The organism is Bradyrhizobium sp. Leaf396 (assembly GCF_001424605.1).
GTDB classification, from domain to species: domain Bacteria; phylum Pseudomonadota; class Alphaproteobacteria; order Rhizobiales; family Xanthobacteraceae; genus Bradyrhizobium; species Bradyrhizobium japonicum_C.
Genome location: NZ_LMQJ01000002.1, coordinates 1 through 57,671 on the forward strand (window position 1 = coordinate 1; position 57,671 = coordinate 57,671).

Sequence of the window (57,671 nt, forward strand, 5' to 3'; positions counted from 1 at the left end):
CCGCGCCATCAACATCAAAACCGCCGCAGCCTGAAAGCACCTGAAGCAAAAGAGGCCCCGGTTACCCGGAGCCTCCAATCGTTTCCACACAGCCTGGCAAGCCGGGGCTTTTTGTTGTGCTCGTCGTTCTCGGAGCCCGGATGGAGCGCAGCGAAAATCCGGGGCCGCTCCAAGCGTGGCACGAATCCCGGATTGCGCTGCGCTCCATCCGGGCTACGCAGTCGCAGGTCTTGTTTTGTTCAAATTGCGCCGCAATTGATGTATCCAGATAAGCCAATGGTCACGCTGTGACGGCACAACGCGCCCAGCCTTTCATTTGGAGATATTCCGATGTCGCTCGATTCGGACATCATCGTCGATCGCCGCAGGATCCGCCGCAAGCTGACGTTCTGGCGCGTGATGGCTGCGCTGATCGCGGTTGCGGCGATTGCAAGCTTTGCGCTGATCGCGACACCGGGTGCGCGCGGCACCTTCGCGTCCGTCGGCTCGATCGCGCGCGTTCATATCGATGGATTGATCCGGAGCGATTCCGATCGCACGCAGGCGCTGGAGCGCCTCGAGAATTCCCAAGCTGCCGCCGTCATCGTTCATATCAACTCGCCGGGCGGCACCACCGCCGGCTCCGAGCAGCTCTACGACTCGCTCGTCCGGCTGAAGGCGAAGAAGCCGCTCGTCGTGGTGGTGGAGGGCTTGGCCGCCTCCGGGGGCTACATCACGGCGATCGCGAGCGACCATATCATCGCGCAGCAGAGTTCGCTGGTCGGCTCGATCGGCGTCCTGTTCCAATATCCGAATGTTTCCGAGCTCCTGAAGACCATCGGCGTCAAGGTCGAGGAGGTGAAGTCCTCGCCGCTGAAGGCTGCGCCCAACGGATTCGAGCCGACCAGTCCCGAGGCGCGGGCCGCGCTCGACGCGCTGGTCAAGGATTCCTACGCCTGGTTCAAGGGAATGGTGAAGGAGCGGCGTGGCATGGATGACACGCAGCTGGAAAAAGTCGCTGATGGACGCGTCTTCACCGGGCGCCAGGCGATCGATCTCAAGCTGATCGACCAGATCGGCGACGAGAAGACGGCGGTGACCTGGCTGGTCGAGCACAAGGGCGTCAAGAAGGGGCTTCCGGTGCGCGATTACAAGCTCCAGCCGCGTTTTGGCGACCTGCCGTTCCTCAAGACGGCCGCCGCCGTAATGCTGGAAGCGATCGGTTTGGGTTCGATTGCGCATCAAATCGGGCAAACCGGCCTCGTACAGGCGGTCGATCGCCTCGGAATGGATGGAATGCTGGCGCTGTGGCAGCCGGCTGCGTCAAACTGACCGGCGGCAGGCGAGTTTCGGAGATTTTTCCCGTCTGACGCGTGCCGGGGCAGCCCGCTTTTTCGGCATTTGTCACGCATTTTCACGACACTCAGCCTTGATTTAGCGTCTTGACAGATCAAGGTATTTTCACGGAAATGGTCATCCGCACGCTTCCGGGTCCTATCTCTCGATGATCAAATCCGAACTTGTTCAGCGTATCGCCGAGCACAACCCGCATCTGTACCAGCGGGATGTCGAGAACATTGTGAATGCGATTCTCGAAGAGATCGTAGCGGCCCTCGCACGCGGTGATCGCGTCGAGCTGCGTGGCTTCGGTGCCTTCTCGGTCAAGCATCGCCCAGCTCGTGCAGGGCGCAATCCACGCACGGGCGCTCACGTTCCGGTCGATCAGAAGAGCGTTCCGTTCTTCAAGACCGGAAAGGAAATGCGAGAGCGGCTGAACCGCGGCCATCCGGATCCGGGGGCGGCCGACTAAAGCGCCATGTTCGCGCTTTAGTTCATGTTTGAGCATGGAAAACTGCTGCGCACCTTTGCGGATCATGCTCCAGCGACGGCCTCTGGGTTTCCCGCGGTCGCGCATGATGCGGCGGCGAGCTTGATGTAGGCGAGCGAAGCGAGATGCGAAAGTTCCTGACCGCGCTGATCGTGATTCCGCTGGGCGTGATCCTGGTGGCGTTCGCGGTCGCCAACCGGCATTTCGTTACGGTTTCTTTCGACCCCTTCATTTCCGAAGATCCGTCACTGTCGATCACGTTGCCGCTGTTCCTGCTGCTGATCCTGGTGGCGGCCATTGGGGTCTTCGCGGGAGGCTCTGCCGTCTGGTTCGGCCAGCGGCGCTGGCGGCGCGCGGCACGGCGGAATGATGCGGAGGCTCGGGCGGCCCGGGCCGAACTGGCCGGGCTGCGTGCCCAGGCGACCGCAGCGAAGCCCGACTCCGAGCGCCTTCCCGTTCCCTCGGGGGTGGGCCTGTACGGGCCCATCGGGCGAGACAAGCAGCGCGCGACGTTGTAGAAGCGGCCGCAACCGAAAGCCCGATTTCCGGCCGCTGACCTGCGGCCTCCATTTGCTTTGTGACCATGTCCCTGCTCGTCAAAATCTGTGGCCTGTCGACACGCGAGACGCTCGACGTCGCGCTCGACGCGGGCGCCGACATGGTGGGGCTCGTGTTCTTTCCACCGTCGCCGCGGCATCTCTCCCTGGAACTCGGCCGTGAGCTCGGCCGCCAGGTGAAAGGGCGCGCGCTAAAGGTGGCGCTTACCGTCGATGCCGACGATGCGACGCTCGACAACATCATGGACGCGTTGTCGCCAGATGTTCTCCAGCTCCACGGCAAGGAGAGCGTGGCGCGGCTGCGTGACATCAAGCAGCGGTTCGGCCGCCCGGTGATGAAGGTGGTCCCGGTTGCGACAGCAGCCGATCTCGCCGTGCTGCCGGGCTATGCCGCGGTCGCCGACCGCATCCTGTTCGATGCGCGCGCGCCGAAGGATGCGACGCGCCCCGGCGGGCTGGGGGAGCCGTTCGACTGGCACCTCCTGGAAAAGCTCGATCTCAAATTGCCCTACATGGTCTCTGGCGGATTGCGCGCTGACAACCTCGCCGAGGCCCTGCGCGTTACCCGCGCCCGCGGCGTCGATGTCTCTTCGGGGGTCGAGAGCGCCCCCGGCGTCAAGGACCCCGAGATGATCAAGGCCTTCATCCGCGCCGCGCGCGCAAGCCAAGATGCAAGTCAAGAATCGAGCGCCCGATGAACATCGCCAAACCAAACTCCTATCGCAGTGGCCCGGACGAGCGCGGCCATTTCGGCATTTTCGGCGGCCGCTTCGTCGCCGAAACCCTGATGCCGCTGATCCTCGATCTGGAGAAAGCCTACAGCGAAGCAAAGGCTGACCCGGCATTCCAGGCCGAGATGAACGGCTACCTCAAGAACTATGTCGGCCGCCCCTCGCCGCTCTATTTCGCCGAGCGTCTCACCGAGCATCTCGGCGGCGCCAAGATCTACCTCAAGCGCGAAGAGCTCAACCACACCGGCTCGCACAAGGTGAATAACGTGCTCGGCCAGATCATGCTGGCGCGGCGCATGGGCAAGAAGCGCATCATCGCCGAGACCGGCGCCGGCCAGCACGGTGTCGCCACGGCGACACTGTGCGCGCGCTTCGGCCTCGAATGCGTGGTCTATATGGGCGCCGTCGACGTCGAGCGGCAGCAGCCCAACGTCATCCGCATGGAGATGCTGGGCGCCAAGGTGATGCCGGTCCAGTCGGGCACGCGCACGCTCAAGGACGCCATGAACGAGGCACTGCGCGACTGGGTCACCAACGTGCACAACACGTTCTATTGCATCGGCACGGTGGCCGGTCCCCACCCCTATCCGGCGCTGGTGCGCGACTTCCAGTCGATCATAGGTAACGAGACCAAGGCGCAGATGCAGGAGATCGAGGGACGCCTGCCGGATTCGCTGATCGCCTGCATCGGCGGCGGTTCGAATGCCATGGGCTTGTTTCATCCGTTCCTCGACGACCCCGCCGTCGAGATCTTCGGCGTCGAGGCCGCGGGCCACGGGCTGACGCAGCTTCACGCGGCCTCGATCGCAGGTGGCCGTCCGGGCGTGCTGCACGGCAACCGTACGTATCTCTTGATGGATGCCGACGGCCAGATCCAGGACGCGCATTCGATCTCGGCCGGCCTCGACTATCCCGGTATCGGGCCCGAGCATTCCTGGCTGCACGAGGTCGGCCGCGTGACCTATCTCTCCGCGACCGATGACGAAGCGCTCGCCGCATTCCAACTGCTGTCGAAGCTCGAAGGCATCATCCCCGCGCTCGAGCCCGCGCACGCGATCGCCAAGGTGGTGGAGCTCGCGCCGAAGCGGCCCAGGGATCACCTGATGGTCGTCAACCTCTCCGGCCGCGGCGACAAGGACGTCCCGCAAGTCGGCGACATCCTGAGGGGCAAGAAGTGACCACGCGTATTGACACCCGTTTTGCCGAGCTTGCCAAGCAAGGCCGCCCCGCCTTCGTGACCTTCCTGATGGCCGGCGATCCGGATCCGGCGACCTCGCTCGAGATCATCAAGGCGCTGCCGAAGTCCGGCGCGGACGTGATCGAGATCGGCATGCCTTTCACCGACCCGATGGCCGATGGCCCGTCGATCCAGGCCGCCGGTCTGCGCGCGCTCAAGGCCGGCATGACGCTGAAGAAGACGCTCGAGCTCGTGCGCGGCTTCCGCAAGGACGACAACGCGACGCCAATCGTGCTGATGGGCTATTACAACCCGATCTACATCTACGGCGTCGACAAGTTCCTGGTCGATGCGAAGAGCGCTGGTGTCGACGGTCTCATCATCGTCGATCTGCCGCCGGAGGAGGACGACGAACTCTGCCTGCCCGCGCTGAAGGCCGGCCTCAACTTCATCCGCCTGGCGACGCCGACGACCGACGACAAGCGCCTGCCGGCCGTGCTCGCCAACACCTCGGGGTTCGTCTACTACGTCTCGATCACCGGCATCACCGGAGCGGCAGCCGCGGACTCCACCGCTGTCAGTGAGGCCGTGGCCCGCATCAAGCGACATACCAGGCTGCCCGTGTGCGTCGGCTTCGGCATCCGCACGCCGGAGACGGCGCGCGCTATTGCCTCGCATGCCAACGGCGCGGTGGTCGGCACCGCGCTCGTCGATGCGCTCAAGAACAGCCTCGACGCCGAAGGACGGGCAACCGCAAGAACCGTAAACGCGGTCGCGGAATTGACCGCGGCCCTGGCCCAGGGCGTCAAGGGCGCGCAACAGGCGGCGGAATAGGCCATAATTCCGCTCTTGAGGCGGGCGACACGGCGGCTTGCCGGGCAGCGGCCCGGCCGCCATATATCCCTTCAGGCGATCCGCGAGGCGGGTTCGCACATCGGAGCAAACCATGAACTGGCTTACCAACGTGGTCCGGCCGAAGATCCGCAACATGCTGCGGCGGGAGACGCCGGAGAACCTGTGGATCAAGTGCCCGGATTCCGGACAGCTCGTGTTCTACAAGGACGTCGAGGCCAACCAGTTCGTCATTCCCGGCTCGAACTACCACATGCGCATGGGCGCGGTGGCGCGGTTGAAGTCGATCTTCGACAACGAGACCTGGTTCGATGTTGCGCTGCCTGAGGTCACGCCCGATCCGCTCAAGTTCCGTGACGAGAAGAAGTATGTCGACCGCATCAAGGATGCGCGGGCGCGCACCAATCTCAACGATGCGGTCAAGATCGGCTACGGCAAGCTCGAAGGCGCAGCGGTCGTCGTCGCCGCGCAGGACTTCGACTTCATGGGCGGTTCGCTCGGCATGGCCGCGGGCGAAGCGATCGTGCGCGGAATGGAGCTCGCGGTCGAGAAGAAGTCGCCCTTCATCATGTTCGCTGCATCTGGCGGCGCGCGCATGCAGGAGGGCATCCTGTCGCTGATGCAAATGCCGCGCACCACGGTGGCGGTGCAGATGCTGCGAGAGGCAAAGCTGCCCTACATCGTCGTGCTGACCAATCCGACCACCGGTGGCGTCACCGCATCCTACGCGATGCTCGGCGATGTGCAGATCGCCGAGCCCGGCGCGCTGATCGGCTTTGCCGGTGCCCGCGTGATCGAGCAGACCATCCGCGAGAAGTTGCCCGAGGGTTTCCAGCGCGCCGAGTACCTGAAGGAGCACGGCATGGTCGACATGGTCGTGCATCGGCACGAATTGCGCCCCACCCTGGCGCGGCTATGCCGCCTGCTGACCAAGGCGCCGGCGCAGGACAGCGCATCGAAGCCGGTGCAGCCGGTCGCTAGCCCGGCGCAGATCGTATCGGCTGCCGAGACGGCGCCGGCTGCGCCGCACGCGTGAACGCGTCCGCTGACAGCGGAAAGACACCGCTTCACGAATTGATCGCGCGGCTGTCTGCCCTGCATCAGAAACGCATCGATCTCGGGCTCGAGCGGATGCACCGCCTGCTGGAGCGGCTCGGCCACCCCGAACGTCAGCTGCCGCCGGTGATCCATATCGCCGGCACCAACGGCAAGGGCTCGACGCTCGCCTATCTGCGCGCGACGCTGGAGGCGGCTGGCCTGCGCGTCCACGCCTATACCTCGCCCTATCTCGTCCGCATCAACGAATGCTTCCGGCTCGGCCGCGTGGGCGGCGGTGTGCTCGTCGACGACGAGGCGCTGCGCGTCGCGCTGGAAGAGGTCGAACGGGTCAATGCCGGCGAGCCTGCGACATTGTTCGAGTTGAAGACGGCCGCCGCTTTCCTGCTGTTCGCGCAGAACCCGGCAGACGTGGTGCTGCTCGAAGTCGGCCTCGGCGGCCGGCTCGATTCGACCAACGTGATCGATGCACCGGCCGCCTGCGTGATCACGCCCGTCAGCATGGACCACATGGACTTCCTCGGCGATACGCTCGCATCGATCGCGGGCGAGAAGGCCGCGATCATCAAGCGCGGCGTCCCCGTGGTTTGCGCCGAGCAGATGCCGGAGGCAATGGAAGTGATCGAGGCGCAGGCGAAGCGCATGCGCGCGCCGCTGTTCGCCGCAAACGAGAGCTGGCACGTCAACGTCGAGCGCGGGCGTCTGGTTTATTCCGACGATCGCGGCTTGATGGATCTGCCGGCGCCGCGCCTGTTCGGCCGTCACCAATTCGCCAATGCCGGCCTTGCCATCGCAACGCTGCGTGCCGTTCCGGGCTTCAAGGTCAACCACGCAGCGTTCGAGGCCGGCATCGTCGGCGCCGAATGGCCGGCGCGGATGCAGCGCCTCGCCTCCGGCGAGCTGCTGTCCTGGGGCCCGCAGGGCTCGGAGATCTGGCTCGACGGCGGCCACAATGCCGAGGGCGGGCGCGTCGCGGCGGCGGCGCTCGGCGATCTCGAAGAGCGGGTGTCGCGGCCGCTGGTGGTCATCGCGGGCATGATGGCCAACAAGGACGCGAAGGGCTTTCTGGCCAACTTCGCCGGCCTCACCCGTCACATCATCGCAGTGCCGATTCCCGATACCGAAAACGCGATGCCGGTCGACCGTCTGGCGGATGCCGCGCGCAGCCTCGGCATGCGCGTGGAGCCCGCGCCGGGAATCGAAGCGGCCCTGCGTGCATTGGCAAAGCTCGCCTACGAGGCGCCGCCGCGCATCCTGATCACCGGCTCGCTATATCTCGCCGGCCACGTGCTTGCGATCAACGGCACGCCTCCTGCATGAGCCTGCGCAGCCCGGATGGAGCGCAGCGCAATCCGGGTATCTTTCCACGACTGTCAAAATCCCGGACTGCGCTGCGCTCCATCCGGGGGTACGGTGCGTGCCCATGCGTTTTGCTGCGATTGCCGACATCCACGGAAACTACCTCGCTCTGGAATCTGTCCTCGCGGACATCCGTGCTCAGGGCATCAGCGATATCGTCAACCTCGGAGACATGCTGAGCGGTCCGCTCGATGCGCGGCGAACCATCGAGGTCCTCATGCAGCTCGACGCCGTGCACGTGCTCGGCAATCACGATCGCTATCTGATCGACCGCGTTCCGGAAAAGATGGGCTCGTGGGATCGTCCCGCCCATGCAGCGCTCGACGCCGCGCAGCTCGACTGGCTGCGCGCGCAGCCGATGACACGCGTGTTCCGCGATCGGGTGTTTCTCTGCCACGCGACACCCGAGAACGATGAGGTCTATTGGCTCGACACTGTGCATCCCGACGGCGCGGTGGCGCTGTCGCCGCTCGATCGCATCGAGCAGTTTGCGGGAGGGATCACGCAGTCGCTCATCCTCTGCGCCCACACCCATCTCGCCCGCGCCGTCCGCCTGCGCGACGGCCGCGTGATCGTCAATCCCGGCAGCGTTGGCAGTCCCGGTTTTCGCGACAAGCATCCATTCCCGCATGTCGTCGAAGCCGGCACGCCGCACGCCCGCTATGCGGTCCTCGAACTTGTCGATGCAGCCTGGCAGGTGACGTTCCGCCATATCGTGTATGATCACGAGGCGATGGCCGCGCTGGCGCGTCGCAACGGCCAGCCGGAATTGGCGAACGCGCTGGCGACGGGATGGATCAAGTAGCTGTTCACTACGGACGCTTCAACAGCTTCATCGGATCGGCCACCTTCTGCTTCAGCTGCTCGAACGTGCATTGTCGCGGCGCCTTGTCGGGACGCCAGCGCAGGATCGAGGTGCCGTGGCGAAACCGCTCGCCGCTGAAATGGTCGTAGCAGACCTCGAGCACGAGCTTCGGCTTCAGCGGGCACCATTTCGCCGAGCGCTCGGTCGACCAGCGGCTTGGTCCGCCCGGCGCGTTGCCGGTGAACCCGGGCTCGCCGATCAACGCTTCGAGCCGGTCGGTCAGGGCTGGTTTCGCCTCCGCCTTGATGGCCGAGGTAAAGCCGACATGGTGCAGCAAGCCGCCATCGTCGTAGAGCCCGAGCAGCAGGGAGCCGACCACCTTGCGTCCGGCGATCCTGTTCGTGGCGTAGCGGAAGCCGCCAATGACGCAATCGGCGCTGCGGAATTTCTTGATCTTCTGCATCCCGTCGCGATTTCCCGCCTGGTAGGGCAGGTCGGTGCGCTTGGCGATGATTCCATCGGAGCCGCCGCCGGATTGTGCCAGCCATTTCCTGGCGGTGGCGTAACTCGCTGTCGCGGGAGACAGCCGGAAAATGCTGTCCTTGAGGTAGGATTCCGCAAAAGCGTCCAGGGCCGGCCGTCGCTCGCGCAGCGTCTTCTCAGCCAGCCCTTTGTCGCGGGCCGTCGCGAGCAGATCGAAGGCGAGATAGAGCGCCGGCGTCTCCACCGAGAGCCTCTTCACGCGGCTCGCAGCCGGATGAATCCGCTGCAGCAGCGCGTCGAAGGAAAAGCTTTTGCCGTGCGGCACCACGAGCTCGCCGTCGAGCGTGAAGTGGTCCGCCTTCAGCCCTGAGGCGGCGGCGACGACTTCCGGGAAGTAGCGTGCGAGGTCCTCGCCCGACTTCGAGCGCAGATCGACGTTGCCGCCGTTGCGCGACAGCAGGCAGCGGAAGCCATCCCATTTCGGCTCGTACTGCCATTCCTTGCCGCGCGGGATTTCATCGACCGAGCGCGCCTCCATCGCAACGAGAGAGGCCGATCTTCGGGCGCGCTTCGCGGGTGGGGCTGGCAAGGGCGGGACTCGTCATACGCTGAATACGCCCCATCAACGCAAAACGGCCGGCTTTGGCCGGCCGTTTCGAAAATAATCTTCGAGGTGGATCAGACCGCGGAGGTGATCCACTGCTGCAGCTTCGCCTTCGGCGCAGCGCCCACCTGGCGGGAGGCCATCTCGCCGCCCTTGAAGATCATCAGGGTCGGGATCGACATCACGCCGTACTTGGACGCGGTCTTCGGGCTCTCATCGACGTTGAGCTTGACGATCTTCACCTTGTCGCCCATAGCGCCGGCGATCTCATCGAGGGCGGGCGCGATCATGCGGCAGGGGCCGCACCATTCGGCCCAGAAATCGACGACCACGGGGCCGTTCGCCTTGAGCACTTCGGTTTCGAAATCCGCGTCGGAAACCTTGCCAACGGCCATTGGGAGTACCTCACTCGGTTGAAAGAAGCGGCGCGACCTGGAATCGCGCCCGGGATCATGGATCCAACCTATGAACGGCCTCTTGCCGGGTCAAGGAGGCTCACGCCGAGATGAAGGGATGCCAGCGCCGCGTCCAGCGCGGGGGCCGAAATCTCCATGTATTCAAGGGCCTCGGTCCAGAGCAGAACGGCCCTGATCGGGGTTTGGGGATAAAGCTGCGACAGCACCGCCCGGTACAGCGCAAGCTGGCGGACGTAGGCCGGCGGCGCCTCGGCGGCGCTCCTTGGAGCCGCCTGGTTGGTCTTGAAGTCGACGATCAGCACCTCATCGGAGCGAACGACCAGCCGGTCGATCTGCCCCGATACCAAGGCCGGGGGGCGACCCGGTCGCTCCAGCCTGCCCGCGATGGCGACCTCCGCCCGGCTGCCGGGGCCGAAGACTGCGGCGAAACGCGGTTCAGCGATCAAGGCGAGCACCTTGTCGGCCAGCGCGGTGCGGTCGGCCTCCGGCCAGTCCGAGGCGTTGCGGGCCATGAAGCCGAGCGCGGCCTCGCGCCGGCGCGCGACGGCGATGTCGGGCAGGGATTGCAGCAGCCGATGCACCAATGTGCCGCGCTGCAGCGCCAGTGCGCGCGACTGGATTGATTCGCCTGATCTCACGCTGCGGCCTTCCTCGGCGGACTGGCCCGAGGGGCGCACGGGATCATCGTCGATGGTCTCGCGCGGAGCCGTTGTCCGCAGCCAGTCCGGCAACGCGATGGTCTGGTGCATTGATGGCGCGGGCGTGCCCAGCGCTGCGACATCCTCCGGCCGGGCGAATCGGGTCGCCTTGCCCAGCGGCGTCTCGATGACCTGCTTGTCCAGTCCCGAGCCGGCGAGCCCGGTGTTGACGAGATCGTACCAGCTCAGCTTGCGGACCGTCTTCATGTTGCCGGGCATGCAGCCGCCGACGATCAGCCGGTCGGCCGCGCGCGTCATCGCGACATAGAGCAGGCGGCGGTATTCGTCCTCGGTCTCCTCGAGCATCGCCTTGCGCGCCTCGGCGACCGGCTTGGGATCATCGGCCTTGCGCCCGGCCCAGACCACGACCTTGCCGCCATTGCCGCGCGGCACGTGGATCAGGCGCAGCCGCTGCGAATCCGCGGGCGAGGATGTGGTGTCGACCATGAACACGACGGACGCCTCCAGGCCCTTGGCGCCGTGCACGGTCATCACCCGCACCTCGTCGCGCGAGATCTCCATGTCGCGCTTCACCTCGGTGTCGGCCGAGCGCAGCCAGGCCATGAAGCCCTGCAGTGAGGCCGGCGCCTTGCGCTCGTAGTTCAGCGCGAGCTCCAGGAATTCGTCGAGCGCATCATTGGCCTCGTGCCCGAGCCGGCGCAGGATGCGCGCGCGCCCGCCGTCCCCGCCGAGCAACCATGCATAGAACGCGAACGGCGTCTCCTCGCGGGCACGGATCTCGCAGGCTTCCAGGCGCCGCAACGCCGCGGCGAACTTCTCGCTTGTGCCCGCATGTTCGCCGAGCGCGCGGCGCAGCGAGCCTTTGCGGTCCCAGGCCAGCGTGAACAGGTCGTCGTCGTCGAGCCCGAACAGCGGGCTCTTCAGCGCAACCGCGAGCGCGAGGTCGTCCTGAGGCAACAGCAGCGCGTCGGCGAGGTTCATCAGGTCGATGATGGCGATATGCTCGGTGAGCTTGAGGCGGTCGGCGCCCGCGACCGGAACGCCAGCATGCTTCAACGCCTGGATCACGGCGTCGAAGGCGTTGCCGCGCCGACGCACCAGGATCAGCATATCGCCATAGCGCAGCGGGCGGCGCTCGCCTTCGTGTCCCGTCAGCGTGCCGCTCTCGACCAGCCGCTTGATCTCGGTCATGATGCGGCGCGCGAGCTTGACTTCAGGGCTGGTGACCGCGACGCCGTCGAACGGCGCGCGCCAGCCCTCGATGTCCTGCCTCTCATCGGCCTCTGCGAGATCCCACAGCTCGATCACGCTCGGCCCTGCATCGGCTAGCGCATTGTGCAGGGGATGGCCGATGTCGACCGAATGGATGCTCTTGTAGATCTGGGGATCGCGGAAGACGTGATCCACTGAATGCAGGATCGTCGCGCCCGAACGGAACGAATAGGTGAAGGCGACCGGATCGAATTTTAGCCCGGCCGCCGTGAACCTGCGATGCAGCTCGCGCCGTCGCGCGTCGAATTCGTGGGGCGCGGCGCCCTGGAACGAGAAGATCGACTGCTTCTCATCGCCGACCGCGAAGATGGTGCGGTTCAACCCCTCGCGCGCGCCTTCGCCGGCCGTGAACTCCGAGATGATGTGCGCCACGATGTCCCATTGCCGCGGGCTCGTATCCTGGGCTTCGTCGATCAGGACGTGGTCGACGCCGCGATCGAGCTTGTAATGCACCCAGCCCGAGGCGACGCGGTTCAGCATCGCCAGCGTCTTGTCGATCAGATCGTCATAGTCGAGCAGCCCGCGCTCCTGCTTCTCGCGGCGGTAGTTCGCGGCAGCGGCGGTCGCGATATGCAGCAGGGCCGCGGTACGGTCGCGCATGGTTACCGCGCGGCGCTTCTCGATCAATCCTGCAAGGCGCTGGACTTCCGCTTCGAACAGGCGCGCGACGGACGGGTTGTGGTCGCAAAGCTTCTTCGTCAGCACCGCTTTGCGCGGGAGTTTCTCGTCGGTGAGGAAGACGCAGAGATAGGCATCGACCTGAGCGCTGCCGGAAAAGACCTTTGCCTCGCGCAGCCGGGCAGCCTGGTCATTGTCCGACTTGCTGCCGTCTTCCAGCGCAGCGGCGATGTCGTCCCAGCGCGATCGGGGCAGGAACGGGCCGTCGAGAATCTCTGTCTCGACGTCCTCGATGCGATCGCCGCTGTCGGCACCCAGGACGGCTGCCATTTGCGCCGCCGCGGCCTCTGCGTTACCAGCCTCGTCGGTCCAGGCCATGAAATGATCGCGGCTGAGACACGCTTCCCGCACGACCTCCTTGAAGGTGACATCCGCGGCGCTCGCCATCGCCGTCAGCAGCGCGCGGCCGGTGACGCTATCAGGGGCGCGTGCGGCCTCCAGCAGCACCTTCAGATTGGCGCGTTCCATCATGTCGGTCTGGTCGCGTTCGTCGATCACGGCAAAGCGCGCCGGCACGTTGGCCTCGAACGGAAATTGCTGGAGCAGGCGCGTGCACAGGGCGTGGATGGTCTGCACCTTCAGCCCGCCCGGCGTCTCCAGCGCGCAGGCGAACAGCTTTCGCGCATCGCGCCGCAGTTTTGCGCTCGGGTGGGGGATGCCGACGGCTCGGATTGCCGCATCGAGCGCGGAATCGTCCAGCGTCACCCAATGCCCGAGCGTGGTGAACACGCGCTCGGCCATGTTGGCGGCGGCGGCCTTGGTGAAGGTGATGCAGAGGATCTTTTCCGGCGGGACGCCCGACAGCAGCAGGCGGATCACGCGCTGCACCAGCACATGGGTCTTGCCCGAGCCGGCATTGGCCGACACGAAAGCCGAGGCGGTCGGATCCGACGCGCGCGCCTGCCGCGCGCGCACCTCGTCCGGGATGGGTCGGGGCGCCTTCACCATTCCTCGATCCCCAATCCGCCGGCCGCCGACCATTCCTTGATGCGGGCGAGGTCGTCATAGGTGCCGTAGCGGTTCGCCCACATCGGCAGGTTCAGCGAGGTATAGGGTTGGCTCTCGTCCTCGAAGGCGCGGACCAGCGCTTCCAGCTTGGCCCGCGCTTCGGCGGCGGCCGTATCCGGGGGGATCGGTTCGTCACCTTTATTTATCTTGAGCTGGACGATCCGCTCTTCGCCCGGCGGATTGTTGCCGCTGAGACGGACATAGACGAGCTGACTTACCGATGAACCGGCGTCGATATCAGGGAAACCGCCTTCGCGCAGGATTGCAGCCTCCAACGTCAATTGCGGCGACAGCCCCACGCGAACCTGCTTGTCGCTTGGTGGCTGTCCGGTTTTGTAGTCGAGGATGGCATAGGAGCCACCCTTCCGCCGCTCGATGCGGTCGGCGACGGCAGAAAGGCGGAAGCTGCGGTTATTGTCGAGCGCGATCGAGATCTCGCCGCGTGTCTCAGCCGCGATGGTCTCGATCGCATCGCGCCGCGCGGTCTCCCATTCGCCGAACCAGCGCGCGATGCGCTGGAAGCGCGGCCACCATAGCGCCCGTGCCTCGGGGCGCTCCATCAGCGGCATAAAGTGCTTCTCGCCGATGGCGCGCAGCACACGGGCGGGATCGTCGGGCAAACGCCCGGCATAAGTCTTGGTGAACTCGCCAAGAGCCTCGTGGATGGCGGAACCGCGATCGGCGGCCGAGAGCGGCATGTCGACAGGATCGAGCGCAGCGAGACGCAAGATGAACTTTGCGTAGATCGTGTAGGGATCGCGCAGCCAGTCCTCGACCGCGGTGACCGACATGCTTGTCGGCCGCGTTGCGCGTGGTGGCCGCGGCTCGGGTTGCTTGATCGGCTCGACCTTGGCGGGCTGGTCCAGCGCGGTGGCGAACTGCACGTATTTCTCGCCGGCGCGAATGGCCGCCATCCAGAGGTCGTCGCCTGCCACCGCTTCCAGCCGGTGCAGGAAGCGCGAAGCCACGGCCGGTGCGCCGCCGGCCTTGCCGGAATGGGTGAGGATCACCTCGTCGCCGCCGAGCAACTGCGCGAAATCATGCGCGGACAGGCCGATGCGGCGCTCCGGCAGGTCGAGCCCCAGTTCGTGCCGCATCGGCCGGCTGAGCCAGGGATCGATGCGCGGGGCCGGCGGCCAGACACCTTCGATCAGGCCACCGACGATGATGCGGTCGGCCTGCATCAGGCGGGATTCCAGCGGGCCGTAGATCTGCAAGCGCGCGCCCGGTCTGTCGCGCCGGCGCACCGCGCGGTCGCTGAACGCCGTCTGGAAGACGTCGGGGTAATCGGGCAGCGGCACCATCAATCCGCTGGTCGTGCCCCCGCGCAGGAGGTCGTCGAAGGCATTCGCGAGTGCGAGACCATCGCGATCCTCGAAGGCGAAAGGAATCCCCTGCTCGTCGCGGGACAGCTCGATCATGACCTCGCGATGCCGATGCGCAATCTCGGCGAAGTCGTATGATCTCGATGAGGGGAGGCTCTCGACCGGCGCCAGCGCCTTCTGCAAGACCTCGATGAGCGCCTGGATGCGATCAAGATCCTCCGCCTTGAGGCGCGCGCGTGGCTCGGCCTTATGCAGCGCGGACATCTCGCTGCGCCACAGCTTTGCCAGCTCCTCGCCAAAGCGACGGAATTCGCGCAGGAGGCCTGCGGTGCCCGCGGGTGGGCGCGTGCCGCGCAACAGCGCGAGCTCGAGTCCCGCGATCGCCGCCTTCCATGCGCCGGGCGCGCGGCCGAGCCGGCACAGCGGATGCTTCAGCATCGCCAACAGTGTCGGCGGCTCCAGGCCCTTGGTCGCGGCCTCCGCAGCGAGGCGAGCAAAGACGCCGGCCGACGTTTCCATCAACACATCGCCGCCGGAATCATCGAAAGCGAGATCCCATCGGGTGAGCGCCGCCATCACCCGCCGCGCCAATGCGCGATCCGGCGTCACCAGCGCCGCCGATTTGTCGAGATGGCGCGCCTCGCGCATGGCGATGGCGATGGCGAGCGCCTCCATCTCGGGGTTGGGGGCTTCGACGACCGCAAGGTTCGTCATGCCGGCGGCGATCCTCGCGGCGACATCAGGCTGCTTCAGCCGGTCGTGCCAGACCTCCGTCTTGGCCGACGGTCGCATCGATTCCGAGGCGAGCAGATCGCGGCCACCTTTGGCCGGCGGCTGAAGAATCTCGACATCGCTGCGCTTGATGCCGAAGCGATCCAGCAGTGCATGCATGGCGTATTGCGGATGGTTTGAGGCCGGATGCTCCGCGAATTTGCCGAGCGCATCGCGCACGCCGCCGATGCTGCGCCAGGCATCGTCGTCGAGATCGGTGTCGAGCCCCGGCAGCACCACCGCTCCATGCGGCAGCGATGCGACCGCGTGGAGGAATTTCGCGGTGGCGGGCATCGAGCCGGTCGAACCCGCCGCGATCACCGGTCCGTTCGGATGCGCGGTCAGGCGCCGGGCTTCGGCCGCGATCAGGAGATCGCGCCGCGCCGCCGGCTCGATCCGGTTGATCTCGGCGAGATGACTGGGCCAGGCGATCCGCGCGATCCGCAGAAACTCGAGCGAGTGCTGCCAATAACGATCGAGGTTGTCGGGCACGAGCCCATCGAGCGTGCTCCAGTCGACGCCGCGCGTGACCATGTCGTCGATCAGGCGCGCGAGATCTCCGGCCAGCGCAAGCGTCGATGCAGGACCGCCGACGACCAATGGGGACAGCACCGGGCCCTTGGCCCAGGCCGCGACCAGCTGCGCCAGCGTCAGCCGGCGTTCGAGCTCGCCGAGCCGCGGCGGAATGTCCAGCGGCGTCGCGCCGGAGAACTGCTCGCCTTCATCGGCGAAGGCGAGCTCGTCCTCGTCGATGTCGCCGAGCGCGACGATGCGCGGCAGCACGACGGCGTCTGCCTTCATCTCGTCGAGAAAGATCTCGCGGACGACGCGCATTGCGCGTCGCGTCGGCAGGTACAGCGTGGCATCCGCCAGCCGCGCAGGTTCATTGCGGGCCTGAAAGCCCTCGACCAGCCGGCCGTCGAGCAGGGCCGAGACGACCGTGCGCAGGAACGGAACTGAGATGGGGACGCTGAAAACGCGCATGGACTGCCTGATTCGAAGGATCAGGCAATATAAGCAGGCGAGGTCGAATGGTCATGGGTGCGGGAGGAATCGTCCCCACTCTCCTGTTGTCATTCCGGGGCGATGCGGAGCATCGAACCCGGAATCTCGAGATTCCGGGTTCGCACTTGCGCGCGCCCCGGAATGACAGAAGTGGCTACACCACGCTCTCGAGAAACGCCTCCTCTGCCGCATGCACGGCATCAGGCGTGCCGACATGCATCCAGACGCCGTCGAGGCGAAGGCCGAACAGCCGCTCCTGCTCGTTGGCGCGATCGAACATTCTCGTCAGCGAGAATTCGCCCCCGGGCGCTTCGGCAAAGATCGACGGCGACAGGATCGCCGCGCCGGCATAGACGAACGGAACGACTTCCTTCTCCTTGCGCTTGCGCAGGGCGCCATCCGGCAGCATGCCGTAATCGCCGCGGCCGCTATAGCCGATGCTGGTCGCGGTCGGTGCCATCAGGAGCAGGATGTCCATACGCGCGGGGTCGAAGGTTTCGGCAAGCCGCGAAAGATTCGGGCGCACACCGTCGATCCATAGCGTGTCGGAATTGACGTGGAAGAACGGCGCGTGGCCGAGCAGCGGCAGCGCCTTGACCACGCCGCCGCCGGTGCCGAGCACCTGGTCGCGCTCGTCGGAGATGATCACGCGCGGATGCTGGCGCGATGCGGTGTGATTGATGATCTGGTCCGGCAGGTAATGGACATTGACCACGGCCTCGGTCACGCCTGCCCTGCCGAGCTTGTCGAGCACGTGGTCGAGCAGCGGTTGGCCGGCCACCGGCACCATCGGCTTCGGCATCTTGTCCGTCAGCGGACGCATGCGCAGGCCAAACCCTGCGGCGAGCACCATGGCCTTGGTCGGTTTGACGGGCATCCTTCGCTTTCTCAGACCTTTCGCCTTCGCAGCAACCCTAACACGAGGCTCGATCAGCCGCACGGCATCTCGACCGCCTTAGCCAGCCGCCGTGACGGTTGTACGACGGGTGTTGCCGTCACGCTCCAACGGCTGTGGAACGCGCCTTTTTCTTCTTGTCGCCCACCTTGAGGAAATTGACGCCGATCTGGTCGCCATTGACCCAGGCAAGCTCGCAGCGCCGATAGGCGAGCCCGGTCGACGACAACAGGAGAAAGAATTCCTTGAGGTGCAGGCCTTCGACCGAACCGTCGATGGTCAGCTTGGCACCGCTGTCGGAGACGTCCTCCATGGTGCAGTCGCGCCGCCAGGTGCCGTCGATTCCCATCATCTGGGCCGGAATCCCGCGTTCGAAAACAACCCGGCTGTTGCCGCGCTGGTCCGTCTTTACCGCCATCTGCCCGCTCCAGCCCCGTAATTCTCCGGCTCCCTCGCCGCCAGAATATCGGTGTCTTGGCTAACGGCCGGTAAATCGGGCCCTGAATCAGGCTTGAGGCGGGGGGACGTTGGCGAGATACCAGGCGCGCAAGGTTCCGAGCGCGGGGTGCGCCAGCGAGCGCTGGAGATAGGTCCAGATTCGCGGTTGGTGACGCAGATAATGCGGCTTGCCGTCGCGGCGGTTGAGCCGGGCGAAGGTGCCGAGCAGGCGCGTGTTCCGCTGCGCCGACATGATGGCATAAAGTTCGGCGAAGCCGGCGGCATCGAAGCCCGTGTCCTGCGCACGCCGTGCCTTGATGTAGCGCGACAGCAGCGTCAGCTCGACGGTCTCGGGCACGTCGATGCGGGCGTCCTGCAGCAGCGACACCACGTCGTAGGATTGCGGTCCGAGCACGGTGTCCTGGAAGTCGATCACGCCGACCCGCTCGATGCCGGTGCGATCTTCGAGCCAGATCAGGTTGGGCGAGTGGTAGTCGCGAATGACCCAGGTCTTCGGCGCCGAGAGCGGCTTCACGAGCAACTCGCGCCACATCGTGAAGAACTCGGAGCGCGCCTCATCGCTCAGCGGTGCGTTGCGATCGGGCAGATACCATTCCGGCATCAGCCCGATCTCGACAAGCAGCGCTTCGGTGTCGAAGACGGGAATGGCATAGGTCTGATCCGCGAGCGGCAATGTTGCCGGCAGCGTCTTGCCATGCAGCGTGGCCAGCACATCGGTCGCGGCCTCGTAGCGCTCCGCGATCGGGCGCGGAGGATCGCCCTCGATGACGCCTTCACTGCCGAAATCCTCGGTGATCAGGAAGCCATGATCGAGATCGGAATGATGGATCGCGGGCGCGGAGATGCCTTGCGCGCGCAGGCCTTCGGCGATCGCGACGAAGGGTCTGACATTCTCGGCGAGATGCACGGCGGCGCTGTAGGATTTTCCGTTGTAGAGCGCCGCGCCGTCGGGCCGCTGCGGAAAGTTCATGAGAATGACGGTTTCGCCCTCGCGCAGCAGCCGCGCATAGGAGCGGGTCGAGGCGTCCCCGGCCATGCGCCTGCGTGTCGCATCCATATAGCCGGATGCATCGAGGAATTCCCGCAGCGCCTTCAGCCGCGCGACTTGCGCGGCGCACCTGCCATGGCCGGTGATGTCGGCGGCGCGTGCATTCGAGCCCAGTGCCGGCCGGTGCGTCAGTGCGATGTCGATGCGGTCCTCAGGCATCGCCGACGGCGCACGCTCGGGCCATTCGATCAGCAGCAGCGTGGCATCGGGGAGCGGCGACAGCCCGATCTCCTCGAGCTCGCTCCCGTCCTCGACCCGGTAGAGATCGGCATGCAGCACCGGGAAGGGCGGCAGCTCGTAGCCCTGAACCAGCGTAAAGGTCGGGCTCGGCACTTCCAGCTCCTCGTCGCCGGCGAGATAGCGGATCAGGCTGCGCGCCGCCGCGGTCTTGCCGGCACCGAGGTCGCCGGTGAGAGTGATGACGTCGCCGGGGCCGATCAGCAGCGCGAGATCGGCCATCAATTGCGCAGTCGCCGTCTCGTTGTGGAGCGCGACCGAGAATGTGATGGGCTTGCTCATTCGGCGGCGTCGCGATGCGCCGCCTGGTCGGTTGGGAAGTCGCAGATCACGACCGTGCCCCGGCCGACCGTCGAATCCACCCGCACCTTGCCGCCGTGCAGCTCGACGAAGGAGCGCACCAGCGACAGGCCGAGCCCGGCGCCGCGGTGACGCGAGCCCTGCGAGCGGCTTTCGAACCAGTTGAACACCTTGTCCTTCATGTCGGCCGGTATTCCAGGGCCTGAATCTGTCACGGTGAAGACCACGCTGTGTTCGGTGCGCCGCGCGCTGATCCCGACCGTGGAATCCTGTGGAGAGAACCCGACGGCATTGGCAAGGAGGTTATAGAGCACCTGCACCACACGCTTCTCGTCGCCGGTGAAGCTGCCGACATCCGGCGCGATCTCGACCTTGAGACGGATACGGTCGGTGGCGAGCCGGTCCTGGATACCCTCGGCGGCGAGCTCGATGGCCTTGCTGACGTCGACCTGCCCGAGTTCCAGCTTCATCGCGCCGGCGTCGATGGTGGCGAGATCGAGGATGTTGTTGGTGAGCGCGAGCAGCGCGTTGGTCGATTTGGTGACGTAGTCGAGATATTCGGCCTGCTTCGGCGTCAGCGGCCCGGTCGAGGGATCGCTGAGGAAATGCGCAAAGCCGATGATGGTGGTGAGCGGCGAGCGCAGCTCGTAGGAGACGTGGTGGACGAAATCCACCTTCATCTGGTCGGCAGCCTCCAGCGCCTCATTGCGCTCGCGCAGCGCCCGCTCGACATTCTCGGTGTCGGTGATGTCCTGGAACGTCAGCATGGTGGCGCCGTCGGGCAGCGGCCGGATCATGCCGTCGAGCACGCTGCCGTCCTTGCGCTCCAGCTTCAGCGGCACGTCGGCGCGGTTCTCGATCGAGGTGACGGCCTCGCGGATCTGACGCCAGACGACGGGATCATCGCAGAGCTGATGGCACCAGCCTTCCACTGTCTGGATGTGCGGCTCGTCGCGCATGGCATCGCTCGAGAGCTTCCACATCCGGACGAAGGCCGGATTGAACAGCTGCGCCTTGCCGTTGCTGCCGAACACCGCAACGCCCTCGGCGAGGCTGTCCAGCGTCTCGCGCTGAACCCGGATCAGGCCGTCGAAGCGGCGGGCGAGGTCGAGGCTTTCGGTGACGTCGTCGAAGAGATAGGTGACGCCCCCTTCCGGATTCGGCGTGGTGACCACCGAAAGCGCGCGGCCGTCGGGCAGGAACCAGGTGTCCTTGGCGGTCTCGACTGCGCGATAGGCTTCGTGCAGCTTGGCTTTCCAGGCGCGGAAGTCAGGCTGCTCCGGCAATTTGCGCGCCGCGCGGAGCTGGTCGAGCACGCTGGAATCGTCGGGATTGGCGTCGAGGAAGGTGCGGTCGAGGTCCCACAGCCGCCGATAGGAATCGTTGTAGAAGGCGAGGCGGCGCTGGCCGTCGAACACGGCAACGCCGGAAGAGAGCTGGTCGAGCGTACGGCGGTGCGCCTCCGCCATTCGCACCAGCGCCGAGCTCAGCGCCTCCGCCTCGCTGGCGTCGATCGCGATGCCGACGCTGCCGCGGCCGACATTGACGGCGCGCACGTCGAAGATGCGCCGCTCGCCGCCGATCACGATCGGCAGCCGCGAAGTGAAGTTGGCGGCGTCCTTCAGCCCCCGCTCCATCGCGGTGCGGTCGGCGCTGTCGAGCAGCTCGAGCTTGCGCTCCTGGGCATCGGTGACGCTGTTCGCCTCGGTGGCGCGCACATAGGCCGGGTTGGCGTAGGTCAGTGCGCCATTCTCGCCCTTGGCCCAGATCGGCCAGGGTGCGGCGGCGGCAAAGCCGCGCAGCATCTCGGTTTCGTCGGAGAGTGCCTTGTAGCGCAGATTGGTCTCGGCCAGGTCGCGGCGGAGACCGGAGAGCTCGCGAATCCGGACGATGGCCTGGCCGCCGATGGCGCGGCCGATCGCCTCCAGCGTATGGCCGTGCGCGGTGGTCAAGGTCAGCTGGAACCCGTCGCCACGATCGCGCAACGCGTCGACCGCATGGTCCATCTGGAACGCGGGCTCCGGCGGCAGCCAGGTTCCGAACGCGAGCACGCGCTGCGGCGAGGAATCACGCGGCAGCACCATCGAGATGTCGCCGGAAATCTGCGCACGGTTGTCGCCCGCCGGCCAGGAGATCAGGATCTGCGGCTCCGCGAACAGCAGCGCGCCGAAGCGGTCGGCCTGGAGCTGCAGTTCCCCGATTCGGGCACGCAGCCGCGCCTCGCTGTTTGCCGTGCGCACGCGCGTGCGCATCAAGAGGATCGCGGCCATGACCGAGAAGCCGAGCAGAGCCAGCGCGGTGGCGAGCACCGCGATTTCCTGCCGGTTGAAATCCAGCATGACGGAGAGAGTGTCGATGAGGTCGGCGGCCTGAGCCGGCGCAGCCGGCAGCAGCGCTGCGAGAGCGCCACCCACCAAGCCGTTGCGCGCCAACGATGTGCACGACAACAGCGTCCGACGCATCGACACGATCACGCCTGACATAGTTGCCCCAAGACCGCACGAATCTGCGCGCGGCGACCCCCGTCGCGCGCGAATCAAAGGACAATACCCTCACCGCGACTCCGCCGGTAAGAGTCCAGATCGTGAACGCAAAGGCGGCCCCACAAAAATGCCGGGCGCGTTGTTCCAACACACGTCGTTCTCTGGGATGATTCGGCTGGAATCGTGCTGGGTTAGCGGCCGGTCGAGCCGAAGCCGCCGGCGCCACGATCGGTCGTCGACAAGGTGGCTACGGGAACCAGCGCTGCCTGCATCGCCGGCGCGATCACCATTTGGGCGATGCGCTCGCCGCGCTTGATCACGAAGGGCGCCGCGCCGTGATTGATCAGGATCACCTTGATCTCGCCGCGGTAGTCCGCATCGATCGTGCCCGGCGAGTTCAGCACGGTAACGCCGTGCTTGGCCGCTAGGCCGGAGCGCGGCCGAACCTGGGCCTCGTGCCCGGCGGGCAATGCGATCGCAAGGCCCGTCGGCACCAGCGCATACTGGCCGGGGGCGAGCGTCATCGGCTCATTCTCCGGCACGGCGGCCATCAGGTCGAGACCGGCAGCCTCCGCCGTCTGATAGGCCGGCAGCGGCAGACCTTCGGCGTGGGCGAGGCGCTGCAGTTCGACCGTGACCGTCGTGCTCAAGATGCCGGCTCCCGGGATTTGTCGGTCACGCTCCTTGCGATATGCGCGACCAGCTCGATAGCGACCTGTTCCTTTGTCATTACCGGCCAGGAATCAACCGCAATCTCGCCGTTCTTCGCATCGTTCTTGCGGCTGAGGAGGTGGACCGTGTTGCGGTCGCCGCCCATCACGCCAGTCGCCGGCGAGACGTCATTGGCGACGATCCAGTCGCAGCCCTTGCGGGCGAATTTCGCTTTGGCGTTGTCGATGAGGTGTTCGGTCTCGGCGGCAAATCCGATCACCAGTGGCGGGCGCCTGTCGGTCAGCTTCGAGATCGTGGCGAGGATGTCCGGGTTCTCGACCAGCTGAAGCGGCGGCATGCTGCCTGCGGTCTTCTTCAGCTTCTGTTCGCCCTCGTTGGCGACGCGCCAGTCGGCGACCGCGGCGGCGAAGATCGCGACGTCGGCAGGAAGCGCGGCCTGCACCTGCTCCAGCATTTGCCGCGCCGATTCGACGTGCTTCACCGTCACGCCGGGGGGATCGTCGAGATCGACCGGGCCGCTGACCAGAATCACCTCGGCGCCTGCCGCCTGCGCCGCGGCTGCAATGGCAAAGCCCTGCTTGCCTGAGGAGCGGTTGGCGATGTAGCGGACGGGATCGATCGCCTCGTGCGTGGGGCCTGCGGTGATCAGCACGCGTTTGCCGGCAAGCGGCTTCGGCACCGGCGGTCGCAGCAGCCGCTCGGCAGCATTGGCGATCTCGATCGCTTCCGACATGCGGCCGATGCCCGCTTCACCCGCTTCCGCCATTTCGCCCGAGTTCGGCCCGATCAGGACCGCGCCATCACGCTGGAGCTGCGCGACGTTGCGGCGCGTTGCTGCGTTGCTCCACATCAGCGGGTTCATCGCCGGTGCCAGCAGCACCTTGCGGTTGGTCGCGAGCAGGATGGCGCTGGCGAGATCGTCGGCATGGCCGTTCGCCATCTTGGCCATCAGATCTGCGGTCGCAGGCGCCACCACGATCAGGTCGCAGTCGCGCGCGAGGCGGATGTGTCCGGCGTCGAACTCGCTCTGAGGGTCGAAAAGGTCGGTGTAGACGCGCTCGTGGGAAAGTGCGCTGACCGCCAGCGGGGTCACGAATTGCTGCGCCGCCTTGGTCAGCACGCAGCGCACCTCGATGCGGCGCTCCTTCAGCCTGCGGATCAGGTCGAGCGATTTGTAGCCTGCGATGCCGCCGCCGATGATCAGGGTGACGCTGGCTTCGGGGAGGGCGCCGCTGCGCAGAGGCGTCGGGGCGGCGGACGCTGCTGGCGGGACCGCAAATGGCGTCAGCGGTTCCTCGCGGCCCTCGATCAGCTCCCGCAGGATGACCCGGACCTCCTCCTCCACCGATCTGCGGTTCTTGGCCGAGCGCAGCCGCAAATAGGTTTTCACGGCGTCGTCGAGCTTGCGGATGGTCAGGCTTGCCATGACGCCCCTCCAGCGCGGAATGATGGCGATGCTATCATTCACATGATTGCAATGCAATCATAGATTCCGGACGGCGATCAGGATGCCTATGAAGGTCGCGGCGATGATCCAGAGCGCCACGGTGCGCCAGCGGTTCTTGCGGCCCTCGCTGCGGCCCATCGCCGCGATGCTCTCCGGCGACAGCCTTATGCCGTCCCGGGTCATGGTCTCGAGCTGCTCGAGCACCTTCACCGACCGTTCGGCGATCTCCGGCAGGCGCATCAGGACCCGTGCAATGTCCCCGGTTCCGGCGAGCGCGCCCTGTACCCGGCCGATGGGTCCGAGATTGCGCTCGATCCATTCGCGCACCACGGGGTCGGCAATTTTCCAGATGTCGAGCTTGGGGTCGAAGCCGCGCGCCACACCCTCGACCACCACCATGGTCTTCTGCAGCAGGATCAGCTCGGGCCGCGTGGTCATGTCGAACAGGCCGGTGACCTCGAGCAGCAGCGTCAACAGCCGTGCCATCGAGATCTCTTCCGCCGTTCGATTGTGAATCGGCTCGCCGATGGCGCGGATCGCTTGCGCGAAATTCTCGACCGAATGATGCGCGGGCACGTAGCCAGCCTCGAAATGCACCTCCGCCACGCGGCGATAGTCGCGGGTGATGAAGCCGAGCAGGATTTCGGCGAGGAAGCGCCGCTCCTTCATCCCGAGCCGGCCCATGATGCCGAAATCGACCGCGACCAGGCGGCCGGCATCATCGAGGAACAGATTGCCCGGATGCATGTCCGCGTGGAAGAAGCCGTCGCGCAGCGCGTGCCGCAGGAAGCTCTGGATCACCTTGCGGCCGAGATCGGGCAGGTCAACTTGCGCCGCTGCAAGGCGCTTGTGGTCGTTCAGCGCGATGCCGTCGATCCACTCCATCGTCAGCACGTTGTGGGTGGTGCGATCCCAGTCGACATCGGGCACGCGGAAATCAGGGTCGTCACGCGTGTTTTCCGCCATCTCCGACAGTGCTGCGGCCTCGAGCCGCAGGTCCATCTCCATCGCGACCGAGCGCGACATGGTGTTGATGACTTCGATCAGGCGCAGACGCCGCGCTTCGGAGGAATAGGCTTCGGCCTTGTGCGCGACGAAGAAGAAATCCGAGAGATCGCGGCGGAAGCGCGTGGCGACGTTGGGCCTGAGCACCTTGATCGCGACCGACCTGCGAACGCCGTCGCGCAACACCTCGCCGCGGTGCACCTGGGCGATCGAGGCCGCCGCGACCGGCGGGCCGAAGCTTGCGAAGATGTCCGTCAGCGGACGCTCCAGCGACGTCGTGATCGCAGCTTCCGCTTCGGCCTGCGAGAACGGCGGCAGGCGATCCTGGAGGCTTTCGAGGTCGCGCGCCATGATGACGCCGACCACGTCGGGGCGCGTGGCCAGGAACTGCCCGAGCTTGAGATAGGCCGGGCCCATCCGCGTCAGCGCGCGCGCGATCCGCGGGCCGTGCTTGGTGCCGCGGCGTTCGACGAGTCGCGCCAGCTTCAGCGCGAGCTGTCCCGGCGGCGGCACCAGGCTCGGATCGACCGAGCCGAACACGCCCTCGCGCGCGAACACGAACGCGGCGCGGATCAGGCGCGCAATGTGGGTGAAGGCAGAGATCACAAACGCCAGCCCGAATGCAGTGCGACGATGCCGCCGGAGAGCGTCTGCCAGCTAACGCGGGCAAAGCCGGCCTCGCGGATCATGTCGGCGAACGCAGCGGGCCTTGGAAACTTGCGGATGGACTCGACGAGATATTGGTAGGATTCGGCGTCGCCGGTGACCATGCGGCCGAGCGGCGGGATCACCTTGAACGAGAACAGATCATAGAGCTTGTCGAGCCCGGGCATCTCGACGGTGGAGAATTCCAGGCAGAGAAAGCGGCTGCCGGGCTTCAACACGCGATAGGCCTCGCGCAGCGCCAGATCGATCTGCGGCACATTGCGAATGCCGAACGCGATCGTATATGCGTCGAAGCTGCGGTCGGCGAAGCCGAGCGCTTCGGCATTACCCTCGACGAAATCGACCCGGGTGTCGAGATGCTGTTTGGCGGCGCGCTCGCGGCCGACCGCGAGCATGTCGGAATTGATGTCGCAGACCGTGGCATGGAAGCCGGGGCCGGCCGCTCTGGCGGCGCGGAACGCGATGTCGCCGGTGCCACCGGCAACGTCGAGCAGGGCGAACGGCCGATCGCCCCTCGGCGGGTCGAGTGCCGTGATCATGATGTCCTTCCAGACCCGGTGCAGGCCACCGGACATCAGGTCGTTCATCAGATCATAGCGCGAGGCCACGCTGTGAAACACGTCGTTCACCAGCGTCTGCTTGTCCCCGAGGGGAACGTTCCTGAAGCCAAAATGCGTGGTTTCGCCCGGCCGATCCATTACTCTACTCCACTGGGCGGACCATAGCGCGCCCGCCGCAATGGCGCTATCACACCGCCCTCATAAGGTGAATGCCTGACCATGCCTGAATTGCCCGAAGTCGAGACCGTCCGCCGCGGCCTTCAGCCCGTCATGGAAGGTGCGAAAATCCTCGCTGCGGAGGCCCGCCGGCCGGATCTGCGCTTTCCGTTCCAGCCCGACTTCGTGGCGCGGCTCAAGGGGCAGGTGGTCACCGGGCTCGGCCGCCGCGCAAAATATCTCATGGCCGATCTCGCCTCAGGCGACGTGCTCTTGATGCACCTGGGCATGTCGGGCTCGTTCCGTGTCATCAAGCCGGACAACAGCCTGCAGCCCGGCGAGTTTCACTATCCCAGGGGAAAGGACTCCGCGCATGATCACGTCCTGTTTCGGATGTCCTCCGGCGCCGACATCGTGTTCAACGATCCGCGCCGCTTCGGCTACATGAAGGTGATCGCGCGCAATGCGCTCGAAGACGAGCCGCTGCTGCGCGGGCTCGGCCCCGAGCCGCTCGGCAACGAATTCGACGCCGCGATGCTGGCGCGCTCCTGCGCCGGCAAGACCACCAGCCTGAAGGCGGCGCTGCTCGACCAGCGCGTGGTGGCCGGGCTCGGCAACATCTATGTTTGCGAGGCGCTGCATCGCTCGCATCTGTCGCCGCGGCGCATTGCTGCAACATTGTCGACCAAGAAGGGCGAGGCAACGGACCACGCAAAACGATTGGTCGGTGCGATCCACACCGTGCTGAACGACGCGATCAAGGCCGGCGGCTCCAGCTTGCGCGACCATCGCCAGACCTCCGGCGAGCTCGGCTATTTCCAGCATTCATTCAAGGTGTATGACCGCGAAGGCGAGACGTGCACGACGCCGCGCTGCGGCGGCACGGTCAAGCGGTTCACGCAGAATGGCCGGTCGACGTTCTGGTGCCCGAAATGTCAGAAGTGAGAAGGCTCGCAGCCGGGAAGTCGTGAGCCGCGGCGAGGCCACGAGCCCTGCAGGTCATTGCAGGGAGCCCTTGCGACGAAGCAATCAATAGCTCTTCCGCGGTGAAGGCCTGGATTGCTTCGCTGCGCTCGCAATGACGGATGAATAGGAGCGATCTAACGCGAAGCGAAGCAATCCGGCCGGGCTGGTGACCGGATTGCTTCGTCGCCCGGGCTCTTCCACCGGACAGCGAAGAGCCCGGATGGCGTCTGAGCGATTGCCCCGCTCAGGACGCGATTGTGGTGGTCTCGTCCGCGGCAAGGTCGGCGGCGAGATGCAACATGCCGTCGGCAGCCGACATCACCTGGTCGATCAGCAGATGGGTCTTGGCTTCGAGCTCTAGCCGCGTCTCGATCCAGCGCCAGAGCCTGCGGATCTCGTCGGCCGACTTGCCGTTCGGTGCGAATTCGCTCACCGCGAGACCTTTCGCCAGCGCGTCCTGGTGGTCGTTGCGGATTGCGATCAGCGGCCGGGCGAGTACATCAGCAAGGTCGAGCGCGGCTTCCTCGGCGAGGGTATTGGCGGCGTTGTCGATGCGCTGGCCGCGGATCGGCGCCTGGTTCAATACGAAGCTGTACGGCCGCTTCCAGGCGCGAGCGACGTTGAGAGTCGAGACGGTCGCCTCGATATCGGCGACGGTCGGGCGGGCCGGGATCAGGCAGAAGTCGGAATGGCGGATTGCGGCGGTGGTTGCCGCGCTGAGGCCGGCCGCAGTGTCGACGATCGCGAGCTCCAGGCCGCTGTCGGCCAGCATCGTCAGGCGCGGCTCGATGTTGGCGGCTTGATAGATCGGCTCGACGACGACGTCGTCATTGTTGCGGCGGCGCTGCCAGTTGGAGAGGGTGCCCTGCGGGTCGGTCTCGATCAGGCGGACAGTGAAGCCGGCCTGCTTGGCCGCCAGCGCGAGGCCGATAGCGAGCGTGCTCTTGCCACTGCCGCCCTTTTGGGTGGCCAGTACGATCGTGTGCATTGTGGATCAATCCTTTGGAGTGCCTGGGATCTTGGGTAACGCCACGCGAACGTGCATCGGTTCTCGATGCTGAGCTCTTCTCGCTCAGGACGTGCCCTGCCCGATCCAAAGCGGACCGCGGATGTCCGAATCAACCAAGGCGATGGTGGCAGAATTGGGAATGTCAGCTAATCCGTACCAATACTGGACCCGTAATCGTGCGTATGATGTGCTCTCCGCCGTGAAACAAGAAGGGCAGGCAGCATGGGCGGAAACTGGCGCGACCGGACGGCAACCACTTTTGACTGCCAGAAGATGCCGGCGGTCTCGAGCCGCGGCATGGTGGTCAGCAATCATCCGTTGGCCTCCAGTGCCGGTGCCGAGATGCTGGCGGCCGGCGGCAACGCAATCGATGCCGCGATCGCCACCCTGTTCACGTTGACGGTGGTCGAGCCGATGATGGTCGGCATCATCGGTGGCGGCATGGCACATATCCGGCTCGCCGATGGCAGCCACCGCTTCATCGACGGGCAGAGCACCGTGCCCGCGGCTGTGCGCGACACCACCTACCTCTCGAAGCCCGGCTCGGCGCATGACGTTTTCGACACCGTCGGCAACGAGAACCTCAACGGACCGAAGGCCGTCGCGGTGCCGGGCTCGCTGAAGGCCTGGTGCGAGACGCTGCGCCGGTTCGGCACCATGTCGCTTTCCGACGTGATGCAACCTGCGATTAAGCATGCCGCACGTGGCTATGCGACGACCCCCTATCTGCATGAATGCATCAGCGAGAGCGCAGACGAGATGCGCAAGGACAGGACGATCGCGTCGATCTTCCTGCCTGATGGCGAGCCACTGAAGGTCGGCGAGCGCGTGGTGCAGGCCGAATATGCGGACACGCTTCTCTACATCGCCGATCACGGCGAGAAGGCGCTCTACGAGGGGGCTCTCGGCGATGTCCTCGTCGACTACATGGAGAGGGCCGGCGGCTTCATCCGCCGCAACGATCTCACGAACTACAAGACGATCGAACGGCAGCCGATCCGCGCCGACTATCGCGGATGGACTATCCTCGGTCCGCCGCCGCCCGCCGCGTCCGGCGTGCATATCGCGCAGATGCTCAACATTCTGGAGGGTTACGACATCGGCGGGCTCGGCTTCGGGACGTCGGAGGCCATCCACCATCTCGCCGAAGTGCTGAAGATTGCCTTCGCCGACCGCGCCGCCGCCAGCGGCGATCCGGATTATGTCGGCGTGCCCGTGGAGAAGTTGACCTCGAAGGCCTATGCCGAGGAGCGCCGCCGCGCCATCGATCCAGCACGGGCGCAGGCGTGGGGTGCGGGCGTGTCGCAGCTCGAAGGCGCGCACACCACGCATGTGACGGCGGCGGACAGCTTCGGGAACGTGGTTGCGACCACGCAGACCATCAACAGTCTGTTCGGCGCCAAGATCATGATCCCGGGCCTGGGGGCCATCGCCAACAACTACATGAATTTGTTTGATCCGCGACCGGGCCACGCGCTCTCGCTGGCGCCGGGCAAGCGTGTCACCACCTCGATGTCTCCGATGATGGCGCTGAATGGCGGCAAGCTGCGCTATGCGCTCGGCTTGCCCGGAGGCAAGCGCATCTTTCCGAGCGCGATGCAGGCGCTGGTCAATCTGATCGACCACGGCATGAGCCTGCAGGAGGCCGTCGAGGCTCCGAGGGTCTGGACCGAGGGCAACGCGCTCGAGGTGGAACAGACTGTGCCGGAGAGCGTGCGCGTGCAGCTCGCGGCGCTTGGCCACGAGGTGCAGCCGGTCTCGACCGTCGCGGGCGGCATGAACGGAATCGCCTTCCAGGACGACGGCACCATGATTGGCGCCGCCTGCTGGCGCGCCGACGGTACGCCGATCGGCATCTCCGGCGGTCTTGCGAAGAGCGGGATCAGGTTCAGGCTCGCCTGACTGCTCTCATTTCTGAGCGCCGCTGCCCGCCATGTCCGCGGCGGCGCGCGCGACCAGGTCTGCTGCGCCCGCATTGGTCTGCAGCGATCGGACCTTGACGTCGATCGCGATCAACTTCCATTCGCCCTCCGACACGGCGTAGTCCAGCGCGTAGCTCAGCTGCGACGGTGCCGTTTCGAAATGGCCGCGCAACAACAGCGCGCCGTTGTCGCCGATCCTCGGGGCTTCCGTGCTTATGATCGGCATGCCGGCAATTGCGTCGATGTGATGTCCGGCAAAGGTCGCGAATGCCTGCTTCAGCGTGGCGGCTGAAAAGCGTTCGCGAAACGGTCTCGCCATCTTTGCATGGAGGACACTGTAGTTGCCGGTGAGGTTGGCGTCGTTGAGCGTCAGCAGCGCCACTTTCACCATCACCTCCTCCACTTTCGGCGTTGGCAGCGCCGGCGATTGTGCCCAAGCCGAAAAGCTCAGCAGCGCAGCCGCTAGCGTCGGGGACAGAGAGACGAGACACCGCAACATGCTACTTCCGCACGCAGATCACGCGTACGACTGCGGCTTTGGCGTCGGTCGACGTGCCGTTCGCCGTGATCTGCCTGGTCTTCAGGAAATCACGCACCGCATCCGCCGATACCATCACGGCCTGCGAGGCCGGCACCGAGGTCGCAGGACCCGCCACCATTGCCGGCTTCAGCAGCGCAATGCCGGCGAACTTGCCGTCGGCGTCAACGGCCGGGCTGCCGGAGAAGCCGACCGACGGCGGGGGAGACAGTGCGGAATCGCCCGATGGGCCTGGCGCCAGCGTCGCCTTGATGCTCGACACGCCGGCGGCACCGCCCTGGCTCTGCGGATCGGCGATGCCGATGACGTCGACGTTCGTCTTCGCTGCACCGCCAGCGAGGCTGAGCGGCTTCAGTCCGCGGGCGCCGTAGATGTGCAGCAGCGCGAGATCGTGTTGCTTGTCTTCAGCGAGTCGGTCGGCGCGGCCATGACCTGCGATCGTGATCGCAAGGCAGCCATCGGCGACGAGGCGATCGGTGACGATCGCACCGTCGTCGCTGACGACGACGCCGGTCCCGTATTCCACCGTCTTGCGCGGCGGCGGTCCGGCCAGCGGTCCCGACGGGAACGCATTGAACGCGCTCGACATCGCGATCACCACCGGCTCGACGACGTTCTCGGTCGCCTGGTCGTAGAGGATCGTCATGGTGCGGACCTCGTCGCCCTTGAAGGTGCCGCGCACGTAGAATTTCTTCAGGCCCTGCAATCCCGAGAGCACGAAGAAGTCAGGCTTCACCACGGTGTAGTCGATCTTGCGTCCGGACGGCTCCTTCTCCAGATCGGCGAGCTTCGCCGAGGTCGGGTTCACCTCCTTGCGGCGGCTGAGCAGCACCTGCACGGTTCCGGTCGGCGAGGTCCATTTCGAGCCGTTGGCGTCGCTTGCCTGCTGCGGCACCAGCTTGGTGGGAATGCCGAGCCGCGCGCCGCTGGTCGGCTCCGTCACGATCTTCCAGCCGACGCTCTCCTGCTTCTTGCGGGCCGCTTCGGCGAGCGCAGCGCGCTCCTGCGGATTGAGCGCGCCGGTCGGCTTGCCGCCCTTGGCCTTCTGGTACTCCTTGATGGCGTTGACCATGCGTTCGCTGACGTCTCCGGTAATCGCGCCGTTGTATCGGCCGGCCCAGGCGAGATCGGATTGGAGCGCCAGTCGCTCTGCTTTTGACATGGCATCGGCGGTCCCCGAGGGCGTCTGCGTTGCGGGAGGCTGGATCGGCACGGTCTGGACCGTCTTCGGCTTGGTGCCGGGCACTTGTGGCGCCGTCGTCTGGGCGTGTGCGCCGGTGGCGGCCGCAAACATCAAGGTTGCCGCAAGCATCGATCTCATGACAAATCCAACCAGCCCATTGAACGCAGTGCCATTGAAGCACATCTCGTTGGTCGCGAACAATGTTGGGGTGGTTCAGGTCCGAGGTCGAGCCGCGAACTCAGGCCGTCATCCTGAGGAGCGGGCGCGATGGCTCGGTAGGAGAGACGTGCGACGATGCTCAGCCCGGACGAACTCGAACGCTATGCCCGCCATATCGTCCTGCGCGATGTCGGCGGTCCCGGGCAGGCCGCGTTGAAGCGGGCCGCGGTGCTGGTGATCGGTGCCGGCGGGCTCGGCGCGCCCGCGCTGATGTATCTGGCCGCCGCCGGTATCGGCACGCTCGGCGTCGTCGATGACGACGTGGTGTCGCTGTCCAACCTTCAGCGCCAGGTGGTCCACACCACGCCCGATATCGGCCGGCACAAGGTCGAGAGCGCCGCCGAGCGGATATCGGCCCTCAATCCGCATGTCCGCTTCGTCGGTCATGCCACCTGGCTCAACGCTGACAATGCACTCGGCCTGATCGGCGACTACGACCTCGTGCTCGACGGCTCCGACAATTTCTCGACGCGATATCTCGTCTCCGACGCCTGCTTCTTCGCGAAGCGGCCGCTGATCACGGCGGCGCTCGGCACCTTCGACGGCTCGCTCACCACCATCCGTGCCCATGAGACGAACGAGCAGGGCGAGTTCAACCCGACCTATCGCTGCCTGTTTCCGGAACCGCCGCCGCCCGGCACGGTGCCGGCCTGTGCGGAGGCCGGGGTCATGGGCGCGCTCGCCGGCGTGCTCGGTTCGATGATGGCGCTGGAGGCGATCCGCGAGATCGTCGGCTTCGGCGACGGCCTCGTCGGCCGCCTCCTCATGATCGATGCGCGCGCAATGCGCTTCGAGACTCTGCGCTACGCCCGCGATCCCGCCAATCCCCTCAATGGCGACGGGCCCGTGATCAGCGATCTCAGCGCCCATCGCACCTGATCGGAGCCGCTACCTGGTGGCCGGCTTCTCGCTGTCGAGATGGGCCATCTGCTCGGCCACCACCCGCAGCGTCGCGCTGACCGAGGCGGGGAATTGCTGCTGTCGCGCGTGGCGCCAGCGCTGCGTGACGTGGGCGATGCGCTGGACCAGGTGCGGGGCCTGCGCGAGGTCGCTGCGGGCCGCCTGCGCATCAACGCACCGCCGCCGGCGGTCGATCTGGTGCTGGCGCCGATGGTCGGCCCGTTTCTCACCGCGCATCCACAGGTCGATCTCGACATCGTCTCCGAGAGCGGCTTCGTCGATATCGTCAGCGCCGGCTTTGACGCCGGTGTGCGCTATGGCGAGCACCTCGCGATCTCGACCAATATGAGCCTTGCGATGCGCGCCGCGCGCGACGGTGTCGGCATCTGGGCGACGCTCGACGGCTATGCCGACGAAGCGCTGAAGTCCGGCGCGCTCGTCAGCCTCATGGAAGATTGGTGCGAGCCGTTTCCCGGCTCCTTCCTCTATTATCCGAGCCGGCGCCAAACGCCGCCTGCGCTGCGCGCTTTCATCGATTTCGTCGCCGATTGGCGCAAGCGCGACAAGCGCGGGCAGTAGAACTCAGAGCATGCTCGGCAGCACGCGATCCGGCGGCTTGTGAGCGTCGAGGAAGGTGCGGATGTTGATGATCACCTTCTCGCCCATCTCGACGCGGCCTTCGATCGTGGCGGAACCCATATGCGGCAACAGCGTCACCTTGCCGGCCTTGGCGAGCCGTACCAGCTTCGGGTTGACCGCGGGCTCGTGCTCGTAGACGTCGAGGCCTGCGCCGGCAATCTCGCCGCCCTCGATCAGCTTGATCAGCGTATCCTCGTCCGTCACCTCGCCACGCGCGGTGTTGACGATGTAGGCATCTTTGCGGATCAGCTTCAGCCGCCGTGCCGACAGCAGGTGATAGGTTGCGGGCGTGTGCGGACAGTTCACCGAGATGATGTCCATCCGCGCCAGCATCTGGTCGAGACTTTCCCAGTAGGTCGCACCCAGCTCTTCGGCGATGACGGGCGCCACTGGGCGGCGATTGTGATAGTGGATCTGCAGGCCGAAGGCGCGGGCGCGACGCGCGACGGCCTGGCCGATGCGCCCCATGCCGATGATGCCGAGGCGCTTGCCGCCGATGCGGTGGCCGAGCATCCAGGTCGGCGACCAGCCCGCCCAGGGTTTTCCTTCGGTCAGGATCGAGGCACCCTCGATCATCCGCCTGGGCACCGCGAGGATCAGCGCCATGGTCATGTCGGCGGTGTCTTCGGTCAGAACCTTCGGCGTGTTGGTGACGGTGATGCCGCGGGCATGGGCGGCTGCGACGTCGATATTGTCGACGCCGTTGCCGAAATTGGCGATCAGCCGCAGCTTGCAGTCGGGCTGGTTCACGACCTCGGCGCTGATGTGATCGGTTACCGTCGGAACCAGCACGTCGGCGGTTCGCGCCGCTTCCGCGATCTGCTCGGCCGACATCGGCGTGTCCTCGAGATTGATCCGCGCGTCGAACAATTCGCGCATGCGCGTCTCGATCGAATCCGGCAGCTTGCGCGTCACCACGACGAGGGGCTTTTTCTTCACCGACATGTCCTGCTCTCATGAGGCGTCGCAGGCCGCCTCTGTCGCCAAAGGCCGGTCGTTGAGGCCTCATTAACCCGGTTGTTCGACACTGCCCTTGCCGTGTCCGTCCCCGGCGTTTCCTCCAAGCTCTCCCGACATTTCCGGCCGGAAAATCGGGGCAAACTGGTTGTTCAAATGCCCGTCCTCTCTAGCAGAAGGCCGGGCCAAGACAAGAACCACGGGTCAAGGCTTCGGGAACACCCGCATGGGACGGGAGGGGCGGACGCAGCAGCGTTTTGGAATTGGGTGAGGATCCGGTTCGTCCGGGTCTTCGACAGGAGACGGGTTGATGGCGTTGGGGCGGTTCTGTTCGGTGATGGCGCTTGTTTGCACCTGGTTGAGCGCCTCGGTCAGCCCCTCGCATTCGGCGAAGGATACCCCGCAGACTGCCAGCGGCTTGCCGGTGCCGCGCTATGTCAGCCTCAAATCGGACCACGTGAACGTCCGCGCCGGCCCAACCAAGGACAATGACGTCGCCTGGGTCTACACCCGCGCCGGCCTGCCGGTCGAAATTACCGCCGAGTTCGAGAACTGGCGCCGGGTGCGCGATTCCGAGGGGGCCGAGGGCTGGGTCTATCACTCGCTATTGTCCGGCCGCCGCACCGCGGTCGTCACCATGAAGCACAAGGACGAGTTCGCCCCGATCTATGACCGGCCCGATCCCGACAGCGCGGTGGCAGCAAAGCTCCAGGCCGGCGTCGTCACGCAGGTGAAGAAGTGCGCTGCAAACTGGTGCCGCGTTATCGGAAACGGCTTTGACGGCTGGATTCAGCAGGAGCGCCTCTGGGGCGTCTATTCGGACGAGCAGGTGAATTGACCCGAAGGGTCACCCAGAGCGATGCGAAGCATCGAATCAGGGACATCGAGATTCGGGTGCGGGAGTGCGCACCCTAGCTCGGCGCTGCACACCGCTCCGGGATGACGGTCCAAAAGATGATGGCCGGGACGAGCCCGGCCATGACGATCCCAGTTCGATCTTAAATGGATCTCAGCGCTTCTTGCGCAGTCGCACCACCATGTCGATCCGAGAGATCTCGTAACCCTCGGGTACCTCAGGCATCTTGGATAGCACCAGGTGCGGATCCTCGATGTCGACCAGCTCGTGGCTGTTCTCAAGGTAGTAGTGGTGGTGGGTGGTGACGTTGGTGTCGAAATAGGTCTTGGTGCCGTCGACACTGACCTGGCGGAGCAAGCCGGCATCGGTGAGCTGGTTCAGCGTGTTGTAGACGGTCGCCAGCGATACCGGAACCTTGGCCAGCGTCGCTTCCTCGTAAAGCATTTCAGCCGTGAGGTGCCGCGCCCCCTTGCCGAACAGCAGCCAGCCCAGCGCCATCCTCTGGCGCGTCGGGCGGAGCCCAGCGGACTGGAGCATTTCGTTGACGTCGTGCCAGGGGCAGCCGGTCAGCGCCGGCTGGCGGCCGGACAAGAGGGCCGCGGCATGGACGTCGTCGTCGTGATGGGACGCGGTATTCTCGTTCATTTCCAGATTTCGGGCACGCGTGAACAATATCTCTCTGTAACATAAGAACAGAAAGATGCAGATGCAAGTATCTCGCAACTAGAGAGGTTCTAATCAGGTCTGGAACCGCGTGGGGATCGCGTCATTTTACCTTCATGGACGCGCTTTGCTACCCGAAATGGCCTGTGTTAGAGAGCCCGCGGTTCCGCTTACCCGACTCTGACGCAGCCGAGTATGAAGGCTGGGGTCATCCGGGGCTTGCGGGAGTTGCGCCTGACGGTGGCAGTTAGCGTTGCTCTTCGATCGAACGGGGCCCATTTCGCCAGGAAACGCCGCTCAATCGGCATTTGAACAGAGGCTCGTGAATGCTGAACAGGCGCAACGGTTATGAATACGAAGATCTGCTGGCCTGTGCCCGCGGCGAGATGTTTGGCCCGGGCAATGCCCAGCTGCCGCTGCCGCCGATGCTGATGTTCGACCGCATCACGGAAATCACCGACGATGGCGGCGAGTTCGGCAAGGGCCTCGTGCGCGCCGAGCTCGACGTAAAGCCCGACCTTTGGTTCTTTGCCTGCCATTTCAAGAACGACCCGGTGATGCCCGGCTGCCTCGGCCTCGACGCATTGTGGCAAATGGTCGGCTTCTATCTCGGCTGGGTCGGCGGCGAAGGCCGGGGCCGGGCGCTCGGCCTGAGCGAGCTGAAGTTCGGGGGACAGGTGCTGACCGAGGCTCGCAAGGTTGTGTACAACGTCGATATCAAACGCGTGATGCGTTCAAAGCTCGTGCTCGGTATCGCCGACGGGTGGCTTTCGGTCGACGGCCAGATTATTTATCGCGCCAAGGACCTGAAGGTCGGCCTGTTCAAGCAGGGCACGAGCCTGGGCTGAGCGCATCACCACGAGACAACGAGCAAGAAGACAACGAGCAGGGCGAGGCTGTCATGAGGCGGGTTGTGGTCACCGGAATGGGCATCGTCTCGTCCATCGGAAACAACACCCAGGAAGTGCTTGCGAGCCTTCACGAGGCGAAGTCTGGCATTTCGCGGGCTGAAAAATATGCCGAGCTCGGCTTCCGTTCGCAGGTGCAAGGTGAGCCGACGCTCGATCCTTCGACGGTTGTCGATCGCCGTGCAATGCGTTTCCTCGGCCAGGGTGCGGCGTGGAATCACATCGCGATGGAGCAGGCGATCCAAGACTCCGGCCTCTCGCCTGACGAAGTCTCCAACATCCGCACCGGCATCATCATGGGCTCCGGCGGTCCCTCGGCGCGCACCATCGTCGAGGCTGCCGACATCACCCGCTCCAAGGGTCCGAAGCGCGTCGGCCCGTTTGCGGTGCCGAAGGCGATGTCCTCCACGGCCTCCGCGACGCTCGCGACCTGGTTCAAGATCAAGGGCGTGAACTATTCGATTTCCTCGGCCTGCGCGACGTCGAACCATTGCGTCGGCAACGCCTATGAGACGATCCAGATCGGCAAGCAGGACGTCATCTTCGCCGGCGGCTGCGAGGAACTGGACTGGACGCTCTCGGTGCTGTTCGACGCCATGGGTGCGATGTCCTCGAGGTACAACGACACGCCGGCCACGGCCTCGCGTCCCTACGACGTCAACCGCGACGGCTTCGTCATCGCCGGCGGCGCCGGCGTCCTGGTGCTGGAAGAGCTCGAACATGCCAAGGCGCGCGGCGCGCGCATTTACGGCGAGATCGTCGGCTATGGCGCGACCTCGGACGGCCACGACATGGTGGCGCCGTCGGGCGAAGGCGCCGAGCGCTGCATGCGCATGGCGATGTCGACGGTGAAGACCAAGGTCGACTACATCAATCCGCATGCGACCTCGACGCCGGCCGGCGATCCGCCGGAGATCGAGGCGATCCGGAAGGTGTTCGGCGTCGGCGAGAAGTGCCCGCCAATCTCGGCGACCAAGGCCCTGACCGGCCACTCGCTGGGCGCCACCGGCGTGCAGGAAGCGATTTATTCCCTGCTGATGATGAACAACGGTTTCATCTGCGAGAGCGCGCACATCCAGGAGCTCGATCCCGTGTTCGCCGACATGCCGATCGTGCGCAAGCGCATCGACAACGTCAAGATCGGCACCGTGCTGTCGAACTCCTTCGGCTTCGGCGGCACCAACGCCACGCTGGTGTTCAGCCGGCTGGACGTGTGACGTCCTTGCGGACGCGCCGGTAGTTTTTCGTCATGGCCGGGCAAAAGCGCGAAGCGCGTCTTCGCGAATGATGTCCGGCCATCCACGTCTTTGCTATTGGTGCCGGAAGAACGTGGATGCCCGGGACGAGCCCGGGCATGACGGACAGCGGAGAGTAATCGCGACATGGACGGATTGATGAAAGGCAAGCGCGGTCTGATCATGGGCATCGCCAATGATCACTCGATCGCCTGGGGCATGGCGAGGACGTTGCATGCCCATGGCGCCGAGCTGGCCTTCACCTTTCAGGGCGAGGCTCTCGGCAAGCGCGTCAAGCCGCTGGCCGAGCAGCTCGGCGTCGATCTGGTTCTGCCTTGCGACGTCGAGGACATCGCCAGTGTGGATGCCACCTTCGCTGCGCTTCGCGAGAAATGGGGGCGCCTCGACTTCGTCATCCATGCGATCGGCTTTGCCGACAAGAACGAGCTCAAAGGCCGCTACGCGGACACCAGCCGCGAGAATTTTTCGCGCACGATGGTGATCTCCTGCTTCTCTTTCACGGAGGTGGCAAAACGCGCCGCCGAGCTGATGACGGAAGGCGGCAGCATGATCACGCTGACCTTCGGCGCGTCGGAGCGCGCGATGCCGAATTACAACGTGATGGGCGTGGCCAAGGCGGCGCTGGAAGCCTCGGTGCGCTACCTCGCTGCCGATTTCGGACCGCGCGGCATCCGCGTCAACGCGATCTCCGCAGGCCCGATCCGGACGCTCGCGGGCTCCGGTATCGGCGAGGCGCGTGCGATGTTCGCCTTCATGCAGAAGCATTCGCCGCTCCGCCGTGGCGTTACGCTCGACGACCTCGGCGGCTCGGCGCTGTATCTGCTGTCGGACCTTTCCGGCGGCGTCACCGGCGAGATCCATTACGTGGATTCCGGCTACAACATCGTCCTGATGCCGAGGCCGGACGATTTGAAGGCGTCGGAGTAGCGCGAACAGCGCCGAAAGGCGCACCCCTTCGAACCATCCCCACCACGCGCTGGCAATGGTCAAACGCCGCGTCGTTTTCTCCCGTCCCACGATCATGGGGCTGACTCGGCGATAGAATCATGCATCCTGCTCCCAGATGGCGCAGCGGGGTCGTACCCTCTGCGGTTGGGGAGGAGTGATCGTTCCGATGGTGCATGCGATGTGCCGCGCGAGCGCGCTGGCGTTCGTTGCCGGCGCGATGCTGCTCTGTGGCGGCTCTCGTGCCCTTGCCCAGTCGACGGTGTGGGATTCGACCCTTTCCAACACGAACTGGTATGTTCCGACTGCGCAACTGCTCGCCTATGCTGCACCGAGAACCGGTTTTTCCAATCCCATCCCGATCGGCGACCAGACCCTTTGGTCGCTCGCGAGCGCGACCAACGGCTCCTTCACCGGCACGAGCGTGGCACAGCTCAAGATCGGGCCCGCGCTTCTGACCGACACGTCCACGATCCAAGGATTCGTAAACACCGCGGGCCAGATCACGATGCTGTTCACGCCGACTTCCGGCGGCACAGTGACCGTGGGCCTCGGCCACATGCGGACGGTTGGCGGCGTGACCTCGATGGAGATGCAGATGATCACGGGCGACAGCGTGCTCGTGACGCATTGGGCATACATGCTTCCTTACGATCCCGCGACCTTCACCCCGCCCGCTTCGCAGCCCGTTCCCGCCAACTCCGTGCCGCAATGGGAGTGGACGGCCGGAACGCCCTGGCGGATTTCCAGCAACTCCTTGTTCGGTACGTCGGCTCCCGGGCGTTTCGTCATCACCGATTACAAGAACGGATATTTCTGGGGGGCAGGCATCGCGCCGACTGGGAGCAGCGCCGCCAATTTCACCCTGCTGGGCTCGGTGACGCCCGAGGGCAGCGTTCTCTTCAACACGCTCTCGCGCGGCACGCTCGCAAGTCTCTATGGCGCGGCCAGCGGCAATGCATCGGGCGCGCAGATGCTCGTCAGCACCTACGATCTATCGGGCAATCCGACCGGCGGCGTCGCCTATCTCTCACTGGTGCGGCCCTACGCCGAAACGCTCCAGGCCCAGAACAGCCGCGTCGGCTTGGGCGCAGCCGACATGCTGTATCGCCTGTCTGCGACGCCGCTCGGCTGGACCGGCAGCATGGCGACCGGTTTCACCGCGCTCGACAATCTCGGTGGTTCCGGTCTCGTCAACTCGATCAACCAGACCCTGCCTGTTCTGACGGGAGCTGCATCGCAGGCGACCTATGCCACGCAGCGCGCCTTCCAACAGGCGATGACGGGGCGATTGGATGAGGTGTTCGGGCTGAATGGGGCCGCGACACGCGAGCGGAACTTCTGGATGAAGCCGCTCGGCGGTACCCTCCGGCAGGGCAGTGTCGATGGCGTCCCCGGCTATCACGCCTCCGGCGGCGGCATCGCCGTCGGTGCAGACGCGATGATCTCCACGCGCGCGAGGCTCGGCGGCGTGTTCGCCTACTCGCATCAAAGCATCGCCGGAAGCGAGGATGCCGTTCCGAACAGGCTGGCCGTCGATTCCTATCAGGCGGGGCTTTACGGCGCCTATGCTCTCGGTCAGGGCGTTCAGGTCGATGGCCAGCTCGATGGCGCGTTGAACGACAATGGCGAGAGCCGCTCGCTCACCTTCATCAACGGCAAGGCCGGCGCCGGCTATCGATCGTATGGCGGTCATGCGGGCGTTGGCGTCCGCAAGCTGATGCCGATCAAGCCGGACCTGACGGTCGCGCCGTCGCTGCGGCTGGATTATGGGCAGCTTCGCTCGCCGGCCTATCAGGAGGGCGGCGCGGGCGGCTTCAGCCTCAACGTGGATTCGCAGATCTATCGTGAGCTGACGCTGACGGCAGGACTGAAGAGCGCCTACAGGATCGCGAAGCAGGTGTATCTCACAGGCGATGTCGGCATCGGTTACAACACGCTGAATCAGGGACTTCAGATCAAGTCGGCCTTTGCCGGCGGTGGCGAAGCGTTCGTCACCAACGGTCTTGCGTTGTCGCCCTGGATCTACTCGACAGCGCTGGGCCTGGCCGCCGCCGACGGCAAGGGCCTTGATCTCGGCATCCGCTACGGCGTTGCGGCCACATCTTCCGGGCTGCTCCAGCAGTCCGGGCTTGCAGTTCTCAAGATCAAGCTTTGAGCGCGTCGTCTCAACCGGCCGCGATCTTCTCCGCGCGCTGGAACGCCGGCCGCGCCATGCAGCGCGCGAGATAAGCGTCGAAGGCCGGCCGCGACTGCACCATCTTGAACAGGCGCACCGCAAAATTCAGGCCCGAGCCGATTGCGATGTCGGCTGCGGAGAATTCGTCGCCGAGAATCCACGGTCCCTTCTCGAGCGCGGCTTCCAGCACGTCGAACACCTGCGTCGCGCTGCCCCACGCCGCGGTCGAGGTCGGGATCTCGATCTTGGTGAAGATCTGGATGATCGCGGGCTCGATGCAGCCCGGTGAGAAGAACAGCCATTGCAGATAGCGCGCGCGGCGCGGATCGGTCACGGCAGGCGCCAGCTTGGTTTCGGGATAGCGGTCGGCGATGTAGGCGCAGATCGCCGCGGCTTCCCCGAGCGCGGCATCGCCGTCGGTCAGCGCCGGCACCTTCCCCATCGGATTGATCTTGAGAAAGTCCGGCGCCTTCTGCGCTCCCGTCGAAATGTCGGTCAGCACGCGCTCGTAAGGCAGGCCGCTCTCCTCCATCAGCCAGAGCGTCGTGAACGAGCGCGAACGGGGCGACCAGTATAGCTTGATCATGAGGCGTTTCCCTTGATCTGTTAACTTCGCGAGCTGCGCACGCTGTGACCAGCCCGCACCTTGCCGGCCGACAGGCACACCACCTCGGAGATCTGCAGCAGCTGCCGCGCCAGCGGACTGGTCTTGCGCCAGACCATGCCGATGGTGCGCGAGGGTTCTGGGTCGCGGAAGCGCGCCAGCGAGACCGAGGCCGATCGCGTCTCGACCGGCACCGCCATCTCCGGGATCAACGTGACGCCGATCCCGGCGCTGACCATCTGCACCAGCGTGGACAGCGAGTTCGCATCCAGCATCTCGCGCGGCGGCGCCGACTGCATGTTGCAGAAGGAGAGCGCCTGGTCGCGGAAGCAGTGCCCCTCCTCGAGCAGCAGAAGCCGCATCTCGCGCATCATCTCGCGTGACGGCGCCGGTGTGCCTTCATCCGCGCTTGGCCGCACCAGCAGGAATTTCTCCTCGAACAGGGCGACCTCGGTGAGCGAGGGCTCCGACACCGGCAGCGCCACGATGGCGGTGTCGAGGCGGCCCTCGACCAGCTCCTGGATCAGCCGCGGGGTCATCGTCTCGCGCACGCGGATGTCGAGCTCCGGGTGCATGCGCGTGAGATTCTTGGTGATGGTCGGCAGCAGATAGGGCGCGATGGTCGGGATCATGCCGATGCGCAGGCGGCCGGCGAAGCGGTCCTGCGAGGCGCGGGCGAAATCGCCGAGCTCGTCGACCGAGCGCAGAATGTCGCGGACGCGCTGGGCGAGCTCCTCGCCGAACCGGGTCAGCGCCACCTGGCGCGCGCTGCGCTCCAGCAGCAGGCCGCCAAGGGTCTCCTCCAGCTCCTTGATCTGCATCGACAGGGCCGGCTGTGAGATCGAGCAGGCCTCGGCCGCGCGGCCGAAGTGACCATGACGGGCCAGCGCATCGAAGTACCGGAGCTGGCGTAGCGTCACGTTGAGCATCAGAAAATCCTATCGCAGCGATCACCAAAGTCAACTTTACCTGATCGAACCTCGCGCTTAGAGTGGTTCTACCTGGTCAAAGGCGCGAGTTCGACGCCCACCAGAGGAGGTATTCATGGACGACACTTCGAAGTGCCCGTTTTCGGGCGGAAAACGCACGCGCTCAAACCGCGATTGGTGGCCGACGCAGCTCGATATCGAGGTGCTGCACAAGAATTCCGAGAAATCCGATCCGATGGACGAGGATTTCAACTATGCCAAGGAATTCAAGTCGCTCGACCTCAACGCGGTCATCAAGGACCTGACCGCGTTGATGACGAATTCGCAGGAATGGTGGCCCGCCGATTTCGGTCATTACGGTGGCCTCATGATCCGCATGGCCTGGCACAGCGCGGGCACGTACCGCACGACCGACGGTCGCGGTGGCGCCGGTGCGGGTCAGCAGCGTTTCGCACCCCTCAACAGCTGGCCCGACAACGCCAACCTCGACAAGGCGCGCCGTCTGCTGTGGCCGATCAAGCAGAAATATGGCCGAAAGATCTCCTGGGCCGACCTGATGGTGCTCGCCGGCAACGTCGCGCTGGAATCGATGGGCTTCAAGACCTTTGGTTTCGCCGGCGGCCGCGTCGACGTCTGGGAGCCGGAAGAGCTCTATTGGGGACCCGAAGGCACCTGGCTGGGCGATGAACGCTACAGCGGCGAACGCCAGCTCTCCGAGCCGCTCGGCGCCGTGCAGATGGGCCTCATCTATGTCAATCCGGAAGGCCCGAACGGCAAGCCGGATCCCGTCGCCGCGGCGAAGGACATCCGCGAGACCTTCTTCCGCATGGCGATGAACGATGAGGAAACCGTCGCGCTGATCGCGGGCGGCCACACCTTCGGCAAGACCCACGGCGCGGGCGATCCGTCGCTGGTCGGTCCGGAGCCGGAAGCCGGTGCGCTCGAGGATCAGGGCCTCGGCTGGAAGAGCAAGCACGCGTCGGGACTGGGTGGCGATTCCATCACCAGCGGCCTCGAGGTGACCTGGTCGCAGACGCCGACCAAGTGGAGCAATCACTTCTTCGAGAACCTGTTCAAGTACGAATGGGAGCTGACGAAGAGCCCGGCCGGCGCACAGCAGTGGAGGGCGAAGAACGCCGAGCCGTCCATCCCGGATGCGTTCGACCCGTCGAAGAAGCATGTCCCGACCATGCTCACGACCGACCTCTCCCTGCGCTTCGATCCCGCCTATGAGAAAATCTCGCGGCGTTTCCTGGAGCACCCGGATCAGTTCGCGGACGCTTTCGCCCGCGCCTGGTTCAAGCTCACCCACCGCGACATGGGCCCGATCCATCGCTATCTGGGACCGCTCGTGCCGAAAGAGACGTTGATCTGGCAGGATCCGATTCCCGCAGTGGATCATGAGCTGGTCGGCGAGCAGGACATCGCTGCTCTCAAGTCGAAGATCCTGGCCTCGGGCCTCACGGTGCCGGAGCTGGTCTCGACCGCCTGGGCGTCGGCTTCGACGTTCCGCGGCTCGGACAAGCGCGGCGGCGCCAATGGTGCGCGCATCCGCCTTGCCCCGCAGAAGGACTGGGAGGTGAACGAGCCGGCCCAGCTCTCCAAGGTGCTCGGCAAGCTCGAAGCGATCCAGAAGGACTTCAACGCGTCATCCGGCGCGAAGAAGGTCTCGCTGGCGGACCTGATCGTGCTCGGCGGCACCGCCGCAGTCGAGAAGGCTGCCAAGGACGCCGGCGTCGACGTGAAGGTCGGCTTCACGCCGGGCCGCATGGATGCCTCGCAGGAGCAGACGGATGCGGCCTCCTTTGCGCCGCTGGAGCCGCGGGCCGATGGTTTCCGCAACTACATCGGCAAACGGCATCAGTTCATGCAGCAGGAGGAAGCTCTCGTCGATCGTGCCCAGCTGCTGAGACTGACCGGTCCTGAGATGACGGTGCTGGTCGGCGGCCTGCGTGTGCTCGGCGCCAACGCGAACGGTTCGAAGCACGGCGTGCTCACCAGCAAGGTGGGAACGCTCAGCAACGACTTCTTCGTCAACCTTCTCGACATGAGCACGCAGTGGACGCCCGCGGCGGACGGCAGCTATGAGGGACGCGACCGCAAGACCAACGCGGTGAAGTGGACCGGCACGCGCGTCGACCTGATCTTCGGCGCCCACTCCCAGCTCCGCGCCTTCGCCGAAGTCTACGCGGCCTCCGACTCCAAGGAGAAGTTCGTCAAGGACTTCGCCAAGGCCTGGACCAAGGTGATGAACCTCGACCGCTACGATCTCGCGGCGTGAGCTCGATCAGCATGCAAGCGATGAAGGGCGGCCATGAGGCCGCCCTTCTATTTTGTGATCTCTGATCGTCCTCACACGCCGAGTGTGCCGGCCTTCGCGGCGGCGTAGCGCTCGCCCACGACCTTCCAATTCAACGTGTTCCACCACGCCTTGAGATAATCGGCGCGGCGGTTCTGGTAGTTCAGGTAATAGGCGTGCTCCCAGACGTCGTTGCCGAGCAGTGCCCGCTTGCCGTCCATCATCGGATTGTCCTGGTTGGGTCGCGTCTCGATCGCGAGCTTGCCCTCCTTGCTGACTGTCACGAACACCCAGCCCGAGCCGAACACGCGTCCTCCGGCAGCGTTGAAATCCGTCTGCAATTTCTCCATTCCGCCAAGGTCGCTGTCGATGGCGGCGAGCAGGGCACCGTCCGGCTTGCCGCCGTTCGGTCCCATGATCTGCCAGAACATGGTGTGATTGGCATGACCTCCCATGTTGTTGCGGACCGCGGTGCGGATCGCGTCCGGCACCGCGCCAAGGTTTCCGAGCACCTCGCCGACCGGCTTCTCCGCGATCTGCGGATTGTCCTTGGCGAAATTGTTCAGGTTGGTGATGAACGCCTGATGATGGCGGTCGTGATGGATCTCCATCGTCTTGGCATCGATGTGCGGTTCCAGGGCATTCGCCGGATAGGACAGCGGACCGAGCTTGAACGGGCCTGCTGGCGCCATGGCCGCCTGCGCAAACACCAAGCGCGGGGCAGCGGCAGCCGCAACGAGGCCGCTTGCTGCGAACATGAGACGGCGCCGGGATATGGATGACATTTGGTTCTCCTGTCTGGACGATCCGCTGGTTGAAGCTATGGCGGTACAAACAAGTACGTGGCTGCAGCCACTATGGGTTTCGATCGGGGTCGCCGTGACGGTGCGGCGGAATCGCGCATGGCGTTCGACGATGCAGGACGCAAACGGCCAAGAAAAAGGGCGGCCTTTCGGCCGCCCTTCGGTGTTTCTGGCTGTGGTGCGAGAGCTACTCGCCCGCTGCTTCGCGCGGGGCCTTCTCGCCCTCGGCGGCCTTCTCCTTGGCCTCGAGGTCTTCGCCCGTGGTCTGATCGACCACCTTCATCGAAAGGCGGGTCTTGCCGCGGTCGTCGAAGCCGAGCAGCTTGACCTTGACCTTGTCGCCTTCCTTGACGACGTCGGAGGTCTTCTGCACGCGGTTCGCCGCGAGCTGGCTGATGTGGACGAGGCCGTCCTTCGAGCCGAAGAAGTTCACGAACGCGCCGAACTCCATGACCTTGACGACCGTGCCGTCATAGATCTGGCCGACTTCCGGCTCGGACGCGATCGACTTGATCCACTTGATCGCGGCCTTCATGGCTTCGCCGTCGCTGGAGGCGACCTTCACGGTGCCGTCGTCCTCGATGTTGACCTTGGCTCCGGTCTTCTCGACGATTTCGCGGATCACCTTGCCGCCGGTGCCGATCACTTCGCGGATCTTGTCGGTCGGGATCTTGAAGGTCTCGATGCGCGGCGCGTACTCGCCGAGCTCGGCGCGAGCATTGGTGAGGGCCTTGGCCATCTCCCCGAGGATGTGGATGCGGCCTTCCTTGGCCTGGCCAAGGGCGACGCGCATGATCTCTTCGGTGATGCCCTCGATCTTGATGTCCATCTGGAGCGAGGTGATGCCCGCTTCCGTGCCGGCGACCTTGAAGTCCATGTCGCCGAGATGGTCCTCGTCACCGAGGATGTCCGAGAGAACCGCAAAGCGCTTGTCTTCGAGGATCAGGCCCATCGCGATGCCCGCCGTCGGCCGCTTCAACGGCACGCCCGCATCCATCAGTGCCAGCGAGGCGCCGCAGACCGAGGCCATCGACGAGGAGCCGTTCGACTCGGTGATCTCCGAGACCACGCGCACCGTGTAGGGGAATTCATGGTGCGGCGGCAGCACCGGATGGATCGCGCGCCAGGCCAGCTTGCCGTGGCCGATCTCGCGGCGCTTGGTGCCGCCGAGGCGGCCGGTCTCGCCGACCGAGTAGGGCGGGAAATTGTAGTGCAGCAGGAACGTCTCTTTGTACGTTCCCGACAGCGCGTCGATATATTGCTCGTCCTCGCCGGTACCGAGCGTGGTCACGACCATCGCCTGGGTCTCGCCGCGGGTGAACAGCGCCGAGCCGTGGGCGCGCGGCAGCACGCCGACTTCGGCGACGATGTTGCGCACGGTCTTGCTGTCGCGGCCGTCGATGCGCTTGCCGGTGTCGAGGATGTTCCAGCGAACGATCTTGGCTTCCAGTTCCTTGAACACGGCTGCGATGCGCAGCTTGTCGTATTTCGGCTCCTGCCCTTCCGGGAAGTAATGGGCGATCACCTTTTCCTTGACCTTGCCGACCGCGGCGTAGCGTTCCTGCTTGATCGGAATGGCGTAGGCGGCGCGCAGCTCCTGCTCGATGATGCCGAGCATTTCCTTCTCGAGCGCGGCATTGTCGATCACGGTGACTTCGCGCGGCTCCTTCGCGGCCTTCTCGGCGAGCTCGATGATGGCGTTGATGACCGGCTGGAAGTGACGGTGGCCGAACATCACTGCGCCGAGCATGATGTCTTCGTTCAGCTCCTTGGCCTCCGATTCCACCATCAGCACGGCGTCGGCGGTGCCGGCGACGACGAGGTCGAGCTGGGTGTCGACCATCTCGTCGAGCGTCGGATTGAGCACATATTCGTCATTGACGAAGCCGACGCGGGCTGCGCCGATCGGGCCCTTGAACGGAGCACCCGACAAGGTCAGCGCCGCCGACGAAGCCACCAGCGCGACGATGTCAGGGTCGTTTTCCATGTCGTGCGACAGCACCGTGGCGATCACCTGGGTCTCGTTGCGCCAGCCGTCGACGAACAGCGGACGGATCGGACGGTCGATCAGGCGGGAGACCAGCGTCTCCTTCTCGGTCGGACGGCCCTCGCGCTTGAAATAGCCGCCGGGAATGCGGCCTGCCGCGTAGGTCTTTTCCTGATAGTCGACGGTGAGGGGCAGGAAGTCGACACCTTCGCGCGGCGCCTTCGCCGCGACGACGGTGGCGAGCACCACGGTCTCGCCATAGGTGGCGACGACGGCGCCGTCGGCCTGGCGGGCGATCTTGCCGGTTTCGAGCTTGAGTGGGCGTCCGCCCCAGTCGATCTCGACTGAATGCTTATTGAACATAGAGGTCTTCTTTCATGGGTTCTCGAAAGAAGGGACGCTTCGAAAAACAAAAACCATGCGCAAGATTGCGGGACGCTGATCGGAGCGGATGATCAGCGTCCTGCGATCCTGCCATGGTTTTTGGATTTCGGATGGCGTCCATCCTTTCGGGTCATACGGGCGCCTTGCCCGTTGTGCCCAGCCGCCGGATTGCTGCTGGACTGTCAGTCGGCACGAACGCGAGCACCGAACCGCGGTGTTCGCTCTTCATGCCCGGATGCAGATCCGTCAACGGATCGCATCCGACGCGCACGCAGTTTCGATCAAAAAACCTTTAAGGAAGCGCTTTCGTTCGAAACCACACGCGAAAACGCGCGCCAGTGGCGCGCGCATAAACATTAACGGCGAATATTGTGCTTTTCGAGCAGCGCCTTGTACCGCGCCTCGTCCTTCTTCTTGAGGTAGTCGAGGAGCGAGCGGCGGGTGGAGACCAGCTTCAAGAGCCCGCGACGCGAATGGTTGTCCTTCACGTGGGTCTTGAAATGATTGGTGAGGTTGTTGATGCGTTCCGAAAGGATCGCGACCTGAACCTCGGGCGAGCCGGTGTCGCCGGCCTTGGTGGCATTCGTCTTGATGACTTCCGCTTTGCGTTCTGCGGCAATCGACATCGTCAGTTTCTCTCGTTGCGACCGGCACTGGCAGTCAGGCCGGTCAGGTTGAACACACGCTTGGGGATGATTTCGCCATTGCCAACTTCAGCAAGCGCCAAAAGACGGCCTGCCACCGTGACATAGACTGTGCCGCTACAAGTGGGCGCATCCCGTCCGCGCAACAAAACGGCCTGACCCCGATGGAGCCTTGCCGCATCAGCCCGAGTGACGGCCAGTGCCGGGATGTCGTCCAGCGCGGTCTCAACGGGCAAAAGCGCGTCGGCGAGGCTGCCCTCGCCGGACGCGGCTCTATCGCACAAAGCCTCCAACTGATCCAGCGGAATCATGTCGTTTTCGCCAAATGGGCCGACCAGGGTGCGCCGCAGCGCGCAAATATGGCCGAAAGTGCCGAGAATTCGGCCCATGTCGCGGGCCAGCGCTCGGACATAGGTGCCCTTGCCGCATTCGGCCTCGAACACGGCCCGGTCGTTATCCGGTTGATCCACAAGGGTTAAATGGTGAATCTCGACCGGACGGGGCGCCAGCTCCACGACCTCGCCGTCGCGGGCAAGGTCATAGGCCCGCTCGCCCTGCACCTTGATTGCGGAATAGCGCGGCGGGATCTGCTCGATCACCCCGGTGAAGCGGGGCAGGAGGGCGAGAATCGCCTCCCGGGTCGGACGCTGGTCGGAGGTCGCGGTCACCCGGCCCTCGATGTCGTCGGTGTCGCGCTCCTCGCCCCAGCAGACCGTGAACTGGTAGCGCTTGCGGCCGTCCATGACGAAGGGAACGGTCTTGGTGGCTTCCCCGAGGGCGATCGGCAACCCGCCCGAGGCGAGCGGATCGAGCGTGCCGGCATGGCCGGCGCGCTTGGCGTTGAACAGGCGCTTGAGCACGGCAACGGCCTGCGTCGACGTCATGCCGATCGGCTTGTCGAGCACGACCCAGCCATGGACGTCGCGGCGGTCGCGGCGAACCTGGTTGCCCTTCTGCTGCTTGGCGCGTGGATCGTTGTTGACGCGGCGCGGCTCCTGAGGCGGCCGCGCGTTGCTTCCCGAATCCGCGAAATCATTCGTCTGCACATCGCGCTGATCGGCCTCGTTGCTGTCGATCGTGCCGTGAGCGGGGTCCATCGTCATTGCTCTTCTTCCCGATCCGAAGCCGGATTCTGTTCCAGGTCCTTCTGCACCGCAGGTGTTCGCAAAAGCTTCTCGATCCGTTCCGCTTCGTCGAATCGTTCGTCGACGCGGAAGCGAATGTCAGGTGCAAATTTCAGGTTAACGCGTCGCGCGACTTCGCCGCGCAGGAACTTCTTGTTGCGCTCGAGCGCAGCGATCACGATCTCGGTGTCGCGGCCGCCGAGCGGCATCACGTAGACCGTAGCGAGCTTCAGGTCGGGCGACATCCGCACCTCCGGCACGGTGATGATGTGACCTTCGAGATCCGCATCATGCACGTTGCCTTGCGCCAGAATATCGGCCATCGCGTGGCGAACCTGCTCGCCCACGCGCAACTGACGTTGCGAGCCTCCGCCGGCTGCGGAACTCTTCTTCTGATGATGGCGTGGCATTCTCGAAAATCACCTCGTCATGCCCGTGCCTGGAGCGCGGGCATCGTCATTTGTCCTGTTGAAACGAAGAGGGGTGGATGGCCGGAATAATCCGGCCATCGCACTCCCGCAATTTCAGTTCAAAAAGGTCCGAACGCTTCGGTAAGATTTGGACTTACAGGGAGCGCTGGATCGTCTCCACGCGATAACACTCGATCACGTCACCGGCACGCATGTCGTGATAGTTTTCGAAGGCCATGCCGCATTCCTGACCGGACTGGACTTCCTTCACTTCGTCCTTGAAGCGCTTGAGCGTCGACAGCTTGCCTTCGTGCACCACGACGTTGTCGCGGATCAGGCGCACATTGGCGCCGCGTTCCACAGTGCCGTCGGTGACGCGGCAGCCGGCGACCTTGCCGACCTTGGAGATGTTGAAGATCTCCAGGATCTCGGCATTGCCCAGCATGGTTTCGCGCAAGGTCGGCGCGAGCAGGCCGCTCATCGCCTTCTTCACGTCGTCCACGAGGTCGTAGATGATGTTGTAGTAGCGGATCTCGATGCCGTTGCGCTTGGCGGCCGCAGCGGCCTCCTTGTTGGCACGGACCGAGAAGCCGATGATCGCGGCGTTGAAGCCTTCGGCCAGCGTCACGTCGGATTCCGAGATGCCGCCGACGCCGGCATGCAGAATGCGGGCCGCCACTTCGTCGGTACCGAGCTTCTCCAGCGACCCGAGGATCGCTTCCAGCGAGCCCTGCACGTCGGCCTTGACGATCAGCGGGAATTCCTTGCGGCCCGCCGTCTTCAATTGCGACATCATCTGCTCGAGCGAGCCGCGCATGCCCGAGATCGAGGCCGCCGCGTTCTCACGCTTCTGGTGCGCACGGTAGCTGGTGACCTGACGGGCGCGGGCTTCGTTCTCGACCACCGCGAGACGATCGCCGGCCTCGGGCGGACCGTTGAAGCCGAGCACTTCGACCGGCACCGAGGGGCCGGCCTCCTGCACCGTCTCGCCCTGATCCGAGATCAGCGCGCGCACACGGCCCATTTCAGCGCCGGCGACGATGATGTCTCCGACGCGAAGGGTGCCGCGCTGCACCAGCACGGTCGCGACCGGACCACGGCCGCGGTCGAGCTTGGCCTCGATCACGGTGCCTTCGGCCGGACGCTGCGAATTGGTCTTCAGGTCTAGGATTTCGGCCTGGAGGGCGATCATCTCGAGCAGCTTGTCGAGATTGGTCTTGTTCTTGGCGGATACCTCGACGTCGACGACCTCGCCGCCGAAGGACTCCACCTGCACCTCATGCTGGAGCAGCTCGGTGCGCACGCGCTCGGGCTTGGCATCGGGCTTGTCGATCTTGTTGATGGCCACGATGATCGGCACCCGCGCCGCCTTGGCGTGGTTGATGGCCTCGACCGTCTGCGGCATCACGCCGTCATCCGCCGCGACCACGAGCACGACGATGTCGGTGACCTTGGCGCCGCGGGCGCGCATCGCGGTGAACGCGGCGTGGCCGGGCGTATCGATGAAGGTGATCTTCTTGCCGCTTTCGGGCGACACCACCTGGTAGGCGCCGATGTGCTGGGTGATGCCGCCGGCCTCGCCGGAGACGACATTGGCGTGGCGGAGCGCATCGAGCAGCGACGTCTTGCCGTGGTCGACGTGACCCATCACGGTCACGACGGGCGAACGCGTCTCGGTGTCGGTGGAATCGTCGACGGTGTCGAACAGACCTTCCTCGACGTCCGACGCGGCAACGCGCTTGACGGTGTGGCCGAGCTCCTCGGCGATCAGCTGCGCGGTGTCGGCGTCGATCACGTCGGTGATCTTGTGCATCGCGCCCTGCTTCATCAGCATGCGGATGACGTCGACCGCGCGCTCGGACATGCGGTTGGCGAGTTCCTGGATGGTGATCGCTTCCGGGATCGTCACTTCGCGGATCAGCTTCTCCTTCGGCTCGTTCGAGGCGTGGCCCTTCAGGCGCTGCGTGCGGCGGCGGAACGATGCGATCGACCGCTCGCGGACCTCGTCGGCATTGAGCGCCGTGACGACCGTCAGGCGACCGCGCTCTTTCTGCGGGCCGGGCTTGTGGGTGGTCTTGGGGGCTGCCGCAGGACGCGCGGCGCCGCCGGGACCGCGACGGATCTGGCGCGGACCGTCGTCCTCGTCGGGGCCGGCCGCAATTGCGGGAGCGCGCCCTGCAGGGCCCGCCGGCCGCTGTGGGGTCGTTGTCGGACGTGCAGTGGTGGTCGCCGCAGGTCGCGCCGTGCTCGGCGCGGAACGCGGAGCGCTCGTCACCGGAGCTGCCGTTGCCGGGCGCGCGGCAGCAGGCTGCTCGCCTTCCCCAAAGCGCTTCTTGGCCTCGGTCTCGGCCTTCCGCTTGGCCTCGTCCTCATGGCGATGGCGCTCTTCCTCGGCCTTGCGACGGGCTTCGGCGGCCTCGCGCTCAGCCCGTTCGGCGGCCTCGCGGACAGCGCGGCGCTGGGCCTCTTCCTCGGCCTGGCGGCGCTCCTCGACTTCACGCAGCTTGGCGTCCGCCAGCGCGCTGGCGCGGGCCGACCGCTCGTCCTCGGTGAGCGTGCGGAGCACCACGCCGGAACCGGCGTTGCGGGGCGGAGCGGCTTTCGGAGCGGGACGCGGCGCCGCAGCGGGAGTAGCCGGCGCGGGCTTCGCGACCTCGGCACCCTGCGGCTCGGGAGTGCCGTCGATCCGGCGCTTGCCGCGCTTCTCGACCACGACCTGCTTGCTGCGGCCATGGCTGAAGCTTTGGCGCACAGTGCCCGTTTCGACGCGCGGCTTGAGCGATAGCGTCTTGCTCGGAACGCTCAGCTTCTTGTCGCCAGGGGTCTTGGTATCAACCATTCAGCAGTCCTAATCCTGATTTGTCAGTGTTGTGCGTTGCCGCACCGTCCAATCGGGTCGTCGTGTCTCTCAGAAATCCTGGCCGGGCTTTTCGGCAGTCTTGTCATCGTCCGCCATCCGGTATCGGACCAGCATCTGGCTACGTGACAGGAATGACTTGCTCGCCGGGCCCGCGAGCAGCGCAGCATGTATCACATTTGACCGGGTCAGTGCCAAATCCAATTCTATCGATTTCAGTACGGTGATGACGGGAATCTGCGGCTTGGCACCGCCATTTCCGGCATTTTGACGCGCCAGCATGTCCAATTTGCGGATTCCGTCCGCGGCCCCGTCGCTGGCGTGGATCAGGACCTCGACCGTACCTTCCCGAAGGGCGCTCTCGACCTTGCCGAAACCGGTCAAGACCTGACGCGCCTTGGCGGCGATCCCAAGCGCTTCCATCACGCTCCGAACCAAGAGCGCCTCGATATCGGTGGAAAGCGTCTGAGGGGGGCGCAGCTCGCGCTTGAAGGTCTTGCTAAATTGGTGACGCCGCACGGCTTCCGCAACCACCTGGCGCGAGGCGGTGAGCCACATGCCCCGTCCCGGCAGCTTGCGCTTGAGGTCGGGAACCACCTCGCCCTGCGGCGAGACGACGAAGCGGATCAGCTCGTCGATCGGCCGAACCTCCCGGCTGACCGCGCACATCCGCATGGTCGCGGACCTTTCGGTCCGCGGCCCATGGTCGAGTTCGCTGTCAGTGCTGGCGAGCATCCGGGCGACATCCTCCTTGGCCTTCTAAATCGCGCGTTCTTTACGCAAAGCCGCTCTCCACGCGTGCCGAACGCGCGTTACGCCGGCTGGTCTTCGGCCGCCGCGGCCTCCTCGGGCTTGGCGAGATCGGCCTCGGTGATCCAGCCAGCCTTGACGCGAGCCTGCATGATCATCGCTTCGGCATCGTCACGGGATATGTCGATGCCGTCGAGCGCGCCGGCGTGCTTGGTCGGCTCGCTGCCTTCCTTGCGCTCGGTCCAGCCGACCAGATCGTCGGTGGCGCAGCCGGCGAGGTCGTCGACCGTCTTGATGTCGTTCTCGCCGAACTTCACCAGCATCTTCGAGGTCACGCCGGGCACGTCCTTGAGCGCGTCTTCCACGCCAAGCTCCTTGCGCCGGGCTTCGAGCTCGGCCTCCTGCTGTTCCAGATATTCCCGGGCGCGGTTCTGCAGCTCTTGTGCGGTTTCCTCGTCGAAACCCTCGATGCCGGCGAGTTCCTTGACGTCCACCATGGCGAGTTCCTCGACCGAGGTGAAGCCCTCGGACGCCAGCAGCTGGCCGACGACTTCGTCCACGTTGAGCGATTCCATGAAGACGCGGGTGGAGTTCTCGAAGTCGGCCTGGCGGCGCTCCGATTCCTCCTGCTCGGTCAGGATGTCGATGTCCCAGCCGGTGAGCTGCGAGGCCAGACGCACGTTCTGGCCGCGGCGGCCGATCGCAAGCGAAAGCTGGTTGTTGGTATCAGGCACCACCACCTCGATGCGCTCGCGGTCCTCGTCGATGACGACCTTGGAAACCTCGGCCGGCGCCAGCGCATTGACTACGAAGGTCGCGATGTCGGGCGACCAGGGAATGATATCGATCTTCTCGCCTTGCAGCTCGTTCACCACGGCCTGCACCCGCGAGCCGCGCATGCCGACGCAGGCGCCGACCGGGTCGACCGACGAATCGCGGGAAATCACGCCGATCTTCGCGCGCGAGCCGGGATCGCGGGCGACCGCCTTGATCTCGACGATGCCGTCATAGATCTCCGGCACCTCCTGCGCGAACAGCTTTGCCATGAACTGCGGATGCGTACGGGACAGGAAGATCTGCGGGCCGCGTGTCTCGCGGCGGACGTCGAAGATGTAGGCGCGGACGCGGTCGCCGTTGCGGAACACTTCGCGCGGCAGCATTTCGTCGCGGCGGATGATGGCTTCGCCACGGCCGAGATCGACGATCACGCTGCCATATTCGACGCGCTTGACGACGCCGTTGACGATGTCGCCGATGCGGTCCTTGAACTCCTGGTACTGTCGGTCGCGCTCGGCCTCGCGCACCTTCTGCACGATCACCTGCTTGGCCGATTGGGCGGCGATACGGCCATATTCCAGCGGCGGCAGGGTGTCGGCGATGGTGTCGCCGACCTGGGCACCGGGATTGGCGCGCTGCGCATCCACCAGCGAGATCTGGTTGGAAGGGTTTTCGACCTTGTCGACCACCAGCATGTGGCGCGACAGCCGCAGCTCGCCCTTCTTCGGATCGATCTCGGCATGAACGTCGGTTTCGCTGCCGTAACGGGCCCGCGCCGCCTTGGCGATGGCGTCCTCCATCGCCGCGATGACGATGCCGCGGTCGATGGACTTTTCGCGTGCGACGGCGTCCGCGATCTGAAGCAATTCGAGTCGATTGGCGCTGACTGCCATGGCTAGTCTCCTTGGTCAGGCTCGGTCTCGCCGCGCCGCGCGCGTTCGGCGGCAAGGCGATGTTTCTTCGTGTTGGTCGGTGCCGGCTTCTTTTTCGGCTTGGTGTTCTTTGTGATCTTCGCACTGATCTCTGCGTGCGGTGCAGCCGGCGGCTCCAGTCCGAGATCCCTGCGCATCTTGCGCTCCTCGGCCTTGCCGCGGCGCATGGATTCCGCGATCAGCTCGTCGGTCAGCACCAGGCGCGCCTCGCCGATATCCTCCATGGTCAGGAGAATGTCGGCTTCGTCGCCCGGCTTGACGTCGTCGCGATGCAGATGGACGCGATCGCCTTCGACTGGACCGAGCGTGCCGCGGAAGCGCTTGCGCCCCTCATGGGCGACCGCCATCTCGATTTTCACCAGATGGCCGGCATAGCGCTCGAAATCGGAGCGGCGCACCAGCGGACGGTCGATGCCCGGAGAGGAGATCTCCAGCCGGTAGGCGCGATCGATGGGATCGGCGACGTCGAGCACCGGCGACAATGCCCGCGAGATCGCCTCGCAATCCTCGATCTGCATCGAGCCGTCCGGCCGCTCGGCCATGATCTGCACGGTGCAGCCGGCCTCGCCGGAAATGCGGATTCGCACCAGGCGATAGCCCATGCCCTGAAGCACCGGAGCAGCCACCGCCGACACCCGTGCCGCGACGCCAGGCTCGACCACGAGCCGCGGCTCGGCCAGCAGTTCGGCATCCGTGGAACCAGGGGTCGGCTCAGTCATGTCCAGGGTCAGGGCGCTCGATGGTTAAGGCTCGTTTACGTTTCAAGCCCGCTTCGGAACTCTCCCGACAGTGTCGGGCCGCATCTCTCGCCAAGCCGCTTCAGGTAACAAAAAAGAGCGGGTCCTTGCGGGCCCACTCTCACTACGCGGATCGTATGAGAAGATGAATTAGCGCTGATATAGCGCTTTCCGCACCCCCGGACAAGGCCCATTGCAGCGGGAATGGGGCCTTTTTGCGCGGCCGCGGACCCCGCGCAACGCTTCCTTCATCAAGCAAGCCTAGATTTCTGGATTGTGGGGCGGCTTGAACCAAGGCGCACCCGCGGCGTGCCCCGTTCGAGTTGCGTTTTCATGACCGTTGCCACGTCGCTCATCCCAGGACTGGACGATATTGTCAGGCGCGGCGATCCGCGGCGACGCGGCGAGATCGCGCGCGCTGTCGCACAGTTGTTTCTCCAGGATGCGGAGAAGCTCCGCCCCGAATTGGTCGCCCTCTTCGACAATGTTCTGATCGATCTCGTTCCGCATGCCGAGCTGGCCTCGCGCGTCGATCTCGCCGAGCGCTTCTCACGCCTCAACAACGCGCCACCGCACCTCGTCAACCAGCTCGCGCGGGAAAACGAGATTTCCGTGGCGGGTCCCGTGCTGCGCCGCTCGCCTGTGCTCGACGATGCGGCCCTGGTCGAGATCGCGCGTTTGAAGGGCCAGGGCCATCTCCTGGCCATGACGGAACGTCCCGCCTTGTCGCCCGTCGTCACCGACGTGCTGGTCGAGCGCGGTGATCGCGACGTGGTGCGCCGTGCCGCAAGCAATGCCGGT

48 protein-coding genes and 1 pseudogene (1 of these 49 running past the window's edge) are annotated in these 57,671 nt (G+C 65.3%); 21 read left to right on the forward strand and 28 right to left on the reverse strand.

Features of this window, described 5'->3' with window-relative positions:
* The 10 genes from ASG57_RS38915 to ASG57_RS02485 form a co-directional block, all read left to right on the forward strand.
* A partial coding sequence (locus ASG57_RS38915) for a hypothetical protein (protein WP_210169284.1) occupies positions 1-291 on the forward strand: 291 nt, incomplete at its 5' end.
* 39 nt (positions 292-330) lie between these two features.
* Positions 331-1,311 carry a signal peptide peptidase SppA gene (gene sppA, locus ASG57_RS02445; protein ID WP_024338600.1) on the forward strand — a complete coding sequence of 327 codons (981 nt, stop codon included), beginning with the start codon at positions 331-333 and terminating at the stop codon, positions 1,309-1,311.
* A 172-nt stretch (positions 1,312-1,483) separates the two neighbouring features.
* Positions 1,484-1,789, forward strand: a complete 306-nt coding sequence (gene ihfB, locus ASG57_RS02450; RefSeq protein ID WP_024338599.1) for an integration host factor subunit beta — start codon at positions 1,484-1,486, stop codon at positions 1,787-1,789.
* A gap of 143 nt (positions 1,790-1,932) precedes the next feature.
* Positions 1,933-2,325, forward strand: a complete 393-nt coding sequence (locus ASG57_RS02455; protein ID WP_024338598.1) for a lipopolysaccharide assembly protein LapA domain-containing protein — start codon at positions 1,933-1,935, stop codon at positions 2,323-2,325.
* 65 nt (positions 2,326-2,390) lie between these two features.
* Entirely contained in the window at positions 2,391-3,062 is a 672-nt protein-coding gene (locus ASG57_RS02460; protein WP_024338597.1) for a phosphoribosylanthranilate isomerase, read from the forward strand.
* The gene (trpB, locus tag ASG57_RS02465; protein WP_057195610.1) at positions 3,059-4,273 is read left to right on the forward strand and encodes a tryptophan synthase subunit beta; all 1,215 of its coding nucleotides are present in this window, start codon (positions 3,059-3,061) and stop codon (positions 4,271-4,273) included. Before ASG57_RS02460 ends, trpB begins: the two co-directional genes overlap by 4 nt.
* Positions 4,270-5,106, forward strand: coding sequence for a tryptophan synthase subunit alpha (trpA, locus tag ASG57_RS02470; RefSeq protein ID WP_024338595.1), 837 nt, complete (start codon positions 4,270-4,272; stop codon positions 5,104-5,106). The genes trpB and trpA overlap by 4 nt, the downstream gene beginning before the upstream one ends.
* Positions 5,107-5,218: 112 nt before the next feature.
* Complete coding sequence (gene accD, locus ASG57_RS02475) at positions 5,219-6,160, forward strand: acetyl-CoA carboxylase, carboxyltransferase subunit beta (RefSeq protein WP_024338594.1); 942 nt, start codon at positions 5,219-5,221, stop codon at positions 6,158-6,160.
* Positions 6,157-7,500 (forward strand): bifunctional folylpolyglutamate synthase/dihydrofolate synthase, encoded by a 1,344-nt coding sequence (locus tag ASG57_RS02480; protein WP_024338593.1) that lies wholly within the window; start codon positions 6,157-6,159, stop codon positions 7,498-7,500. Before accD ends, ASG57_RS02480 begins: the two co-directional genes overlap by 4 nt.
* 103 nt (positions 7,501-7,603) lie before the next feature.
* Positions 7,604-8,344: a metallophosphoesterase family protein gene (locus tag ASG57_RS02485; protein WP_057195611.1), complete on the forward strand. Its 741-nt coding sequence runs from the start codon at positions 7,604-7,606 to the stop codon at positions 8,342-8,344.
* A gap of 7 nt (positions 8,345-8,351) precedes the next feature.
* On the opposite strand, the gene ASG57_RS02490 is transcribed toward ASG57_RS02485, so the two are convergent.
* The 12 genes from ASG57_RS02490 to ubiE all read right to left on the reverse strand — a co-directional run bounded on the left by ASG57_RS02490 (position 8,352) and on the right by ubiE (position 26,475).
* Complete coding sequence (locus ASG57_RS02490) at positions 8,352-9,365, reverse strand: ATP-dependent DNA ligase (RefSeq protein ID WP_024338591.1); 1,014 nt, start codon at positions 9,363-9,365, stop codon at positions 8,352-8,354.
* A 140-nt stretch (positions 9,366-9,505) separates the two neighbouring features.
* Positions 9,506-9,826, reverse strand: a complete 321-nt coding sequence (gene trxA / locus ASG57_RS02495) for a thioredoxin (RefSeq protein WP_024338590.1) — start codon at positions 9,824-9,826, stop codon at positions 9,506-9,508.
* A gap of 68 nt (positions 9,827-9,894) precedes the next feature.
* Positions 9,895-13,404, reverse strand: coding sequence for a double-strand break repair helicase AddA (gene addA / locus ASG57_RS02500; RefSeq protein WP_024338589.1), 3,510 nt, complete (start codon positions 13,402-13,404; stop codon positions 9,895-9,897).
* Positions 13,398-16,544 carry a double-strand break repair protein AddB gene (addB, locus tag ASG57_RS02505; protein WP_057195612.1) on the reverse strand — a complete coding sequence of 1,049 codons (3,147 nt, stop codon included), beginning with the start codon at positions 16,542-16,544 and terminating at the stop codon, positions 13,398-13,400. Before addB ends, addA begins: the two co-directional genes overlap by 7 nt.
* Positions 16,545-16,719: 175 nt before the next feature.
* On the reverse strand, positions 16,720-17,442 hold the full coding sequence (locus ASG57_RS02510; RefSeq protein ID WP_057195613.1) for a nucleotidyltransferase family protein: 723 nt from the start codon (positions 17,440-17,442) through the stop codon (positions 16,720-16,722).
* A gap of 118 nt (positions 17,443-17,560) precedes the next feature.
* On the reverse strand, positions 17,561-17,878 hold the full coding sequence (locus ASG57_RS02515; protein WP_024338586.1) for a PilZ domain-containing protein: 318 nt from the start codon (positions 17,876-17,878) through the stop codon (positions 17,561-17,563).
* 87 nt (positions 17,879-17,965) lie between these two features.
* A complete protein-coding gene (gene tsaE / locus ASG57_RS02520; RefSeq protein WP_057195614.1) occupies positions 17,966-19,486 on the reverse strand; it encodes a tRNA (adenosine(37)-N6)-threonylcarbamoyltransferase complex ATPase subunit type 1 TsaE in 1,521 nt (506 codons plus the stop codon).
* Complete coding sequence (locus tag ASG57_RS02525; RefSeq protein WP_057195615.1) at positions 19,483-21,987, reverse strand: sensor histidine kinase; 2,505 nt, start codon at positions 21,985-21,987, stop codon at positions 19,483-19,485. The genes tsaE and ASG57_RS02525 overlap by 4 nt, the downstream gene beginning before the upstream one ends.
* A 191-nt stretch (positions 21,988-22,178) precedes the next feature.
* Entirely contained in the window at positions 22,179-22,637 is a 459-nt protein-coding gene (dut, locus tag ASG57_RS02530; RefSeq protein ID WP_057195616.1) for a dUTP diphosphatase, read from the reverse strand.
* Entirely contained in the window at positions 22,634-24,085 is a 1,452-nt protein-coding gene (coaBC, locus tag ASG57_RS02535) for a bifunctional phosphopantothenoylcysteine decarboxylase/phosphopantothenate--cysteine ligase CoaBC (protein WP_024338582.1), read from the reverse strand. The genes dut and coaBC overlap by 4 nt, the downstream gene beginning before the upstream one ends.
* A 57-nt stretch (positions 24,086-24,142) precedes the next feature.
* Entirely contained in the window at positions 24,143-25,717 is a 1,575-nt protein-coding gene (gene ubiB, locus ASG57_RS02540; protein ID WP_024338581.1) for a 2-polyprenylphenol 6-hydroxylase, read from the reverse strand.
* On the reverse strand, positions 25,714-26,475 hold the full coding sequence (gene ubiE, locus ASG57_RS02545; protein WP_024338580.1) for a bifunctional demethylmenaquinone methyltransferase/2-methoxy-6-polyprenyl-1,4-benzoquinol methylase UbiE: 762 nt from the start codon (positions 26,473-26,475) through the stop codon (positions 25,714-25,716). The genes ubiB and ubiE overlap by 4 nt, the downstream gene beginning before the upstream one ends.
* An 81-nt stretch (positions 26,476-26,556) precedes the next feature.
* Between ubiE and mutM the strand changes: the two genes are divergently transcribed.
* Positions 26,557-27,438 (forward strand): bifunctional DNA-formamidopyrimidine glycosylase/DNA-(apurinic or apyrimidinic site) lyase, encoded by an 882-nt coding sequence (gene mutM / locus ASG57_RS02550; protein WP_024338579.1) that lies wholly within the window; start codon positions 26,557-26,559, stop codon positions 27,436-27,438.
* Between the two features lie 265 nt (positions 27,439-27,703).
* Here the strand turns inward: mutM and ASG57_RS02555 are convergent, their stop codons facing one another.
* Positions 27,704-28,447, reverse strand: coding sequence for a nucleotide-binding protein (locus ASG57_RS02555; RefSeq protein WP_057195617.1), 744 nt, complete (start codon positions 28,445-28,447; stop codon positions 27,704-27,706).
* A 243-nt stretch (positions 28,448-28,690) separates the two neighbouring features.
* Between ASG57_RS02555 and ggt the strand changes: the two genes are divergently transcribed.
* Positions 28,691-30,370, forward strand: coding sequence for a gamma-glutamyltransferase (gene ggt / locus ASG57_RS02560; RefSeq protein ID WP_057195618.1), 1,680 nt, complete (start codon positions 28,691-28,693; stop codon positions 30,368-30,370).
* A 6-nt stretch (positions 30,371-30,376) separates the two neighbouring features.
* Here the strand turns inward: ggt and ASG57_RS02565 are convergent, their stop codons facing one another.
* Together ASG57_RS02565 and ASG57_RS02570 are read right to left on the reverse strand one after the other, a co-directional pair.
* Entirely contained in the window at positions 30,377-30,772 is a 396-nt protein-coding gene (locus tag ASG57_RS02565) for a hypothetical protein (protein WP_155248360.1), read from the reverse strand.
* Between the two features lie 118 nt (positions 30,773-30,890).
* Positions 30,891-32,249, reverse strand: coding sequence for a serine protease (locus ASG57_RS02570; protein ID WP_057195702.1), 1,359 nt, complete (start codon positions 32,247-32,249; stop codon positions 30,891-30,893).
* Positions 32,250-32,405: 156 nt separating this feature from the next.
* Here ASG57_RS02570 and ASG57_RS02575 point away from each other — a divergent pair, with 156 nt between their 5' ends.
* On the forward strand, positions 32,406-33,209 hold the full coding sequence (locus ASG57_RS02575) for a HesA/MoeB/ThiF family protein (protein WP_057195620.1): 804 nt from the start codon (positions 32,406-32,408) through the stop codon (positions 33,207-33,209).
* Between the two features lie 46 nt (positions 33,210-33,255).
* Positions 33,256-33,809 (forward strand): annotated as a pseudogene (locus ASG57_RS02580) (LysR substrate-binding domain-containing protein); the annotation flags it as partial.
* Positions 33,810-33,812: 3 nt separating this feature from the next.
* Here the strand turns inward: ASG57_RS02580 and ASG57_RS02585 are convergent.
* The gene (locus ASG57_RS02585) at positions 33,813-34,814 is read right to left on the reverse strand and encodes a 2-hydroxyacid dehydrogenase (RefSeq protein ID WP_024338573.1); all 1,002 of its coding nucleotides are present in this window, start codon (positions 34,812-34,814) and stop codon (positions 33,813-33,815) included.
* 322 nt (positions 34,815-35,136) lie between these two features.
* Between ASG57_RS02585 and ASG57_RS02590 the strand changes: the two genes are divergently transcribed.
* Entirely contained in the window at positions 35,137-35,664 is a 528-nt protein-coding gene (locus ASG57_RS02590; protein ID WP_024338572.1) for an SH3 domain-containing protein, read from the forward strand.
* A gap of 171 nt (positions 35,665-35,835) precedes the next feature.
* On the opposite strand, the gene irrA is transcribed toward ASG57_RS02590, so the two are convergent.
* The gene (gene irrA, locus ASG57_RS02595) at positions 35,836-36,327 is read right to left on the reverse strand and encodes an iron response transcriptional regulator IrrA (protein ID WP_057195622.1); all 492 of its coding nucleotides are present in this window, start codon (positions 36,325-36,327) and stop codon (positions 35,836-35,838) included.
* A gap of 344 nt (positions 36,328-36,671) precedes the next feature.
* Here irrA and fabA point away from each other — a divergent pair, with 344 nt between their 5' ends.
* The 4 genes from fabA (at position 36,672) to ASG57_RS02615 (ending at position 41,612) form a co-directional block, all read left to right on the forward strand.
* Entirely contained in the window at positions 36,672-37,193 is a 522-nt protein-coding gene (gene fabA, locus ASG57_RS02600) for a 3-hydroxyacyl-[acyl-carrier-protein] dehydratase FabA (protein ID WP_024338570.1), read from the forward strand.
* A 53-nt stretch (positions 37,194-37,246) separates the two neighbouring features.
* Positions 37,247-38,470 carry a beta-ketoacyl-ACP synthase I gene (gene fabB / locus ASG57_RS02605; RefSeq protein ID WP_024338569.1) on the forward strand — a complete coding sequence of 408 codons (1,224 nt, stop codon included), beginning with the start codon at positions 37,247-37,249 and terminating at the stop codon, positions 38,468-38,470.
* A gap of 165 nt (positions 38,471-38,635) precedes the next feature.
* Complete coding sequence (fabI, locus tag ASG57_RS02610) at positions 38,636-39,436, forward strand: enoyl-ACP reductase FabI (protein ID WP_024338568.1); 801 nt, start codon at positions 38,636-38,638, stop codon at positions 39,434-39,436.
* Between the two features lie 175 nt (positions 39,437-39,611).
* A complete protein-coding gene (locus tag ASG57_RS02615; RefSeq protein WP_502690727.1) occupies positions 39,612-41,612 on the forward strand; it encodes an autotransporter family protein in 2,001 nt (666 codons plus the stop codon).
* A 10-nt stretch (positions 41,613-41,622) separates the two neighbouring features.
* On the opposite strand, the gene ASG57_RS02620 is transcribed toward ASG57_RS02615, so the two are convergent.
* Both ASG57_RS02620 and ASG57_RS02625 read right to left on the reverse strand, forming a co-directional pair.
* The gene (locus tag ASG57_RS02620) at positions 41,623-42,219 is read right to left on the reverse strand and encodes a glutathione S-transferase family protein (RefSeq protein WP_057195624.1); all 597 of its coding nucleotides are present in this window, start codon (positions 42,217-42,219) and stop codon (positions 41,623-41,625) included.
* A gap of 20 nt (positions 42,220-42,239) precedes the next feature.
* Positions 42,240-43,166, reverse strand: a complete 927-nt coding sequence (locus ASG57_RS02625; protein ID WP_024338565.1) for a hydrogen peroxide-inducible genes activator — start codon at positions 43,164-43,166, stop codon at positions 42,240-42,242.
* Between the two features lie 115 nt (positions 43,167-43,281).
* Between ASG57_RS02625 and katG the strand changes: the two genes are divergently transcribed.
* The gene (katG, locus tag ASG57_RS02630; protein WP_024338564.1) at positions 43,282-45,447 is read left to right on the forward strand and encodes a catalase/peroxidase HPI; all 2,166 of its coding nucleotides are present in this window, start codon (positions 43,282-43,284) and stop codon (positions 45,445-45,447) included.
* 71 nt (positions 45,448-45,518) lie between these two features.
* Here katG and ASG57_RS02635 read toward each other — a convergent pair whose 3' ends face one another.
* The 9 genes from ASG57_RS02635 to rimP form a co-directional block, all read right to left on the reverse strand.
* Entirely contained in the window at positions 45,519-46,250 is a 732-nt protein-coding gene (locus tag ASG57_RS02635) for a superoxide dismutase (RefSeq protein WP_057195625.1), read from the reverse strand.
* Between the two features lie 205 nt (positions 46,251-46,455).
* On the reverse strand, positions 46,456-48,618 hold the full coding sequence (pnp, locus tag ASG57_RS02640) for a polyribonucleotide nucleotidyltransferase (RefSeq protein WP_057195626.1): 2,163 nt from the start codon (positions 48,616-48,618) through the stop codon (positions 46,456-46,458).
* A 377-nt stretch (positions 48,619-48,995) separates the two neighbouring features.
* A complete protein-coding gene (rpsO, locus tag ASG57_RS02645) occupies positions 48,996-49,265 on the reverse strand; it encodes a 30S ribosomal protein S15 (RefSeq protein ID WP_008540131.1) in 270 nt (89 codons plus the stop codon).
* 2 nt (positions 49,266-49,267) lie between these two features.
* On the reverse strand, positions 49,268-50,386 hold the full coding sequence (gene truB, locus ASG57_RS02650) for a tRNA pseudouridine(55) synthase TruB (protein WP_024338556.1): 1,119 nt from the start codon (positions 50,384-50,386) through the stop codon (positions 49,268-49,270).
* Positions 50,383-50,817 (reverse strand): 30S ribosome-binding factor RbfA, encoded by a 435-nt coding sequence (gene rbfA / locus ASG57_RS02655; RefSeq protein WP_024338555.1) that lies wholly within the window; start codon positions 50,815-50,817, stop codon positions 50,383-50,385. The genes truB and rbfA overlap by 4 nt, the downstream gene beginning before the upstream one ends.
* A 154-nt stretch (positions 50,818-50,971) precedes the next feature.
* Positions 50,972-53,656 carry a translation initiation factor IF-2 gene (infB, locus tag ASG57_RS02660; protein ID WP_057195627.1) on the reverse strand — a complete coding sequence of 895 codons (2,685 nt, stop codon included), beginning with the start codon at positions 53,654-53,656 and terminating at the stop codon, positions 50,972-50,974.
* Positions 53,657-53,725: 69 nt separating this feature from the next.
* Positions 53,726-54,409, reverse strand: coding sequence for an RNA-binding protein (locus ASG57_RS02665; protein WP_024338553.1), 684 nt, complete (start codon positions 54,407-54,409; stop codon positions 53,726-53,728).
* Positions 54,410-54,486: 77 nt separating this feature from the next.
* The gene (gene nusA, locus ASG57_RS02670; protein ID WP_024338552.1) at positions 54,487-56,094 is read right to left on the reverse strand and encodes a transcription termination factor NusA; all 1,608 of its coding nucleotides are present in this window, start codon (positions 56,092-56,094) and stop codon (positions 54,487-54,489) included.
* Positions 56,095-56,096: 2 nt separating this feature from the next.
* Positions 56,097-56,852: a ribosome maturation factor RimP gene (gene rimP / locus ASG57_RS02675; RefSeq protein ID WP_024338551.1), complete on the reverse strand. Its 756-nt coding sequence runs from the start codon at positions 56,850-56,852 to the stop codon at positions 56,097-56,099.
* A gap of 351 nt (positions 56,853-57,203) precedes the next feature.
* On the opposite strand from rimP, the gene ASG57_RS02680 reads away from it, so the two are divergent.
* Positions 57,204-57,671: the 5' portion of a DUF2336 domain-containing protein gene (locus ASG57_RS02680; RefSeq protein ID WP_024338550.1), read on the forward strand. Its footprint extends 615 nt past the window's final position; 468 of the gene's 1,083 nt are visible here — the first part of the coding sequence; the start codon lies at positions 57,204-57,206; its stop codon lies beyond the right edge, outside the window.

Bases quoted from the DNA above. Each gene is read 5' to 3' on its own strand.
- sppA (WP_024338600.1), top strand. From the start codon at position 331: ATGTCGCTCGATTCGGACATCATCGTCGATCGCCGCAGGATCCGCCGC.
- ihfB (WP_024338599.1), top strand. From the start codon at position 1,484: ATGATCAAATCCGAACTTGTTCAGCGTATCGCCGAGCACAACCCGCAT.
- ASG57_RS02455 (WP_024338598.1), top strand. From the start codon at position 1,933: ATGCGAAAGTTCCTGACCGCGCTGATCGTGATTCCGCTGGGCGTGATC.
- ASG57_RS02460 (WP_024338597.1), top strand. From the start codon at position 2,391: ATGTCCCTGCTCGTCAAAATCTGTGGCCTGTCGACACGCGAGACGCTC.
- trpB (WP_057195610.1), top strand. From the start codon at position 3,059: ATGAACATCGCCAAACCAAACTCCTATCGCAGTGGCCCGGACGAGCGC.
- accD (WP_024338594.1), top strand. From the start codon at position 5,219: ATGAACTGGCTTACCAACGTGGTCCGGCCGAAGATCCGCAACATGCTG.
- ASG57_RS02485 (WP_057195611.1), top strand. From the start codon at position 7,604: ATGCGTTTTGCTGCGATTGCCGACATCCACGGAAACTACCTCGCTCTG.
- ASG57_RS02490 (WP_024338591.1), bottom strand. From the start codon at position 9,365: ATGGAGGCGCGCTCGGTCGATGAAATCCCGCGCGGCAAGGAATGGCAG.
- trxA (WP_024338590.1), bottom strand. From the start codon at position 9,826: ATGGCCGTTGGCAAGGTTTCCGACGCGGATTTCGAAACCGAAGTGCTC.
- addA (WP_024338589.1), bottom strand. From the start codon at position 13,404: ATGGTGAAGGCGCCCCGACCCATCCCGGACGAGGTGCGCGCGCGGCAG.
- addB (WP_057195612.1), bottom strand. From the start codon at position 16,544: ATGCGCGTTTTCAGCGTCCCCATCTCAGTTCCGTTCCTGCGCACGGTC.
- ASG57_RS02510 (WP_057195613.1), bottom strand. From the start codon at position 17,442: ATGCCCGTCAAACCGACCAAGGCCATGGTGCTCGCCGCAGGGTTTGGC.
- ASG57_RS02515 (WP_024338586.1), bottom strand. From the start codon at position 17,878: ATGGCGGTAAAGACGGACCAGCGCGGCAACAGCCGGGTTGTTTTCGAA.
- tsaE (WP_057195614.1), bottom strand. From the start codon at position 19,486: ATGAGCAAGCCCATCACATTCTCGGTCGCGCTCCACAACGAGACGGCG.
- ASG57_RS02525 (WP_057195615.1), bottom strand. From the start codon at position 21,987: ATGTCAGGCGTGATCGTGTCGATGCGTCGGACGCTGTTGTCGTGCACA.
- coaBC (WP_024338582.1), bottom strand. From the start codon at position 24,085: ATGGCAAGCCTGACCATCCGCAAGCTCGACGACGCCGTGAAAACCTAT.
- ubiE (WP_024338580.1), bottom strand. From the start codon at position 26,475: ATGGATCGGCCGGGCGAAACCACGCATTTTGGCTTCAGGAACGTTCCC.
- mutM (WP_024338579.1), top strand. From the start codon at position 26,557: ATGCCTGAATTGCCCGAAGTCGAGACCGTCCGCCGCGGCCTTCAGCCC.
- ASG57_RS02555 (WP_057195617.1), bottom strand. From the start codon at position 28,447: ATGCACACGATCGTACTGGCCACCCAAAAGGGCGGCAGTGGCAAGAGC.
- ggt (WP_057195618.1), top strand. From the start codon at position 28,691: ATGGGCGGAAACTGGCGCGACCGGACGGCAACCACTTTTGACTGCCAG.
- ASG57_RS02570 (WP_057195702.1), bottom strand. From the start codon at position 32,249: ATGAGATCGATGCTTGCGGCAACCTTGATGTTTGCGGCCGCCACCGGC.
- ASG57_RS02575 (WP_057195620.1), top strand. From the start codon at position 32,406: ATGCTCAGCCCGGACGAACTCGAACGCTATGCCCGCCATATCGTCCTG.
- ASG57_RS02585 (WP_024338573.1), bottom strand. From the start codon at position 34,814: ATGTCGGTGAAGAAAAAGCCCCTCGTCGTGGTGACGCGCAAGCTGCCG.
- ASG57_RS02590 (WP_024338572.1), top strand. From the start codon at position 35,137: ATGGCGTTGGGGCGGTTCTGTTCGGTGATGGCGCTTGTTTGCACCTGG.
- irrA (WP_057195622.1), bottom strand. From the start codon at position 36,327: ATGAACGAGAATACCGCGTCCCATCACGACGACGACGTCCATGCCGCG.
- fabA (WP_024338570.1), top strand. From the start codon at position 36,672: ATGCTGAACAGGCGCAACGGTTATGAATACGAAGATCTGCTGGCCTGT.
- fabB (WP_024338569.1), top strand. From the start codon at position 37,247: ATGAGGCGGGTTGTGGTCACCGGAATGGGCATCGTCTCGTCCATCGGA.
- fabI (WP_024338568.1), top strand. From the start codon at position 38,636: ATGGACGGATTGATGAAAGGCAAGCGCGGTCTGATCATGGGCATCGCC.
- ASG57_RS02620 (WP_057195624.1), bottom strand. From the start codon at position 42,219: ATGATCAAGCTATACTGGTCGCCCCGTTCGCGCTCGTTCACGACGCTC.
- ASG57_RS02625 (WP_024338565.1), bottom strand. From the start codon at position 43,166: ATGCTCAACGTGACGCTACGCCAGCTCCGGTACTTCGATGCGCTGGCC.
- katG (WP_024338564.1), top strand. From the start codon at position 43,282: ATGGACGACACTTCGAAGTGCCCGTTTTCGGGCGGAAAACGCACGCGC.
- ASG57_RS02635 (WP_057195625.1), bottom strand. From the start codon at position 46,250: ATGTCATCCATATCCCGGCGCCGTCTCATGTTCGCAGCAAGCGGCCTC.
- pnp (WP_057195626.1), bottom strand. From the start codon at position 48,618: ATGTTCAATAAGCATTCAGTCGAGATCGACTGGGGCGGACGCCCACTC.
- rpsO (WP_008540131.1), bottom strand. From the start codon at position 49,265: ATGTCGATTGCCGCAGAACGCAAAGCGGAAGTCATCAAGACGAATGCC.
- truB (WP_024338556.1), bottom strand. From the start codon at position 50,386: ATGACGATGGACCCCGCTCACGGCACGATCGACAGCAACGAGGCCGAT.
- rbfA (WP_024338555.1), bottom strand. From the start codon at position 50,817: ATGCCACGCCATCATCAGAAGAAGAGTTCCGCAGCCGGCGGAGGCTCG.
- infB (WP_057195627.1), bottom strand. From the start codon at position 53,656: ATGGTTGATACCAAGACCCCTGGCGACAAGAAGCTGAGCGTTCCGAGC.
- ASG57_RS02665 (WP_024338553.1), bottom strand. From the start codon at position 54,409: ATGCTCGCCAGCACTGACAGCGAACTCGACCATGGGCCGCGGACCGAA.
- nusA (WP_024338552.1), bottom strand. From the start codon at position 56,094: ATGGCAGTCAGCGCCAATCGACTCGAATTGCTTCAGATCGCGGACGCC.
- rimP (WP_024338551.1), bottom strand. From the start codon at position 56,852: ATGACTGAGCCGACCCCTGGTTCCACGGATGCCGAACTGCTGGCCGAG.